This window comes from Nocardia sp. CDC160, assembly GCF_035818795.1.
Classification (GTDB): Bacteria; Actinomycetota; Actinomycetes; order Mycobacteriales; family Mycobacteriaceae; genus Nocardia.
Genome location: NZ_JAYKYT010000012.1, coordinates 1 through 56,010 on the forward strand (window position 1 = coordinate 1; position 56,010 = coordinate 56,010).

Genomic DNA, 56,010 nt, shown 5'->3' on the forward strand with positions numbered 1-56,010 from the left:
GCGGATCGGGTGGATCGCACCACGCCACATCGACCCCACCGGCACACCGCGGATCAACGAATCTCACCACGCGCCAGAGCAATTGGCGCGGACGCTGGTGCGCGCGCGGACCGAGCGGTTGGAACAAGTCCCACGGTTATAGCCTCCATACCGGTGGGGCCTCTCGGGTTGCTTGCTGCCCGGCTGCTCGTGCCTCACTGGCGTGCGCAAAACAACGAGGAAGCGTGGTCACCTCGCCTGCCCTACCGGACTTGGGCTGACGCCGGGTTGGGAGCCGTCACCTCACCTCCCAGCCCACGGACTGCACGCATCACCTTCTCGAGACAACCCAAGAAACACAGACCCGAACAGTTCGACAGCTGCACGGCTTCAAGCTCTTTGACAATTCCACAGGGACAGATGAACGGCCGAGCGGTGAGCGGGCTGGAACGTAAGTGAGGTGCCGGTAGGTGAGGCGGCTGGTAGGTGCGGTTTGTTCCCGGTGTGGGCTGGTAGGTGAGAGGGCCTCGCAAGCTCGGCCACCCTCTCTCCCTCCTCCTGGCGTCTTTTCTCTTTTCTCTCTTTATCTTTTCTTCTTTGGTCGACTACAAGTTTTTCGTTAGTCCGCTCCTCCATAGTCCGGCAATGACCACATCCAGCACCGTCCGCCTCACTGCCACCCTGCTCCTGGCAGCAACCGTGGTTCTGGGAACTGGAACGGCCTCTTCCACCCCGACGCCATCGGCCCCCACGACCACAACGGCGTCCCCCACATCGACAATCAAATGGACCGCCGAATCACTGACCACCGCCTTCGCAGCGATCAACCAGAAGCTCGGCTCCAACCCCGAGTGGACCAGACTGGACATCGCAAATGACGGCACCGGCATGGACGTCGAAGCCGTCGACCCCGCCAACCGCGACTCGATCATCAAGTACATCTACACCGCAGCTACCGGCCAGGTGGAACTCCAGACAATCGCCTATATCCCTTCCGAAAAACGGGAACAGCGCGGAATCGCAACCTTCACCAGCAGCGATGTATCACTCGACACGCTACTGACGATCGGCCCGAAGGCGCTGCGCGACACCGCAATACAGGACGGCTACGTCTGGGACTACGTCATCGGAAAAAGCGCCAACCCACCCTCATTCCTCATCGAGGTGAATGTGTACGGCCCCGACCGCGTCCACAACGAGAAGCTCGCCGACTACGACATGGTCGGCAACCTGATCTCCGTCTCATGACCTAGCGCGAGAGCATCGACCAGAAGGCGCAGCGGTGGTCGGTGGTGAAGTTGTCGGCCAATTGGTTTCCGGTGGGGCGGAAGGACAGGTAAGTGGGGTTGGTTGGGGAGTACAGCGGGATGGGTTGTAGGGCTTGGGGATCCGGGGTGTTGGTGGTGATGAAGCGGGACCAGTAGTGGAGCATTTCGGATTGGAGGTGTTGTTGGGCGGAGGTCATGATGCCGTGGAGGAGCCAGCCGGATTGGGCCAGGTCGAAGAGGGAGGGGAGTTCGGCGGCGTGGTAGGCGCCCATCGGGAAGGTGGTGGGTGGGGAGACGGGGGCGGGGTCGTCGAATTGGTAGGTGTAGGTGGGGTTTTGGCGGGAGAAGTCGGCTATTTGGTCGATCAGGTTGCAGACGACCTTGTCGGTCCAGGAGCGGGAGAGGGCCACGGCGGGTTGGGGGTAGTCGGAGAGGGGGTATTCCTGGGTGATTCGGGCTACCTGGGATTGGTCGAGGTTCAGTTGGGTGGCCAGGACGGTGGGGTAGTCGGCGGCGGACAGGCGGGGGCCGAGGGGGTTGCCGTATTTCATCCAGACCCAGAGGGCCATTTCGTCGTGGTTGGAGCCGATGAAGGTCGGGATGTGGGTCATGCGACCGGATTTCAGCTTCGCGATCGGGTCCTCGGGGAGGAAGTCGTTGCCGTACACCACGTTCGCGGTGGCGGGTGCGCGGTCGATCAAGACGTCGGGTGAGAGGCCACGCAGGCACGTGGCCGAATCGGTTCCGGTACAACCGACTTCGGCGGCCCAGGCATCACCCTCGGTCTCGGCGTCCGCGAGTGACTTGCTCGTGCACGGGCCGCTTTGCAGGATCGCCGCCTGGAACAGTCCGACCGAGCTCGGGGTGGCCATGTGGGCGCAGATCGAAATGCCGCCCGCCGATTCGCCATCCACCGTCACGTGGTTCGGGTCGCCGCCGAAGGCCACGATATTGCGTTGGACCCAGCGCAGTGCGGCCTGTTGATCCATCAAGCCGTAGTCCCCGGGACCCGTGCCGTCGTCCAGGGCCGAGGCGGCCAGGAAGCCCAGCGCGCCGAGCCGGTAGTTGATGGTGACCACGATGGCGTCACCGTCGGACTGTGAGACCAAAGGCGCTGCGCCGTACATGCTTCCGGAGCCGATCTGGAGGCTGCCGCCGTGGATCCACACCATGACCGGGAGGGCGCGGCCGTCGGCGGGCAGGGTGCGCGGGGTCCAGACATTGAGGTAGAGGCAGTCCTCGTTGGTGGAGCGCAGGCCGCCGAGGCCGGTGTCCTGCGGGCAGTTCGGGCCCGCGTCGCGTGCCTCCCGGATACCGGGCCAGGGCGCGACGGGTGCGGGTGGACGCCAGCGCAGGGCACCGACCGGCGGTGCGGCATAGGGGATTCCGTTGAACAGCCGATAGTTCTGGGCGATCACGCCGTGCAGTCCGCCGCTGTCGACGGTGACCACATCGGGGGCCGTCACCTCGGCACGCACCGGACCGCCCACGAGGAACAGCGAAACCAGCAGGGCGACCGCGAAAACCGGCCCGGCCCCTCGAACCACCCACTCCGGATTGCGCACGATCACCCGAGCCTCCTGGGGCCAGCAGAGTTTCGCGTAGGGATTCGATACTAGGTCGACCGGTCGGGCCGTGAACCCGGAGTCTCGCGCAATCCGTGCCGATTCTTCCGCGCGTCTGCGGTGTGCCGGGCCCGCGCGCACGGCATGATCGTTGCGCGATCGGGGGGTCGTCTACAGCCGTGACCACAGGAAAGGGGTTTGTTCGTGAAGACCGTGTACCTCCGCCGCATGACCCTGGCCGCGCTCGCGTGTGCCGTGACCGGTGCCCTCGCCGCACCGGCGAGCGCCGACGCCGCCCCGCAGCGGATCACGCTGGACTACTCCAAGGGCAGGTGCGGCCAGACCACGCTCATGGCCCACTCGTTCACGCCCACCACGCTGGAGATCACCACCTCCAACAACTTCACCGACGACGCCAAGATCGATATGAACGGCACGCGCACCCCGCTGCCGGACACCTATGCCGCCCAGACCACCAAGATCGACCTCGGCACCCCGATGCCGGGAGCCATCCCGTTCAAGGTGTCGGGCTCGGAGTGGCCGGGCAGCGCCGGAACCGGTTGCGAGGGTTGGATCATCATCGCCTGATCGGCAGTAACCAGGAACCCTGACGACAATGTCCGAGCCCCCGGCACATTCGCCGGGGGCTCGGACATTTCGCAGCCCTACTTGCCGTGCGTGCGCAGCTGGTAGAGCCCCTCGGTCTCGGCGACAACCACGCCGTTGGCGTCGGTGACGACGGCCTTCAGGGTGTAATCAGCCTTGCCCTTGGCCTCCGCCTCCTCGGCGATGCGCGCGATCTCCGCTTCGGAGAGCGAAGCCTCCGCGCGCACATCGGTCGCCGCGGGCTTGCGGAAGTAGATGTGCAGATCCTTCACCAGCGGGAAGTACTTGCTGGTGTCGAAGCTCGCGATGGCGAGCGCGCCGCCGAGCACCTCGGCGACGGTGAACAGCACACCGGCGTACATGACGCCGAAGTGATTGCCATTGCCCTCGATCGGCACGCTGGTGGCCGCGAAGCCCGGACGCACCTCCTCGGCCCGCACACCCATCTTGTGCGCGACCGGAATCGTGAATTCCAATCCACCGTTCACGACCTCGTTCAGCGGCGGGGCGTCGTTCGCCATGCGGACCTCCTCGTCCTGGAAAGGCACCGAGCACTCGTGAAAATACAGAGCACTACTGACGTGCTGCCAACAAGAGAATCATGGTTGGTGAGAGGGTTGTGGCGCAACTCCCTCACCAAGATCGTGAACCCGGCCACATTCGGGCAATTCATCCCACGCCCCAAACTAGTATGCAAGTCGTGTCCAAGACGTATTCGGCCGCCGAGCGCGCCTACCGCGAGATCAAGGAACGCATCCTCAGCGGCAATCTGCCGGGCGGGGAACTGGTCAGCGAGAACGAGATGGCCGGTGAGCTCGGCACCTCCCGCACGCCGGTGCGCGAGGCGTTCCTGCGGCTGGAAACCGAGGGCTGGATGCGTCTGTACCCCAAGCGCGGCGCGCTGGTGGTGCCGGTGCCCTCGCACGAGGCCGAGCATGTGATTCACGCCCGCTACATCGTGGAAACCGGTGCGGTCGACGCGCTCACCCGGGTCGCGCGGGCGGGCCTGATCCCCCGGCTGCGCGAATCCCTGGCCCGCCAGCGCGAACTCGCCGACGCCGGGGATCTCGACGAATTCGCCATCGTGGACGCCGATTTCCACCGCGAATACGTGGTGGCCGCCGACAACCCGCTGCTCACCGGCTTCTACGACTCGCTGCGCGAGCGGCAGCGGCGCATGAACAGTGTTGCGCTGCAACGGGGCGACACCAATACCGACCGAATCATCGCCCAGCACACCCGAATCACGAACCTGATCGAAGCCGCCGACGCCGCCGGTTTCTCCGAAACCCTCGCCGAACATCTGACCCAGGTGCACGGCGTGACCCTGAGAGGACTGTGATGGCGACGCTGACATCGGTCGACACCCCGGCCAGAAGTCTCGGCACCCGCCCCAAAGCCTGGCTGGGCGTCTCGGCGGCCATCTTCGCGATCGCCTGGGGCGGAAACGAATTCACTCCCCTGCTGGTCATGTACAAGCGCGACGGCCTGTCGGTCGCCACCGTCGACCTGCTGCTGTTCGAGTACGTCCTCGGCATCATTCCCGCGCTGCTCATCGGCGGCCCGCTCTCGGACCGCTACGGTCGCCGTCGTCTGATGCGGCCCGCACCGCTCGTCGCGGCCCTCGGTTCGAGCTTCCTGGCCTTCGGATCCGATTCCGTGCCAATGCTTTCCCTCGGGCGCGTGCTGTGCGGCATCGCGCTGGGGCTGGCCATGGCCGTGGGCAGCAGTTGGCTCAAGGAACTCTCGCAGCCGCCGTTCACCGACGTGGCCGTGTCCGGGGTGGGCGCGCGCCGCTCGGCCATGAGTCTGACCGGTGGCTTCGGCATCGGCGCGGGCGTGGCCGGGGTACTGGCCCAGTGGGCACCGTGGCCCGATACCTTCGCCTATCTGATCAATGTCGCGCTCTGCCTGCTGGCCGCGATCTGGCTGTACCGCGCGCCGGAAACCGTCGCGCCGCAAGAGAATCCGGGCCGACTGCTCGATGACCTGAAGGTTCCCGCCGCCGCCCACCACCGCTTCCGAACCGTGGCGCTGCCACTGTGCCTGTGGCTGTTCACCTGTTCGGCCGCGGCCTACGCCATCATGCCGACCCTCATGATGCCCAAGGTCCACAACGCCCCGATCGCGTTCTCGGCCCTCATTACGGTCATCACACTGGGCTGCGGCTTCGCCATCCAGTCCGTGGCGCGGCGCATCGACCGCCCGGGTTCGCTGCGGCTGCCGGTGGTGGCGCTGACGCTGGTCATCACCGGAATGGTGTTGGCGGCGGCCGCTTCCGCGACGCTGACCATGTGGCTGACGGTGCTGACTGCCATCGCCTTGGGCATGGGCTTCGGCAGCGGTCTCGTCGCGGGTCTGCTGGAAATCGAGCGCATGGCCCGTCCCGATGATCTGGCGGGTCTGACCGCGGTCTTCTATGCCGTCAGCTATCTGGGCTTCGGCGTCCCGGCCGTCATGGCGGTCTGCCACGATGCGACCGGCGTCGGATACCCGGCCATGTTCGGCGTCCTGGCCGCCGCCTGCGTCGCCTGCCTGGCGATCGTCAGCCGCGCCCGCGAGGCCTGAGACGCACTCCGAGACGCCATCGATTCGACCGCCTGCCGTCGCGACCACGACGGCAGGCGGTCGAATTCTCGCCGCGGCGATCAGCTTTCGATGGGCAGACCCGCTTCGGTCCAATCCTGAATGCCGTCACGGTATTTGCGGACATTGGTGTAGCCCAGCTGCTCCAGCTTGGTGGCCACCTGCTGACTGTTGGGGCACGCGGCATTGGAGCAGTAGGTGACGATGGCCGCGTCGCGGTCCGGGAGCAGGCGCGGGGCTTGGGTTTCCACGTCGGCCTCGACCAGCGCGATCGCCCCGGGGAGGTGGGCCTTGGCGTAGTACTCGCCGCCGAGGGCGTCGAGCACGATCACCGATCCGGCCTCGATCTCCTTGGCGAGTTCGTCGCGGGTGATGAGTGCGGTCATGGGTTTTCCTTTCCGAGCACGAAAGTGTGTGCGTGTGCACGCTACTACTTACGTGCGGGCGCACGCAACTGGTTATGATGGGCCGGTGCCCGCACCTCGATCCCATCCGGCCGTCCACGCCTGGGCCGCACTGCTCCAGGTCCACGCCAAACTCGTGCCCGAACTCGACTCCGAATTGCGCCGCACCACCGGGTTGCCGCTGAGCTGGTACGACGTCCTGCTGGAACTCGATGGGCCGCACCGGCTCCGCATGAGCGACCTGGGGGAACGCGTGGTGCTCAGCCGCACCCGCGTGAGCCGCCTGGTGACGGAGATGGAGTCACACGGTTTGGTGCGGCGTGAATCCAATCCCGACGACGGCCGATCCGCCTTCGTGAGCATTACCGATGCGGGCCGCCGCCGCTTCCGCGAGGCCGCCCCGCACTACCTGGACGGGATCGAACGACGCTTCGGGGGCAGACTGGATCCGGCCGAACTCGAGACGGTGGCCGCGGCACTGCGCAAGGTGCTCGGGCCGTCCGAGGTGACCACACCGGATTCGAACAGAGGAGACTTCTAGTGCGTTTCGGCATCTTCATCCCGCAGGGCTGGCGGCTCGATCTCGTCGGGATCGACCCCGCCGCGCAATGGGGCGTGATGCGAGACCTGGCCCGGCGCGCCGATTCCGGCGACGCGTGGGAATCGCTGTGGGTCTACGACCACTTCCACACCGTGCCGGTGCCGACCGAGGAGGCCACCCACGAGGCCTGGTCGCTCATGTCCGCGCTGGCGGCGAGCACCTCGCGAATCCGGCTGGGCCAGATGTGCACCGCCATGAGCTACCGCGATCCGGCCTACCTGGCCAAGGTGGCCGCCACGGTGGACCTCATCTCGGGCGGTCGCGTGGAGATGGGCATCGGCGGCGGCTGGTACGAGCACGAGTGGCGCGCCTACGGCTACGGATTCCCCTCCGCCGGAACGCGATTGGGCCGTCTCGACGAGGGCGTGCAGATCTTCAAGCAGGCCTGGACCACCGGCAAGGCCACCCTCGACGGCAAGCACTACCAGGTCGACGGCGCGATCGTGCGCCCGCTTCCCTTGCAGGAGGGCGGGATTCCGATCTGGATCGCGGGCGGCGGCGAGAAGGTGACGCTGCGCATCGCGGCGAAGTACGCGCAGTACACCAACTTCGCCGGTGATCCGGAGACCTTCACCCAGAAGTCGGAGCTGCTGCGCGCCCACTGTGCCGAAGTGGGAACGGATTTCGACGCCATCACCCGCAGCTCGAACTTCAATACGCTGGTCGGGGCGACCGAGGCCGAGGTCCAGGAGCGGCTGTCCGCGCTGGAGGCCCGGCTGACGCCGTTCGTCGGCGCCGAGGGCGCGGCGCAACACGTCAAGGATCTGTTCCGCAACTCCCCCGCCGTCGGCACCCCCGAGCAGATCGTCGAACGGCTCTCGCAGGTCAAGGCTTTGGGGCTCGGGTATTCGATCCACTACTTCCCCGAAACCGCCTACGACACCTCCGGCGCGGAACTGTTCGAGCGCGAGGTCATTCCCGCCCTGCGCTGATCACGCCCTGGAGAAACACGAAAACCGCCCGCTGACACCGGTTTCGGAGGTCAGCGGGCGGAGTGTTTCAGAGGGCAGGGTGTTTCAGCGGGCGGGGTGTTGTTGTCACCAGCCCAGATCGGTGAAGAACTGGTAGCCGGTGGGATCGCCGGTCATCTTCCAGTGCAGGCCCTGCAGGAAGAAGCAGGCGACCAGGTTGGTGGCGGCGAAGGCGACCAGCACCATCGGGGTGACCTTGGCGGCCCGGCGCAGGGCGGTCGAAGTGGCTGCCACCCGGCCCGGTTCGCTGAAGGCGCTCAGGAAGAGCACGATGCCCGCGGCGAGCACGGCCATCACGAAGGTGATGAAGGCCCAGGTGTAGAGGTGCAGACCGAGCAGCGCACCGGCGTAACCCGGATCATTCGGGGCGATGTGCATGAGCACCTGGGCGCCCGAGACGAAGCTGCCGAGAATGGCGGCCATGACGGCCCAGCCCCAGCCGGAGGCGAACTCGCGGGTGGTCACCACCCCGGTGCGCGACCGCATGATGATGTAGGTCGGCCCGATCGCGCTGAGCAGGAAGAACATTCGCTGCAGCAGGCACATGGGGCAGGGGTACTCCCACAGCCCGAACTGGAAGGTGTAGGCGCCGAGCAGAGTGGCGCACATGCCGATCACGTAGGCGTGGGCGAACCACAGCCCGAGCTTGTTCGACAGTCCGGGGTTGTCGGTGGTGACGCGAACGCCGGTGGCGGCGGGGGTCGCGAAGGTGGTCATGAGAAGTCAGCTCCTGAGGTGGCGATCACAGACCGAGGTGGAACGAGTGGTCGATGACGTGGGGAAGGAAAGCCAGTACCGACAGGGCCAGGGTCGCCGAGCACAGACCCATCGCATAGCCCCGCGGCCAACTGCGAACCACCGCCACCACACACAGCAGGATGAGAGCAAAGAGCAGGGTGTACATGGTGTCCTGATTTCGTCGGGGATTCGGTCACCCCTTACTTTTCACCCGGCGTGAAACACCTGGTAGACACCTTGTTTCAATGCACTCATAGAACCGGGCTATGACCGAGTTCCCGGGCACGTGGGCCCGGGGTCGTCACCGTGGCACGGTCACCGGATCGGTGCAGCTGGTCAACGGATCGACCAGCGAGCACGCCTTGGGATCACGGGTCGGACGATAGTCGGCCGGAACGCCGCCCGCCCGCGTGATCTCGGTGTACGCCGGGACGGCGTCGGTCGGGCGGCGCGTGAGGGTCGGATCGGTCAGGACGTCCACGGTATACAGCCCGAATCGCGGTGTGTACGAGCCCCATTCGTAGTTGTCGGTGAGGCTCCAGTAGTTGTAGCCGATGACGTTCATCCCATCGGCCTTGGCGCGCTGCACCCAGTAGACCGTGTCGCGCAGATCGTCGGCACGGGTGTAGCCGTCGGCGCGGGGCCCGCCGTTCTCGGTGGGCATGCCGTTCTCCACGATATAGAGCGGCTTGCCCGGGAAGGCGCGCGAATAGTGTTCCAGCGCATAGTAAATGCCATCGGGTTGCAGCGGGTTGTTCCACAGTTCGTTACTGATGGGCGAGCGCAAGGCATCCGGGGACAGGCCGTAGTAGTAGTCGATGCCGACGTAGTCCAGCTTGGCGGCGATCTTGTCGATCAAGGGGCCGTTCACCGCGTCCTCGGCGGTGGGGATGTAGGCGACATTGCTGGTGACCAGCGCACCCGGCTGTACCCGGTGGATGTAGTCGTAGATGGTGTTGTGCGCCTGCGCGATTCGGTCCTGCATGGCGGGCACCGCGGTGGCGGGCAGATCACCCAGCCGGACCTCGTTGATCATGTACATGGTCGGCTCGTTGAACGTGACCCACAGCGGATTGCCCGCGGCATAGCGGTCCACGATCGTGCGGGCGTTGGCCAGCCAGTCGTCGACCATGCCCGCGCGGTTCCATCCACCCCGGTCGACCTCCCAGCCGGGGAACACCCAGTGGTCCAGGGTCAGCATGGGCCGCATGCCCGCGGCTTCGATCGCGCCGATCACCTTGTCGTAGAAGCGAAGTCCGTCCTCGTCCCACACACCCGGCTGCGGCTGCACCCGGGCCCACTCGATGCCGATCCGGTACACCTTCACGCCGAGCCCCTTGGCCAGCTGGATGTCGGACAGGTACCGGTCGTAGAAGTCGATCGAATCCCGGTACGGGTCCTCGGTTTTCCCGGACGCGGCGTAGCGCGACCAATTGCTGTCCGGCGCATGCCCTTCGGACTGGAAGCCCGAGGCGGCGACGCCCCACAGGAAGTCCGGCCCCAGCGGCGCGACTCGAGCGGGCGGCTCCGGGCGGGCGAAGGCCGGGGCGGCGGTCACGGTCAAGGCGGCGGTCACGGTCAGGGCGGCGGAGGCGGCCAGGCTCAGGTTGCGGCGGAATCGCATGACGAAAACCGTACAACGCTCGGTTTTGGTGGGCAAGAAACTCTCAGAGTCCGCTTAGACTTGCCCGATGGCGAAACGCGGACCCTATGGGAAAGGCATCGAGCGGCGAGAGCGGATTCTCGAGGCCGCGCTGCACACGATCGCCGAGCGCGGATTTCTGGCGACCTCGGTGGCCGAGCTGGCCGAGGCGGTCGGGCTGAGCCAGAGCGGGCTGCTGCACTACTTCGGGTCCAAGGAGGAGCTGTTCGTCGCGGTGCTGCGCAAGCGCGACGAGATCGGCGCGCTCGAACTCGGCGAGCCGACCCCCGAGGTGCTGGTCCGGGTCGTGCGCCGAAACACCCAGGTGCCGGGCCTGATCGAGCTGTTCACCCATATGCAGGCCGCGGCCGCCGACCCGCACCACCCCGCCCACGAGTACATGCGCGAGCACTACGAGCGCGGCGTCGCCCGATTCGCCGAACTCCTGCGGGGCATGCAGAAGACCGGCGCGGTGCCCGCCGACATCGATCCCGAGGTGATGGCCACCGCCTTCATGGCGCTGTCGGACGGGCTCCAATCCCGGTGGCTCATCGACCCTTCCCTCGATATGGAGTACTACCTGCAACGGTGCTGGACCCAGTTCACCGGTCAGCAGTTCCCCGGCACCTAGCCGATCCACGCCGCGATCGCGAGGAAGACACAGATCAGCACGAACAGGATCCCCATGAGCGGCGCGATGAACCGCACGTAGCGGTCGTAGCGCACCTTGGCCAGTGCGATACCACCGGTGACGACGGCCGTGGTCGGGGTGACCAGGTTCGCCCAGCCGGACGCCGACTGCCAGCCCGTCACCACCAAAGACCGTGGCACGTGGGCGAAGTCGGCCAGCGGGGCCATGATGGGCATGGCCAGGGTGGCGTGACCCGAGGTGGACGGGATGAGGAAGGCCAGGGGCACGTTCACCAGGAACACCGCCACCGCGAAGACCGCCGACGACGTCCCGGACACAACGCCTTCCAGCGCGTGCAGCACCGTGCTGGTGATCTGGGTGTTGTTCATGATGACGGTGACGCCGCGTGCCAGCACGATGACGAAGCCCGCGCCGACGAAGTCGCTGAAGCCCTTGCCGACGTTCTCCGACATCTTGCCCTCGCCCAGCCCGCCGGCCAGGCCCACCACCACCGCGGCCACCAGGAACAGGGCCGCCAATTCCGGGAAGCTCCAACCCAATTCCCATCCGAACGGTTTCGCGCCCTGACCGTTGACGACCGTGCCCCACGGAATCACCGAGAAGATCATGAACGCGAAGGTGATACCGACCAGCCACAGCACCGCCACCTGCCGCGCGGTCATCGGATCCGGTTCGTGCTCATCGGCTTTCACGTCGCGGTCCCCCGGCTGCCACCCCGATATCGACTTGTCGGGATCGGCCTTGACTCGGCGCGCGTAATGAACCACGTACGCGACGGTGACTGCGGTCAACACCACCAACATGGCCAGCCGCAGCACAATGCCGTCACCGAGCGCGACACCGGCCGCCGAGGAGGCGGTGCCGGTGGCGAAGGGGTTCACCGTCGAACACAGCACGCCGATGCCCGCGCCCGCGATGATCGCGCCGACGGCGGTCATGCGGTCGTAGCCCAGGGCCAGGGTCAGCGGCACCAGCAGCGCGTAGAAACCCAGCGTCTCCTCGGCGAAACCCTCGACGGTACCGGCCACGGCGAAGACCACCATGATGCCGACGATCAGCAGGTACGTGCGATTGCGCAGCTTGAACGCCAACCGGCCGATGCCGGAATCCAGTGCGCCGGTGGCGAAGGCGACGGTGATGAACGCGCCCACGGCCAGCACGAACAGGAACACCGCGGCCGCACCGTAGAGCGAGCCCACCGCGTCGGGGGCGACCTGACCCTTGTCGTCCTGAATGCCGTAGAGGCCGTTGACCGGAGCCAGGAACAGATCCCGCAGCCGCTCGACGAAGCCCTTGGCATCGGTGAGCCGGTGATACGAGCCCGCGACGGGGTGGCCCTTGTCGTCGGTGTCGTAGGCGCCCGGCGGAATCACGAAGGCCGCCAGCCAGACCACGAGCGTGACGCCCGCCAGAATCGTGTAGGTGGACGGGAACGTCCACTTCCGCTTGTGCCCGGCGGGTTTCGGCTCCGTCTCGGTCGTCACGGTGTCGCTCACTTGCGCATCCTGTCCGCGAAGAGTTGGAAGAACTCGGCCTCGGCGAGCGCCACATTCCGCAGTTCGCTCACCAGCACGCGCTCGTTGAAGCCGTGCATATTGCACTTGGAGTCCTCGACGCCGAGCATGAGCACCTCGGAGTTCGGATTGGCCGCGGCCATGGTGTTGGTGAGCGGAATCGACCCGCCCATGGCCGAGTCCACGGCGTCCACGCCCCACGCCTTTTTCATGGCCTCACCCATGGCCGCGTAGGCGGGACCGTTTGTGCGCGCGGCGAATCCGGCTCCGACGTCCCCGCCGGTCACCTCGAGCTCGATCCCGAACGGCTTGACCTTCTTCAGGTGTTCGATCACCGCGCGCTGTCCCTCGGCCGGGTCCTGCTCCGGGTGCACGCGCACGTTCAGATAGGCCTTCGCGTAGGGAACCACCGCGGACGCGGCGGTTTTCGTGGGCGGCGCATCCAATCCGATGACGGTGATGGCGGGCCCGTACCAGATCCGCTCCCCGATCGGCCCGGTCCCGAGCAGGGGCATCCCCGGCTGCATCCCGGTCACCTCGGCGAATTCCTTGTCGGTGTAGTTCGCCCCGGTCCACTTGTCCCGCCGCAACCCCGGCACGGCGACATTCCCGTCGGCATCGTGCAGGGTGGACAGCGCATTGATCAACGCCAGCAACGCATCCGGCGCGGCCCCGCCGAACTGCCCCGAATGCACCGGCGCGGCCAGCGTGCGCACCTCCACGAACACATCCGCGACCCCGCGCAGCGCGGTCACCAGCGTCGGCTGCCCCGCGCGAATATTGCCCGCATCGCAGATGAGCAGCGCGTCGGCCTGAAACAGCTCCGGCTGCTGCGCCGGATAGTCGTCGAAGACCGACCCGTACTCCTCCTGCCCCTCGATCACCACCGTGATCCCCACCGGCGGCTTCCCCCCGAACGCCCGCAGCGCCCCGATGTGCGCCACCACATTGGCCTTGCAGTCCGCCGCCCCCCGCCCGTAGATCGCCCCGTCCTTCTGGGTGGGCGTGAACGGCGGTGTGTGCCAAAGACTTTCATCCCCCGAAGGCTGCACATCGTAGTGCCCGTACAACAGCACGGTCGGCGCCCCCTCCGGAGCCGGAATCCGCCCGTACACCACCGGCGAGGTATCCGGCAGATCCAACACCCGAATCTCCCCCACCCCAGACTTCCGCAACTCCTCCGCAACCAGATCGTGCGCCCGCCGCACATTCTCCTTCGGATACCCCGGAAACGCGATCGACGGTATAGCCACCAACTCCTCGAGCAGCCCCGTCAACTCAGGCATCAGCCCATCAACAGCCCCACCCAAATCCCGCCGCAGTCCCATCCCGCTATCGAACCACCCCGCCGCCCAAATCCAGCGAACCCCGGGCGACACGCCCGCCCCAACACCGCCCGCCGCTCCCCCGCCATTCCTTCCCCGTGAGTCAGTTCGGGACGGCCGCGCTGAAGCGCAGGATGGCGGCGGCGGCGGACGCACCGTAGGCGCGGCTCGCGAGCGTCGGGCGCGCGGACGGGAAGTTGGATCGATGGATTACCGTGACGCCGTTGGCCAGCGTCACCGTGTGATCCGCGCGCGTCGCCACACAGTTGCCACCGGATTTGGCCGTCAGATCGATGACCACCGCACCCGGCGGGAGCGCCGCCAGACCGGCTCGGTCGAGCAGCACCGGCGCGGGCGTCCCGCGCTGGCCCGCCGCGCAGATCACCAGATTCGGCTGGACGGCACCGATGTGACGGGCGACCGTGGCCGGTGTCGGATCGACGAGGAACTCGCTCGCGCCGTGTGCCACCGCGGCGGCGCGCTGCCCGTGGCGACGTCCGATCGCGGTCGGCGGCACGTCACCGCAGCGGGTCGCGGTGGCGAGGGCCGCCAGCCCCGCCTGCCCGCACCCGATGACCAACGCTCGCACCAGGCACTCCGAATGCCGACCGCGCAGGTGTTCGCGGCCCTCCAGATACGCCACCTCACCGGCGATTCGGCTCATGGCGGTCAGCGGATCGAGCTCGGCGGCCTCCAGATCCGGGGCGATGTGTTCGAAGGCGATCGACTCGACCCCGCGCCGACTCAGCCGATGAATGTCGGTGCGCCGCTTGACCGGATCCTGAAATCCCAGCAGCAGTTGGCCATTCCGGATCGGCATCGAGTCCAGGTCGTAGGCGGGCGGTTTGACCCACGCGACCAGGTCCGCGGCGGCGAACACCCGTTCCGGTCCGGACACCACGGCGGCGCCCGCGGCACGGTAATCGGCATCGGTGAAGTCCGCTCGCCATCCCGCGCCGTGTTCCACCACCACCCGCAGCCCGTGCCGAATCAGTGTCGTCACATCCTCGGGGGTGGCGGCGACGCGTAATTCGCGGTCGGCGGTCTCACGCAGTACCCCGACGGTGGCGACCCGCGGGGAGCGAGCCGGGATCCGGCGTTCCAGCAGCGCACCGGAATACGTCAGGCCGCTGTCGATGCGCTGGAGCAGGCGCTCCATGCGATCGAAGAGCTCGCCGACCAGATCGGTGCCGACCTCGCCGGATCCGCGCCGGGGCGTGGTCACATTGAGCCGCACGCCCATTCGCCGCGATCCGGTCCGGTCCAGTGCGACGCAGTCGATGCCCGCCGCCATCAGCAGCAGGTCCTCGAGATCCGCGCTGGATCGTACGGCCGCGGCGGACATGACCTCGGCGTCGAATTCGACGGTGAGGAACATGCCGTCCCGGCTACCCAGCGGCCGCAGCAGTGCGGTACCGAACCGGGCATTGATCCTGGCCACACGCTCGCGCGCGAATTCCATGCGCTCGCGCAGCAGTTTGCGGTTCTGGACCAGATAGTCTTCCGAGGTGCCCTCGAGCGTCGCCCGGACCAGATGGGTGGATTCGCGCTGAAACGCCACGCGTAGGCGCTTGCGGATCGCGGTCAGCCACCGCTCGTCCCCCGAACACGCCGCGCCGAGCTTGCAGGGACCGAAGGCGTTGAACGCCTTGGAATTACCGGTGATGGTCAGTACTCGGTCGTAGAGCCGGACGGGACCGGTGGCGGTGGGGACCACGATGGACGCGATCGGGATGTGTCCGTCCACCAGGAGGTCGAACGACATATCGCAGATCACCGGCACCTCGGCCGCGACGAGCACCCGCCCGATCTCGATCAGTTGCTCGACCGAGTAGTCGGCGACCACCGGGTTGCCCGGCAGCGTCAGCAGCACGCCACACAGATTCCCCTGTGCCGCATAGTATTCCAGCGTTCGAGCGAGTGCGTCGGCGTCGATTCGGAAGTCGTCGTCGGCGGTCACCGGACTGGTCGCCATCCGCAGACCGTACTTGGTGACATGCCCGGCGACGCTCTTGTAATAACCCTCCGGACACACCAGGACACCACCGGGCCGAGCCAGCGTGGCGATCGCCTCCTCGAGGAGCACCGTGCTCGAGTAGGGGCTCACGATGACCTCGCCCGGATCGATCTCGACACCGGGCAGCCCGGCACCGGGCTGGGATATCCGCCCGAACAACCGGGTCGCGGCCAGGCTCCGCAGGACCGCGGGCTGCTTCTTGTCGTAGCGGTTCGCACCCGTGACCGCCTGGCCCGCCATGACTTCCGCCCAGGCGGCGTTCAGGGCCGCCGCGGCCGGTACGTCCATGGGCAGGCCGGTTTCGCCGTGGTAGGCGTCGATGATGCCGCGGTAGGTTCCGCCGTTCGTCCCCGGAAACCGGGTGTCCTCGCCGAGGTAGCCGCGGGCGATCTGCTTGCGCCGATCGGAACGGTCCGCCACCTCGACCGGATCCAGCGGTGGCGACACCGCGACCGGATCGCTCATCTGGGCGCGTCCTCGGGGTCGGGCTCCTCGTTGTTCCACGCCCGGCGCAACGCCTTCCGGAACCGGGTACGACAGTCCCCCTGATCCAGGCGCTCGAACCGAGCCAGCCCCGTGCTCTCCACGAGATCGTTGACTACCAACGCCATTCCGTAACTCCTGAGTTCACGCAGGTGGTTGAACTTGCGGTGGGCGGCCTGCACGTCGTGCCGGAGCGTAGAGAATCGGCTGGAATCGCGTTCGCGGCGGCGGAAATCATAGTCACCCGCCAGCACGTAGACGTCGTCGACGATGAGCATGCCCTGCGCGTTGGGCGCGAATTCCCGGTTCACCAGGATGGTTTCGACCTTCGCCCGCACCTGTTGCCAGAGCTTGTCCTCGTAGGGCGTCACGTTCTCGACGTCGTCCAGGACATAGACACGCTGCACCGACACACCGGACCGTGCCTTCTCGAGGATCGCCCGGTGGTACTCGTCGCCGACGTCGCCGCCGATCGCTCCCAGCTCGGCGGTGTGGATGGCGCAGATTTGGTGGCGCGCGCGGACCAACACCGTGAGCCAGTCGATCACCGTGTTCCACTCCCGCACAACAACACTGCCCGAGGGGATCTGGGTGAGCACCTCCTCGGCGCGATCCAGCTGCCGCTCGGCGATCTCTCGCAGCGGGACGAGCTCATCGGACGTGGTCTCCAGCGCGGCGAGGCTCTGGGCGAGGGTGAGAACACGACCGGCGATATCCGGGTGCTGACCCAACAGGATGTCGAATCGAATCCGCAGATCGCTGCTGACCGACTCGGCATCGGTCTCGTCGCCGCGGCCGGGCAGGCTCTCCCCGAGCGCCGCGCTCAGCTTCTCGCGCTGGGCCAGCGGTGGCGTGCGAGTCCCGTTCTCGATCTGTTGAATCAGACTGCGCGAACAGCCGACCCGGCGGGCCAGCTCCTGCTGGGTGAGGTTGCGCTGTCGGCGGAGCTGTTTGACCATCGCGCCGATGTGCTCGCCGTCCGAGGCCGAGCGAGACATGCTCGTCTCCCATCATGTTCTGCATTACTCAGACGTGTCATGCGATGCCCATAGTAAGCACGGGGTGTCATTTGCGCCATCGCAGGCCTTGCAGAAACCGGCGAAATCTTTTACAAGGCAGGCTAAACGGACTAATGGGGCACTGCGCGCGGGCGTGCGGACGATCCGGCCCGGCAGTCGGGCGTTCTTGAGCGCTGATTTGGCGTCCAAACTGATTGATATCCGCGATATTTCGCATAACTATCACACCTGATGCTCATTAATAAGCATTCAATGCACATTCAGTGTCGCTGGTGTGCAAAACTTCTGGCTATGTGCCATCGATGCTCTCCAGTATCGTTGGTGCTACAACCACATTGAGGAGGTGCCCGAGCACATGGCCCTCGAATTCACGCCCTGGACGATACGTAGCGACAAGACGCCTGAGATGGCGGTTCGCACAACCCTTTCCATGGACAGTTGGGTGGTTACCTGGCTGCCCAATCGGATGCTTTCGTTGGAGCTCGCCCGTATCGCTATGGAGCTCGATGAGATCTTGAGCGATCCCGCGCCTGCGGACCCCGAGGAGGCGCTCGCGATGGCCGAGCTGATGGCCGAGCGGCTCGGGGTGCCACTGCGTGATGTTGTTGTGCTGCTGTGGGATCGGTACGCCGAACCACGGTTCGAGATCCTGGGAGGAGATCTCAATGACAACCGATGCCGTCGACCGATGTCCACGCTGCGGCTGGACGGATGAACAGGGCGTCCGCGTGTGCCGGGGGTGCGGGCGGACGCTGCATCGGGTGGCGGCGGTGCTACCGCTGCCATCCTCGGGGTATCGGCGGGCGAGCCTGATCGGGACGATCGGCTCGACACCGAAACCCATGGAAATGCCCGCGCTGCAACCGTTCTGGTTCATGGGAACGGCGGCGGTGCTGGTCGGGGAGGGAATGCTGCCGCTTTCGCGGGCGGCGATGGCGGTGACGGCGGGAGGGGTGGCCGTCACCGCCTTGTTCTTTCACGCGATGGCCCGGGTGTCACGGACGGCCGGGTTTCTCGCACCGATCCGGGTGCACCGGGGAATACGACTGCTGATGACCGATGATGCCGGGCGCAGTGGAGCCTTCTCTTTCTGCCGCTGTTCGGCACCGATCTGGATCCGGGCGATCCGGCGTTCGCGGAGGGACACCGGAATCGGAACGGGGAGTTCCGGGCGCTGATGGTCACCAATATCCGGACCGGACAGCGGCACTTCAGCCGGTGGGCCGTGGCCTCGGTGCTGGCGGTGACGTCGGTGATCCTGTCGGGACTGGTGCTGGGCACCGCACACGGCTGATCCGGGGCTACCGTGTAGCTAGTCGCACACGTCGAATCGGATGGGTGGTTGGGCAATGCAGGTGAACCGCTGGATCGCACCCGCCGCGGTGGCTGTGGCCTGCGGTTTATCCGCCGTTCCGGCCGCGCAGGCCGATCCCGGTGACACCCAGGCCGCTCTCGGTGGCGGCTCGGGCATCGTCTTGGGCCGGTCCACCAAATGCAGCCTGACCGCCATCGGCTACGACGCGGCCGGACGACTGGTCGGATTCACCGCCGGACACTGCGCCGAGGCCGGGACGCCGGTGCGCGGCGAACAGTTCCCCGATGCCGGGGTGGTCGGCGTGGTTCGCGCCGCCGATGCCCAACTCGATTACGCCGTCATCGAATTCGATCCGAGCGTGGTCACCCCGCTGCGTACGGTCAATGGCGGCAGCATTGCCGGACTCGCCCCCGCACCACCCGCCTGGAGCATTGTCTGCCAGAACGGCCGGACCAGCGGCTACGCCTGCGGCGTCGTCTGGGCATCGAGCCCGGTCGGTTTCATGGAGCAGGCCTGCTCGAGCTACGGCGATTCCGGCGCTCCCGTCACCATCGGCGACCAGCTCGTCGGCATGGTCTCCGCACCGCTCATCAGCGACACCCGGGTGCTGCGCTTCAGTTGCACCGACCCCAACAATCCGATTCACACCCCGGTCATCGCCGTCGCCTTCGACACGGTCCGCCAGGCCGTCGACGCGACCAAGGGTGTGGGCGCGGGCTTCCAGCCGATCTAGCCTCAGCCGAGCAGGGCCTGACCTCAGCCGAGCAGGGCGTCGAGCGCCCGGTCGATCTCGTCCTCGGTGTTGTACAGGTGGCACGCCAAACGCAGCCGACCGGCCCGCATCGCGCCCACGATCCCCGCCGCCCGCACCCGTTCCAGGGCCGCCTCCGCCACCTCGATCGACACCACGGCCGAATTGCCCTCGGGCAGACCGAGTCCCTTGCGCAGGCGATCGGCGAGGGCGACATCGTGGCGGTGAATGGTCTCGACGCCGACCTGTTCGATCAGCTCGAGGCTGCGCCGCTGGCCGATCCACGCGGGCCACACCGGTCCGACATCGAAGCGCCGCGCGTCCGGCGCCAGCCGCAGCGGGCCGTCGTAGCAGGTCTCCCACGGGTTGTATCCGGCGTACCAGCCCGCCGCGACGGGAGTCAGATCGTCCAGTGCCGCAGGGGTTCCCGCCAGGAAGGCGGTGCCCTTGGGACCGAGCAACCACTTGTAGCCGACGCTGACGATCCAGTCGGCCCCGGTGTCGTGCACGGGCAGCCAGCCCGCCGCCTGACTCAGGTCGAAGAGCACACGCGCGCCGTGTGCCCGGGCGGCGGCCACGGTCGCGGCCACATCCAGCACCGCGCCGTCGGCGGACTGCACCACGGCCGCGGCGACCACATCGTCACCGGGGCGAATCGCGTCGGGCAGCTCGGCCAGCGGCACGACCCGCACATTGAGATCGGTCCGGACCAGGAAAGGCCAGAGCACGGAATTGAATTCGTGCTCTGGCACCAGCACATTCGCGCCGGGCCGCAGGCTCTGCGCCACCAGCCCGACCAACTGCGACACCTGCGAACCCACCGCCACCTGCTCGGCCCCGAACCCGGTGAGCCGCCCGAACGCGGCCCGGCACTCGTCGATGATCGAGTCCACCCCGGGGATGTCGAACTCCCCGCGCATGCGCTGTTCCTCGGCCTCGATCACCGCGGCCACCACCGACTTCGGCAGCAGCCCGTAGCTGGCCGAGTTCAAGTAGGTGGTGGTGGGCGCGAACTCGGCTCGCACGACGGAGCTGAACGCGGGCGATGTGGTGGTCATTCCTCCATCTTGCGACCGCACCCGGCCCGCGCCAAGGTCCAACGGTCAGTCACTGGCCCGATCTTGGTCCGGTCGTGCCGGATCGGAGCTGATCGCCTTGATCAATCCGCGCTCGGTGAACTCCACGGCCAGCCGATGGCCGCCCGGCAATTCGCCGATGATGGCCTCCTGCGACATCTGCAACAGGCTCGGGCCGTAGTGGGTCAGCAGTCCGCGCACGATCAGCGCGTGGTCCGCGGGAAACACCTCGGCGGCCGTCATGAGCAGCCGCGGCGCGGCGATCGGGTCGTACTCGTCGGCCGGGAGTCGCGGATCGTCCAGGTGGACGTAGGTGCTGCCCTTGCCATTATTGATGCCGACGGAGTTGACCCCGTTGCCGCCCAGCAGGGATGCGGCCGCGATGGCCATGATGGTCGCCGCCTGCTTGGGATTCGGAAAATTGGACATGTCCAGGCGACCACAGATGAACTCCGGGATGCCCTGCTGCGCACCGTATTCCCGAATCCGTTCGACCGCCGCGAGAGCCGGTGCGGCGGGGTCGAAGTGGGAGTTGTTCCAGGACCACAGCCAGCTCTGGTCGAGGTTGGAGAAGCTGCCGAGGAAAGTCACTCCGCCGTAGGTGTTCTCGCCGACCTCGAAGGTGCGCGCGTCGAGGTCGTAGTGCACGTAGTCGTCGCCCAGAAACTCGTTGAGCAGGTCCTGCCGGTGGATGGCGGCGGCCGCGCCCCAGCCGCCGAAGGCCTCGAACTCGGGGCTGAAAACCCGTGGCCCGTCGGCGAATTCGGACCAGTACCGGGCCTGGGCCAGCGCGCCGCGCCGACCGTAGTGATCGGCCAGCGCGTGTCCCGCCCTCGGGTGCCCGAAACCGGCGGCCCGCCGCCACGCGTCCAGCATGCCCTCGACATCGCCGCGATCGCCGCGCACGAAGCCGAGATTGAAGGCGGCACCGGCGTTTCCGCGTTCGGCCGCCCGGGCGTACCAAAGTTCGGCGGCCTCCTGATCGCCGCGCCCGCCATCGTCGTAGATGCGTCCGAGGTTGAATGCGGCCTTGTCGTTTCCGGCCGCCCAGGCCCGCCGGTAGAGCTCCATGGCCTCGTCCCGCTCGCCCCGGCCCTCCAGAATATTGGCCAGATTGAGCAGTGAACCGGTGCCGCCGATCTCGACGCCGCGCCGGTACCACCGCTCGGCGGCGGCCAGATCGCCCGCGGCCTCCTCGACGTACCCGAGCTCGAAAAGGCATTCGGGATCGCCGGATTCGGCGCCGCGATGCCACCACCGAATGGCCTCCTCGCGGTCACCGCGCCGCAGCAGCAGATCCGCCAGATCGTTGGCGGCCCCGGCGTGCCCGGCCTCGAACGCCTGCCGGAGCAGCTGCTCGGCGGCCTCGAGATTCCCCTCCCGCACGGCCGCCAGACCTCGGTCCCGAAGCTCGACCGACTCGACCGGGTAACTCATGTGTTTCTCCCCTCCACGCGAAAGTACCGACCGTACACAGGGCACGGTCGGCTTCGCGAGTGGGAATCGTTCAGGCCGAGCGAGACTCGGCCGGGGCCGCAGCCGCCGTACCGGTGGCGCGACGGAAGCGCAGGATGCCGTCTTCCAGGGGTGCCTTGCGCAGCATGGCGCGGTCGCGGAAGTAGTTGTTGATGACCAGCCACGGCCCGCGCGCGCCCTGGCGGGGCATGACGCCGTCACCGCGCTTAATGTAGCCGGAGGTCAGCGCACCGCCCATGAGCGAGGCCTCGGACTTGTCGGCGTCCTCGGGTATCGCGACAACCTCGCGATACCCGTTGTCGCGCATGTGATTCAGCAGGCGGCAGAAGTACTCGGCGGCCAGGTCGGCCTTCAGCGTCCAGGAGGCGTTGGTGTAGCCGAGGACCACCATCATGTTCGGGACGGTGCCCAGCAGTGCGCCCTTGTAGGCCACCAGGTCTCGGGTGGCCAGGGTTTGGCCGTCGACCTCGAGGACCGCGCCGCCGAGCATCTGCACACTCAAACCCGTTGCGCTGACAATGATGTCGGCCTCGATCTCCTCGCCCGAGGACACCCGGATGCCCTTCTCGGTGAAGGTCTCGATGGTGTCGGTGACGATGGAGGCCTCACCCTTGCGCAGCACCCGGAACAGGTCGCCATTGGGGACCACGCACAGGCGCTGATCCCACGGGTTGTAGCTCGGTGTGAAGTGCTTCATGTCGATGTTCGGCCCGACCTGGGCGCGCACCGCGGCCAGCATGAGCTTGGCCGAGAGCTTCGGATTGGTCCGCGACAGTTGGTAACTCGCGCGCTGCAGGGCGATGTTGCGCGCCCGGCCCGCCTTGTAAGCAAGGGTCGCGGGTACCTTCGCGAGTTTGAACCCGACCGCGACCGGGTCGTCGGCGGGCAGCGCGGCAATGTAGGTGGGCGAACGCTGCAGCATCGTGACGTGCGCGGCGTCGCCGCTCATGGCCGGAATGAGGGTGATGGCCGTTGCGCCACTGCCGATCACGACCACGCGCTTGCCGCGGTAGTCGAGGTCCTCGGGCCAGTGCTGGGGGTGCACGATCCGCCCGCGGAAGTTCTCCTCGCCCGGGAACGCGGGCCGGTACCCGTTGTCGTAGTCGTAGTAGCCGGTGCAGCCGACGAGGAAGTCGCTGGTGTAGGTCTCGGTCTTGCCGCTGCGCGCGTCGAGCACCTCGACGCTCCATACACCCTGCTCGCTCGACCAGGCGGCCTTGGTGACCTTGCGGCCGAAGCGAATGTGATCGGTGACGCCGTACTCGCGCGCGGTGTCCTCGATGTACTGGCGAATGCGCGGCCCGTCGGCCAGCACCTTGGTGCCGTGCCAGGGCCGGAAACCGTACCCGAAGGTGTACATGTCCGAATCCGAGCGGATGCCGGGGTACTTGAACAGGTCCCAGGTGCCGCCGATGGCGGTCCGCCGCTCCAGGATCAGGTAGCTGCGCCCGGTCTTCTCCCTGGTCAGGTGGCAGGCCATGCCGATACCGGACAGGCCCGCGCCGATGATCAGTACGTCGACATGCCGCGTCATCGCTGTTCTCGCTTCTGGTCGCGCCCGGACACCGGCGTCCGGGCGCACCGAGTATTACATGTGAATCTTGGTAACGTCTACTGGGGTCAGGCCGCGCGGACCTGGCCGGGACGGTCCGGTTCGGAGCGGTAGCGGGTGGTGTGGCCATCGATGCCGAGGACCTTCCACACCTGCCGCGAGACAGGGTTCATGAGACCGATCTTCTTGGCGAGCGCGCGGACGTCCCCGAAGAAACCCGCGAACGCCTCCTTGGACTCCGGCGAGCCGAAGAACACCTCCTTGCGCACCTCGCGCGGAATGTCGAATTCTTTGAAGAACGCCCGCGGCGGAATCACGATGGCCCGCCCGCCGATCCACATGACGATCGGGAAGGCCAGCGACAGCACGAACTTGTTGAGCGGGTTCGCCTGCGGCACATGGTGTTCGAGGAACTCGTGGGCAAAGGAGATGTGTCGCGCCTCCTCGGCGATGTGAATCGCCATGACGCCGCGCATGATCGGATGCACGTCCTCCCCGGCCCGCAGAATCGCCTTCTGCACGTGGTCGATCGGCTCCTCGCCGGAGAGCACCGCGATGAAGAACAGATTCGGGAAGATCGAGGCCAACGGCGGCACGATGTAGGTGAGCTGCTTGAGGATCGGCCCCATGCCGGGCACGTCGATCCCGATGCGGTTCACCATCTCCTGGAACATGAGGGTGTGGTTGCACTCCTCGATGACCTCGTGGGTGCAGTACCGGAACTCCGGTGAGCCATTGCGCAGCTTGAAGGTGTGCTGCACCATGCCGCCGATGAGCAGGGTCTCGAATTGCAGTCCCACCTTGGCGATATTGGCCTGCCGCCACAGCCCGATGGCGATCTTGCGCGCCTCGGATTGCGCCTGATACCAGGGGTGGCGGGCGAACATGTCACCGGAGACCGGCAGGATCCAGCGCCGGTCGTTCGGCGTGACCGCGAAATCCGGGTTGTCCCAATCGATATCGGCAAAAGGATCGAAGTGCTTGTCGACCGAGCCCTGCGACAGCAACAGGAGTTTCTCGGCGTACTGCCGTGCGAATTCGACCGTGTCGTCGGCCTTCACGGGTGCTGACGTCATTGTCAGAGCCTCTCGGGGAGTGACCTAAGTAACTGTATCCCATAGTTACACCTAAGCTGGCAGGTCGTCAACAAGAGATCGACTAGGTCCAGAATCGCGGTCGCAGACCCCAGCTCTCGAACTCGTCGAGGACCAGGTCGCGCAATGCTTCCCGGGTCGGGAAGCGGTCCGGGTCGGCTCCGGTGATGGCGAGGGTGACGGTGTCGCCGTCGCTGGACCAGGACAGATTCAGGCCGATTTCGAGGCGGCGGAACAGCTCGGTCTCGCCCGTGCAGACCACCGGGCGCATGAGCACCGAGCGGGCGCGCACACCGGCGATGGTCGCCACGCCCTGACCGGTCTCGCCGAGATTGGTGCACAGGCACTCCGGCGCCTTGGCGGTCCGGGAGAAATAGCCGAGCACGAATCGGGGCAGCATCTGCTGGATCGGCTGCAGGTGTTGCAGGGCCGGGGTGGTCGCCGGGTCGGCGTAGGCGTGGGCGGCCTGCTTGATGGCGGTGCGCACCTGGCGCAGATCGGTGAGTTCGCCCTTGCGGTAGGGCACGGCGATGGGCAGGCCGGTCGTGGCATTGCCGCGCGGGTCGTCCACGCCGCGCAGGGAATGCGGAATATCCACGCGCACCGCGGAGCCGTCGGGAATGCGGCCGCTGCGCCCCAGCACGCCGACCGCGACACCGACCATGAGGCCGTTGGCGGTGCCGTCGTGGGCCTTGGCGACGGAATTCCATTCGGCCGCATCGACTTCCACCACCAGGTCGGCGGCCGAGTAGCGGTCGGGCAGGAGACGCCGGGGCTCGGCCGGGCGGGGATTGCGTTCGGGCTCTTGGACCTTGCGGGCGGCGTAGGCGGCGCGCAGGCTCAGCGCCGCCGCCCGCAGTTGGCCGAGACCGTCCGCGACGTGCGAGCGGAGCAGGCCGCCCGCGGGGATCGAACCCACCAGACGCCCTGAACTCGTCGTGATGTCGGGCGTCGCACGCTTGTCGAGCCGATCCAGCGCATCGCCCACCGCGTACAGGACGGCCCCGCCGTCCGCGCCCACGTGCGAGGTCACCAGCGACAGCAGGGTGCCGCCGGAGGTCGTCGGCGCGGCCGACAGCCGCCAGACCCGACCGCTGACCGGATCGAACTGCACCGCGCTCTGCGCGAAAAGCCAATCCAGCACGCCATTGTCGGCCACCGGCTCGTCCTGGAGGGCCAGCGGTTCGGCGGTGGTGGCGCTGACCCACCAGGGCCGGGCGAAGGGCACCGAGGTCGTCATCACCCGTCGCGACAGGAAGCCGTGCGCGAGATGGGCGTGAAAGCGGTTCAGCACCACCGGATCCAGGCGCTCGTCGAAGCGCCAGGCCAGCTGGTTGACCAGGGCGGTGCCGTACAGGTCGTGCAGTTTCAGGAACAGGTCGTCGTCGGCGGTGAGCCGGTTGAGGACTGCGGTCATGGCAACCTCCGGATCAACGGGCACGCAGGGTGCGAACGGTCAAGGGCGCGAACACGATCGCGACGACCAGCGCGGCTCCCACCGACCAGGCGAAGTCGGAGCCGACCGAACCCGATTCGGCGAGCTTGCGCACGGCCGCCACCAGATGCGAGACCGGGTTGTAGTCGGAGACGTGCCGCAGCCAGGTGGGCATGGCCGCCACCGGGACCAGGGCGTTCGAGGCGAAGCTGACGAAGGTCAGCACCAGCATCGACATGCCCTGCACGGCAGCGGGTTTGGCCACGGTGACGCCGATGAAGGCGAACAGCCAACTCATGGCGGTGGTGGCGAACACCACCAGCGCCGCACCCAGGATCAGCCCGAACGGATGCTCGGGCCGGTAGCCCATGCCGAAGCCGACCAGCAGCACCATGAGCGCCGCGATCACATAGCGGGTCGCACCGGCCACCAGTCCCCCGGCCACCGGCGCGAAGCGGGCGATGGGCATGGAGACGAAGCGGTCGAACACGCCGGAGCGAATGTCCTCGGAGAGTTGGACTCCCATGGCGACCGAGGAGGTCAGCACGATCTGTACCAGGACACCGGGGATGAGCGTGGGCAGGTAGGCGTCCAGGCTGCCCGCGATGGCCTTGCCGAACACGCTGCCGAACAACAGCGGCCCGACAATGGGCAGCAGGACCGCGTCGTAGAGCAGCTGCGGGCTGTGCCGGAAGGTCAGCATGCCGCGCTGTGCCATGAACAGCGACTGCGCCAGGCCCGCGCGCAGGCCGACATGGGTGATGCGCGGGGCGCGCGCGATGCGGGCGGTCGGGTGCACGAGCACCGGATTGGCGACGGTCATGCGCTCGCCCTTTCTGCCGGAAGCGAGGTGCGGGCCGGGCGCTGGGTCAGCGCCAGGAACACCGAATTCAGGTCGGGGCGCTCGACCCCGAAGCCGCGCAGGCGAATTCCGCTGTCGCGGCAGGCGGTGATCAGGTCGGCGGCGGTGCCGATGTCGTCGAGCGGGATGGTCAGCGTGGCGGGATTGTCACCGTGCAGCGGTGTGGTGCCGGTGAGGCGTTCGACGGCGGCGTCCGCCAGGGGGCGCTGCTCGGGGTCGACGAGATCGATCCGCAGGACCTCCTCGCCGATGGAGGATTTCAGCTCCCCGGCCGTGCCCTCGGCGACCACCGTGCCGTGGTCGATGACGGCGATCCGGTCCGCGAGCGCGTCGGCCTCCTCGAGGTACTGGGTGGTGAGCAGGATGGTCGCGCCCCGCCCGACCAGGCCGCGCACCACCGACCACATGCGCTCGCGGGTGTGCGGATCCAGTCCGGTGGTGGGCTCGTCCAGGAAGATCAAGGGCGGCACCGTGATCAGCGTGGCGGCGAGGTCCAGCCGCCGCCGCATGCCGCCGGAGAACGAGGACACCCGACGCTGCGCGGCACCGGTCAGCTCGAATTCCTCGAGCAGTTCGGCGGCCCGGTCCTGGGCGGCGCGGCGGGTCAGGCCGAGCAGCCGCCCGAACAGGCGCAGGTTCTCCCACGCCGTCAGGTTCTCGTCCACGGCCGCGTACTGCCCGGTGAGCCCGATCATGGACCGCACCGCGGTGGCCTGCTCGACCACGTCGTAGTCGAAAACCGTTGCGGTGCCGCGGGATGGGCGCAGCAGCGTGGACAGCATGCGCACCGTGGTGGTCTTCCCCGCGCCATTCGGCCCGAGCAGCGCGAACACCGTTCCGGCCGCGACCCGCAGGTCCACCGCCTCGACGGCATTCATGGACCCGAAACTCTTACCCAGCCCCCGGGTTTCGATGGCGATCTCCGTGCTCATCGCACACCTCCGATCGTGCTCGGAAGCTCGCGAACACCGGTGTCCGGAGCAATGGATTCTGTCTTGGCGGATTCTCTGTTGGCGGAGCAGGATTCGATGACATCGGCGGCCCGCGCGACGCCGTCGTCGCGGAAGCCCGCGCCATAGGCCGCCGCCCAGGCCACTACTTCGGGCGCGGTCGCCCGAATCAGCAAGCGCTCCAGCCGATTCGCGGTCAGGTCCGCGAACGGGGCGGTCACGCCCAGTCCGAGTTGCTCGAGCTGTCGGCCCCAGTAGGGCTGATCGGCCTGCACCGAGCAGATCACCGACGGGACACCGGCGCGCAGCGCGGCGGCGGTGGTGCCCGCGCCGCCGTGGTGCACGGCCGCCGTGCACAGCGGCAGGACCGCGCCGTGGTCGACCTGATCGACGACGGCCAGATCCAGACCGATGCGCGGCCGGAACATGGGGCCCACCAACAACAGTCGCCGTCCGAGCCGTCGGCACACCTCCCGTGCCATCGACTCGGTCGCGATCGGGTCGGCGACCGGCATGGACCCGAACCCGGCGTACACCGGGGGCGGGCCCTCGGTCAGCCACTCGGCCAGCTCGGGGTCGAGTTCGCTACCCGCAGGGGGTACCGGGAAGCCGGTGAAGGGTTCGTCGCGCAGCGTGTCCACGAGCCCCGGGAACAGATCCGGATCGTATGCCTGCACGGCGGTGTAGGACACCAACGGCACCTCGGTGTCGTTCGGCCCGTACCCATTCGCTCGTCGAAAGGCCGCGATCTCGCTGGCGAGCGCCCAGGCGCGGGCCTTGGTCAGGGCGTGCCAGCCCAGCCGGTGCAGCTCGCCGGGCAGGCGAGACGCGGGGCCCGTCGGGACGACCGGCACCACACCGTTGGGGCGGATCGGAAAGAAGTGCAGCGCCGCGAGCGGGATGGCGTGGTGGCGGGCGACTTCGGCGGCGACCTCCTCACACGCCATCCCGGTGACGAGGACGTCCTTGTCCCCGGCGAGGGCGAACAGGTCGCCCGCCGCCTCGCCGAAACCGCGCCGCTGCAGATCCAGCACGGCCTGCACACGCCGAATCGGGTTCGGGCCACGAAACCGTTCGTCATCCCGCTGGGCTCGCAGCAGCTCGCCGCTGTCCAGTCCGAACGGCACCGCCGAAACCCCGTGCCGCGCGGCGAATTCCACCAGGTTCGGTGATACCGCCACGGTCACCTCGTGCCCGCGCCGCGCCAGCTCGCGCCCGAGCAGCACGCCGGGTTGAGCGTCGCCGCGACTTCCCGCGAACGCCAGCAGGGCCCGCATGGTTTACACCCGCGCGGGGGCTAGGGGCGCTGAGCCGGGATCGGCCGCGGGGGCGGGTGTGGGTGTGGGGACCCCGAAAGGCTCTCGCGCCGCGGCGGTTCGGGTCCCGGTGTCGGTGCCGGTATCCACGCGAATCGAGGTGTCGCCCTCGCCGCGCAGCACCTGCGAGGCACTCGGGATGGCAGGCCCGGTGGCAACCTCCGGGCGCAGACCGTGCGTGAATTCCAGCATGGCCCTGGTGAATTCGGCCAGGAAGCGGTCCATCTCCACCGCCGGGAAGGAGGCGGGGAAGCGGGTGGACAGGCGCAGACCGTCGGCGGCGCGGACGATCCAGAAGAAGACCTCGTCACCGGAGTAGGACTCGGCGCGCAGGGTGTGCCCGCGCAGCGATTCCACCAGCTCGTAGTCGGGCAGCACCCGAATATCGAGGAAGGAGACGCCGAAACGGGGACGGTCGGTGCAGCCGAGCAGTTCCAGCACCCGGGTCCAGGTGGCGTCATTGGCGACCTTGGAGCGGCGCAGGGTGGTCCGGGTGGTCTCCAGGGCGCTGTCCACGTCCAGGTCGGGGGCGAGGGTGATGTCGATGGGGACCACATTCACGAACCAGCCCATGGATTCGAGCCAACGCAGATCGGGGCGGGTGGCGATGGGCATGATGGCACGCAGCGAGATGTAGCCGAAGGTGCGGCGGTAGGCGATGGCCAGCGCGGTGAACACCGCCACCGACAGGCGGTGGCCGCGCTCGGTAACCGCCTGCTCCACGCGCTCGAGATCGTTGAGCGACAGCAGCTTTCGCGAGACGCTCTGCTGCGGCCGATGCGACACCGTCGCGCTGGACGAGGTGATGGCGGGCTCGAAACGCGGCAGCATGCCGCCGGAGCCGTCCAGGAAGCGCCGCCAGTAGCGGACCGGCTCGCACTCGGTGGTGAGACCGGCCGCCATGCTGCGCTCCCACTGCGCGAAGTCGGCCGCACTGCCGAAGGTCGGGGATTCGCGGACCGGTTCCCCCTGGGCCACGGCAGCGTACAGCGCGCGCAGTTCCAGAATGACAATGGCCTGCGAGTAGGCGTCCATGACCGAGTGGTCGGCGGCGACCAGCACGGTGAAGTCGGCGGTGTCGGCGTGCTCCACGGTGGCCAGCAGGCAGTGCGGCCAGCGCAGCGGCGACAGCCGCAATTCCAGTGCGTCGGTGAGGTATTCGTTGATGTGCCGGGATTCGGTGACCCCGGGCACCGGTTCGGCGGCGACGGTGACATCGGCGGCCGCGCAGATCAATCGCTCCGGTTCGGCGTCCCTGGACGAGGTCGGCTCGCCGTCCCCGTACGAGGCCAGCGTGGTGCGCAGCCCTTCGTGGCGGGCGTGCCACAGCCGCACGGTCTCGCTCCAGTGCGCGGCGTCGAAGGGCGCGTCCATCTCGAAGATGGTTCCGATCCACCGGCCTCGGCCCGGGCGCGGATCGGTGGCGTCGGTATCGCGGCAGTGCCGGACATGGACGCTGGTGAAGGGTCGCTCGTCGGTGGCCCAGGCGGCCCCGGCGGCCAGTTCGGCGCGCCAGAGTGTGAGTGCGCCGGGGCGCACGGCGAATTCGGACAGGTGAGTGTAGTCCATGACCGTCTCCCTCATCTAAATCCGCTCGGACAGTGACCGTTAGAATTTCGTAAATGAATCAGGCTGAGCAGAACACTTCCACCTGAAACGATCAATTGCTGCCCGGCGAATTGAAAGCTACTGCTACTTACCGGAGGATCCAGCGCCCGCGGCGGCGCTTCCCGTACCCAATGCCTGTGCGGCCGTGCCACCGGCCTGCGCCGAACCGCTGGCGGCACCGCTGCCGGTGCCGAGCAGTCCGAGCGCCGTGCCCGGTCCGGGGAAGAGCCCGGCCAGGGTGCCCGCTGCCGAACTGCCGGTGCCCAGTGCCCCGGCCAGTCCGGCGGCGGTCGAGCTGCCGGTTCCGGCTGCGGCGCTACCGGTTCCGAGCTGCGGCAATATCGACTGCTGGGGTGCGGGATCGGGTGCTTGGACTCCCACGCCGGTGGCGGTGGAGGGATCACCGTCCACCGGCGCGGCGGCAGCCAGGGCAGGCACGAGAAGGGGCACCGCGATGCCCGCGAGAATGACGGCCGCACCGGCCAATCGGGATTCGCTCATGGCCTGTATTCCTTTCAACCTTCATCAGGGCGAGCGCCGATGGACGGCGGCTCGGTGGTCGCAGGTCGAATGTGCGGCGGCGACGCTGCCGAGAATGGCACCCGACGGGAATTTCTCCTTACGTCCGTCGGTGGGTCGAAATCGACCTGCGCACCAAGAAAAACACCAACATTCCAACCGCGCAACCCATACAACTGCAAACAATTGGTTAACGAACTGTTCCAATATCCTTCCACTGTGCTTCAGGCCACTGGGTAGGAGAAAATGGCCTCCACTTCACTTTTCTTTCGGAGCCTGTCGGGAACCAAGATCGAAATTGAGTTGCTCGCCGCCGCCCCGTTTCTGGGATCCTGAGCTGGTGAACCCAGGGGAAATCACCGTCGAGTTCGCGCCCGAGCTGCGCGTTTTCGTCGGGCAGCGGGACGGCGCGCGCATCCGCATCGACGGCACCTCGACGCTCGGACACGTGGTGGAGTCGCTGGGCGTCCCGCTCACCGAGGTGGGTGGACTGTCGGTGAACGGCGAAGCGGTTGCGACCGGGCACATTCCCTCCGGCGGCGAGCGGGTCGTGGTGGCGGCCGTGGCCCGCCCGCAGCCGAGCGCGGAGCCGCTGCGCTTTCTGCTCGACATTCATCTGGGCACCCTGGCCCGGCGCATGCGACTGCTGGGAATCGATGCGGCGTACGAGAATCCGGATATCGGCGACGCCGCCCTGGCGGCCCGCTCCGCGGCCGAGTCCCGAGTTCTGCTCTCCCGTGATCGCGGACTGCTACGCCGTCGGGAAATCTATTCCGGCGCTTATGTTTACAGCCATCATCCGGCGGAGCAACTGGACGACATCCTGTCCCGCTTCGCGCCGCGGCTGGATCCGTGGACCCGCTGCACGTCCTGTAACGGGGTCCTGCGCGCCGCCGAGCGCGAGGCCGTCCGCGCCCACCTGCCGGGCAATACCGGCCGCAGCTACGACTCCTTCGCCCAGTGCGTCGACTGCGGCCAGACCTATTGGAAGGGCGCCCACCACGCGCGGCTGGATGCCATCGTGGCGGACGCCATGGCGAAATTCGCCTGAGAAAGACCGGATCAGCGGGCGCGGGCGGCCGCGGCCGCGGCGTCGAGGCGCGTGCCGAGCGCCTTGACCTGATCGCGCAGCGTCTCGATCTCCTCCACCGGAACCCCCACCAGATCCAGCACGGTTTGGATCATGTGCTGCGCACCGTGTTGAAGCTCACGGCTGGCCTCGGTGGCGTGCAGGACGACCGCGCGGCCGTCGGTGGCGCTGCGCACGCTCTCGACCAGGCCGCGCGACTGTAGTCGCTGGACCAGCGGCGAGAGGGTGCCGTAGTCGAGGTGGACCTGTTCGCCCAGGTCCTTCATGGTGATGCCGGGACGCTCCCACAGGGCCAGCAGCACCAGGTACTGCGGGTAGGTGAGATTCATATCGTCCAGGAACGGCCGGTAGGCGGCGGTCATGGACCGAGACGTGGAGTACAGCGCGAAGCACAGCTGAGCATTGAGCGAGAGCAGTGCGTAATCGATCTCCTCGTCCGCTCCGGCCCGGTGCCCTTCGGGTGCGGAAGGCGGATGTTCGTGCATTACTGCACTGTACTGCGGACCGCGGCGAGCACGGCGTCGGTGGCCGAACGATCGCCGACCGTGATGCGGATCCCGGTGGGATAGGTCTTGACGTGGATGTCCGCGCCCGCGAGCGCGGTTGCCACCACCTCGGCGTCGGCGGCGGGCAGGGTCAGGTAGGAGAAGTTGGCGTAGCTGTCGGGTACGCACAGACCGAGCTCGCGCAGACCCGTGGTGAGCCGGTCGCGGTGCTCGGCCAGCACCGCGATGCGGGCCTGGATCTCGGCCTCGGCCTCGTAGCAGGCGCGCACGGCGACCTCGGCGAGCGCGGTCATGCCGAACGGCAGCTGCCAGCGCGCGACGCGGTCGATCAGCTCCGCGTCGCCGATGGCGTAGCCGACCCGCAGCGCCGCCAGCCCGTACGCCTTCGAAAAGGTGCGCAGCACAAGCAGATTCGGGCGCTTGTCCAAGAGCGCGAAGATGTCGGCCCGGTCGGCCTCGGCCACGAAATCCACGTACGCCTCGTCCAGGACGACCGTGATCGAGGCAGGGATATCCTGCAGGAACGCTTCGAATTCCGCTGGCGGAACCAGGGTTCCGGTGGGATTGTGCGGGCTGCACACCACCACCAGCCGGGTCCGCTCGGTCACCGCCGCCGCGAGGGCCGTCAGATCCTGACGGCCGGTGCCGGTGAGCGGAACCGGCACCGGCCGCCCACCCGCCATGGTGGTGAGGATCGGGAACCCGTCGAAGGTCGGCGTCGCCATCACGACTTCGGCTCCGCCGGAACCGAATTCCTGGACGATGTGCATGATCACGCCGGTCGCGCCCGCGCCCACCACGATGCGCTCCGGCCCGCAGCCGAGCCGCTGTGCGATCAGCCGGGGCAGCCGCTGCGGCAGGAACTCCGGATAGCGGTTGGCCGAGGCCAGCGCGCGACTGAGCGCGTCGCGCACCGAGGGCGGCGGTCCGAAGGGAATCTCATTGAGCTGCAACCGGTGTCCGGCCGATACCAGTGTGGTCATCGCGCGGCCCCTTCAGCGCCCACCCCACCGGATGGCGGCGGCCCCGGCGAAGTCGCCCGCGTGCGCGAAGCCCGCGAACATCACCAGCGCACCGGCCGGGACCCGGCCCTCGTCCACGGCGCGGTCGAAGGTGACGGGAATGCCCGCGCCGAACAGGTTTCCGCAGTCGTCGAAGGTGTCGGGATGGCGTTCGGGCGGCAGTTGCAGCGCGTCGCGCCAGTTCCGCAGGAAGGCGCGGTTGGGCTGGTTGGTGACCAGTAGATCCAGCTCGGGTGACCGCACGCCGATCCGCTTGCACACCGCCTCGGCGACCTCGGGCACCAGCCGGTTGCCGCGCTGCAGCACCTTGGCGATCTTGGATTCGGTGAATCCCACGTGCATCTCACCGGCCCCGGCCTCCCAGTAGCGGCGCGGCGGGTCGGCGATGACCGTCATCTGCCCGGCGAACTCCGGCAGATGCCGGGTCTCGATATCGAGGATCGGCGAATCACCGGACTTCACCAGCAATCCCGCGCCCGCGCCGTCGCCCGGGATGGCGGCCTGCGCCTTGCCGCGCACCTGCTCCTGGGTGAAGATCTGACCCGCCGCGTTCTGCACGGTCACCACGAGCGCGGAGCGGGCGTCGGTGGACAGCAGGATCTGGCGGGCCAGCTTCATGCCATATACGAACGAGGCGCAGCCGCCATTGTGCAGATCGATCAGCCATTCCGGTGAGATGCCCAGGCGGGCGGCCACCTCGCCGCCATTGCCGACAATGGCGATCTCCGGCAGCTGGGTGTGCACGATCAGAACATCGATGTCGCGCAGCACGTTTCGACCCTGGCGCTCCAGGATCGGGGCGACCGCGCGCTCGGCCATGTCGGCGGGTCGCTCCCCGGGCGCGATATGACGGCGGAACTTGGGCGCCTTGAACATGATGTTCGAGGTGACCTCGTCCGGGTCGGCGTATTGCGCGAAATAGTCTGCGGCGACGATGTTCTCGGGAAGGTACCCGGCGACGTCGATCAGGCTGACGGTGTCGGTGCTCATGCTCAGTTCATCCATTCCGGCTTGATCGGCTCGCCCTTGGCGTGCCGGTGTTCGCAGATCGCCTTGAGGTTGCGCAGTTCCAGCAGGTGTCCGGCGGCGAAGAGGTGCCAGAAATCGCCGACCCACACCGGGCGGCCTTCGGGCGCGGTCTCGGGGTAGCCGTTCTCCTCGTAGAACGGGTGATGGCAATTGGTCCAGGTGACAACGCATCCCGGCTTGTTCAGCACCAGTTGCGCGTCGACCACGCGCATGAGGTAGATCATCCACAGGTGGTCGGCCTGATCCCAGGCGCAGTGGTAGTCCACCGTGCGCGCCTCGGGATTGGCGACGGTGCGGGTGTAGATGCGGGTGTGCGAGCCGATACGGTCGTCGGAGACCCAGATCTCGGGATTCTCGGTGCGGGCGAAACCCCGCATGCTGTAGGTCCATTCGCACAGGCTGCGGGTGTCGGCGAGGTAGCCGTACACCTCGTCGGGCGGTGCGTCGATGAATTCGGTGACGGTGCAGTACTGGCCGTAGATCTCGTCGTGCGGGTAGACGGCGCGGGTCATGTCCAGCACCAGCGGCATGCCCTCCTTGAGCGGCATGGTCTCGATGCGGTACACGCCCGGCACATCCAGGTGCGGAACCTCGATCGGCTCGTCGGAGAGGGTGGTCTCGGTCATGCGCGGGGCTCCTTCAGAAACGGTGCGAACGGTGGGATCTCGTCGGGGTCACACTGCAGTTCGATGAATGCGGGCCCGGGTATTGCCCGCGCCTTCTCGAGGGCGTTTTCGAAATCGGTCAGGCTGCGCGCGGTCCAGGCGGGCAGGTCCGGGAACATGGCGGCCACCCCGGCCCCGATCTGCGCCGACCGGAACCGGTTGAAGCTGTATTCGCCGGAGTAATAGACCTGTTCGCGCGTCACACACATGGCGTGGGCGTTGTTGTTGAACACGATGAACGTGACCGGCACCCGATACTCGATGGCCGTGTGCACCTCGTGACCGTGCATGAAATACGCACCGTCCCCGGCGATCACGACGGCCCGCCGCTTTCGTCCGAGCGCACACCCGATTCCTGCCCCGAACGAGTACCCCATTCCGCCCATTCCGAGCGCTAGGAGGAATCGGCTGTCCTCGGGCACATGCAGGTGATGGACGACCGCGGCACCGGTGTTTCCGGCATCGACGACGACATCGGTTCCGGGTTCCAGCGCGGCCTCGAGGGCGGCGACGGCGGCCCGATACCGCACCCCGGGACCGGACGCCTCCGGTACCGCGAGTTCGGGCACCTCGGCCGGATGCGACCGTGTACCAGGCGAATTCGTCCCATGGGACAGCGCCGCAAGCTCACGCAGTGTCGCGGCCAGCGCACCGCCCGCCGTCGCGTGCACCGAGACGAAGGGGGGCTCCGTTCCGATGTGGAGCACCCGTGGGCACGCCGACAGTGCGGCGTCCAGCCCCGCCCGTGCCGTCATCGACAGCGGTGTGCCGATGATCAAGCACAGTTCCGCCTCGGCGACGAGGTCGGGCGCGTGGGGGTGTCCCATGACCCCGACCACGCCCGCGAACCGTGGATCCCGGTTCGGGAAGGCATCCTTGGCGTCGGGGGTGAGCAGGACCGTGGCGTCTAGTTCCCTTGCCACAATGGCCAATTCGGGTCGGGCATCGGCGGCCGCGATTTCGGGGCCCGCAATGATCACCGTCCGGCCCGACCGCGAGACTCCTGCCAGGGCGGCGGCGAATTCGCTCGGCAGTTCGGTGTCGGCGACCGGCTCCGGGTCCGCCGCAGATTCGAATCGGTCCGGAGCCGTCACCTCGGCGGCCTGAATATTCTTGGGCAGCAACAACACTGCCGGGCCACCGGTCAGCGCTGCGGCGATGGCTCGATCCAGCTGATCGGTAATGTCCTGCGGTCGAGTGACTTTCGCGCAGTAGACCGATACCGCGCCGAAGATGCGTTCGGCGTGCAGGCGCCCCGGGAGTCCACTGGTGTCCTGAAATGCGCCGTGGCCCTCGAACACCGTGGGCGGCTGGCCGACCAGGGCCAGCACCGGCGTCCGGGAGTCGAAGGATTCGGCCAGGGCGGCAAGGAGATTCATGGCTCCGCCGCCGGAGGTGGCGGCCACGACACCCAGTCCCGCGGTGGCGCGGGCGTGGCCGTCGGCCATGGTGGCCGCGCCGAATTCGTGTTTGGCGACTATGCCGGTGAGTGTCGGGTGCCGGTGGACGGCGTCGTAGAGATCTTCGATATTCGCGCCGCCCACGCCGTAGAGATGGTCGGTGTGCGCCGCGACGCGGTCGACGATGAGGTCGGCCACGGTTCGTCTGTCGGACTCCTTCTGGGACACGTTCCCCCGTTCCACATTGGCTCGTCCGCAATACATCGCACACAAGGTATCCATGCGGAGCGCTGTCGATCAATGTGTCTCAGGTCACAGCGCTTCCCGAAAAGCGCTGTTAGCCATGGCAATTAGCCATGCAAAATCCCCGGCCGAGGGGCCGGTATCTCTAGATCAACGAACGGCGGGCCGCCGCGGTTCACCGCGGGAACTCGATCGGCGCGTCGATTTCGCGAAGACCGCCCGCGCGAGACCCAGACACCGGACGTCGCCATTGAGGGTCAGGCCGAGGCGGTTGGGGACATACGCGAACGAGAGACCGGTGTACGGATCGGCGAAGCCGAGCGAGCCGCCCATGCCCGGGGTGCCGTAGGCGCGGTGGTCCGGTGAACCGAACGGGAAGGTGGGACAGGACTTTCGGAAGCCCAGGTGAAAACGGGTCGTGGTCCGCAGGACGGCATCGGGGGCGGGCACCGGACCGGCGTCGGCGATGCGGGTGCGGACCGACTCGGCGATCGGGAGCTCGCCGGACAGGCCCGCGGCATAGATGCGGGCCAGCCCGCGCGCCGAGCCGACGCCATTGCTGCCGGGCAGTTCCACCGACATGATCTCCGGCCGCACGAAATCCTCGGGCATGCCCAGATCCGGAACCGCCAGCGCGCGGAAGAGCTGACCCCGCCGCAGCAGCGCCGGAATCGCTTGATTCCAGGGCAGATTCCGTTCGTATCGCAGGTCGAGTCCGGTGGTGCGGGTCAGGCGCGCGATGCGGTCGCCGCCCAGGTCGGTGTCCAGTCCGAGGGTGAAATCCACACCCAGCGGTCCGGAGATCTCCTCGGCGATGAACCGCCGAATGGTGCGCCCGCCCGGATCGGCGCGGCGCACCAGCTCATTGACGAACAGACCGATGCTCACCGGGTGGTACCCCTGCCGGGTGCCCGGCGTCCACGCGGGCCGCTGGGCCGCCAGCACCCCCGCGACCCGGTCCAGATCCCGCAGGTCCGCCAGGGTCATCCGGGTCCCGCGCAGAATGTGCAGACCGACCTGGTGATCGATGAGCTGGCGGACGGTCACCTCACCCTTGCCGCGCGCGGCGAACTCCGGCCAGTAGCGCGCCACCGGCCGGTCGTAGTCCAGCTGCCCGCGCGTCACCAGCATGGCGAGCACCAGTGCCGCAACGCCTTTGGTGGCGGAGAAGACCGGCGCGATGGTGTCGCGCTCCCACGGCAGCCGCCGCACCGGATCGCGCCAGCCACCCCAGAGGTCGACCACGGGCGTCTCCCCGTCGAAGACCGCGACCGCCGCACCGATCTCACCGCGATGGTCGAAATTGCGCCGGAAGGCATCGGCCACCCGGCCGTATCCCTCGGCGACATAGCCGTGCGTCAGCGTCCCAGTCATCGAGGCGAGCCTAACGAAACGGACCCTCCTCGGCGCGACCCCAGACCCGGAATGGGACATAGCCCACCGCGCGACCGCGGGGACCGAGGATTCGACCCATCCGTTTGAGGGTGCGCAGGGTGAGTTGACGCTCCATGATCCGCAGCTCCGGAAACTCGCGCCGCAACCGGGTTTCCAGCAGGAGCGCCTCGCGGGGCGCGCGCAGCCAGGCGATGAGCGCGACATTGTCGTCGTCGGCGGTGGCGGAGCAGAGCCGGATCTCCGGCCAGGAGGCCAGGGCGGCACCGAGATCGTCGAGGGCGTCCGCGGGCAGGCGACCCCAGTAATTGGCGGTGACCGTCCAGCCCGCGGCCTGCTCCGCGAAATCGCAGCGAAAGACCAGTCGCCCCGAGCGGGTCATATCGGAGACGCGGCGGCGCACGGTGGTCTCGGTGAGGCCGGTGTCACGGGCCAGGTCGGCAATGCTGCGGCGGCCGTCGGCGGCCAGGGCCAGCACCAGCGCGGCATCGCCCGGTCTCGGACGGGAGGCGACCGGCTCGCGCGGATCGGTGAGCCGGTTGCGTTGGCCGGGATCGAGCGCCTGCGGTCGCCAGTGACTGCCCTCCATGTACACGTGCAGGCCGACCGCGGTGCGGATCTCCTCGACGCCGGGCAGGACGGCCAGCTCCCGGGTGGTGAGATCGTCGAGGGCACTGAGGTTTTCGACGGCCACCGAGAGTTGCAGGGGCAGACTGCCGGTCATGCGGTCGACGCTGAAGACGGCGGGCATGGCGGCGGCGCGGTCGGAGATCTCGGCCAGGTGCTCGGCGCGACAGCGCAATCGCAGATACGCGACGGTGGCGAATTCCGGTGCGTAGGCCGTGATCCAGGCCAGTCCGGATCCGGTCAGCTGCCCCCAGCGCCGGGCCGCGGTCGTCGCGTCCATGCCCAGCGATTCCCCGATGCGCGTCCACGAGGCCCGCGGATTGATCTGCAAGGCGTTGACCAGATCCAGGTCGCGCTCGTCGAAGGCGGCCAGGGCGGCGGATTCCGGCACACCGCCGCCGAGCATGGCGGTATCCGGCAATTCGGCCGTATCCTCGGGCATGGGGCCAGTGTGGCATCCAGCCACTCCTCCCGCTTATGAAGGGGCTTGGATGCCACGCACCACCCGCATCACCATCGCGCTGCTGTTCGCGGCCTGGGTCGTGGACTACATCGACCGGACCGTCGTCAATTTCGCGCTGCCGTCCATCGGTCACGACTTCGGTCTCGACCACACCCAACAGGGTCTGCTGGTGTCGGTGTTCTTCATCGCGTACGCGATCGTTCAGATTCCCGGGGGCCTGCTGGCCGACCGCTACGGGGCGCTGAAGGTCGGCATCGCGGGGCTCACGGCATGGTCGGTGTTCACCGGGTTGACGGCTCTCGCTTGGTCTTTCGCGGTGCTGCTGGGTATCCGCTTCCTGTTCGGGCTGGTGCAGGGTGTCTTTCCGGCGGCGGCCATCAAGGCATTGGCGGAACGCAGTCGGCCCGAACAGCGCACGACCGCGGCGGGGTGGACCAATTCGTCCAATGCGGCCGGGCTGCTGCTGGCCGCGGTGACCGCGGGCATCCTGCTGCCGACGGTGGGGTGGCGGGCGATGTTCGGGGTGATCTCGGTGCTCGGGGTGGCGGTGATTCTGGCGTGGCGGCGATGGATGCCGAAACCGCTGGTGCAGGACGAGATTCCGATCGCGAACATCGGTACCAGGGCCGAACGCCGCGCCGTACTGCTCTCCCCCGCGCTGCTCGGCTTCGCGATCATCTTCTTCGGCTACGACGTACTGGTGTGGGGTGTCACCGCGTGGACGCCGACCTTCCTGCACGACATGCTCCACGTGTCCCAGGGCGGCATCGCTTTCGCAGCGGTGCCGACCACACTGGCCGCGGCGGCGGGCGTGGTGATCGGGGCCCGGCTCTCGGATCGGATCGGCGGGCGGCCGCGCGTGATCGCGGTGCCCGCCATGGCATTCACCGCGGCCATGCTGTTCGTCTTGCCGCGGGTGGGGTCGCTGCTGCCGTTCGTGCTGGTGGGTACCGTGATGAGCCTGGTGGCCGGGATGGCGTACATGCCCGCGTTCGCGGTGCCGCTGCGGTCGCTGCCCAGCGCCTACATCGGCGCGGCCACGGGGGCCATTATTTTCGGCGGGCAGCTGGCGGGCGTGCTGAGCCCACTGATGTTCGGCGTGATCACCGATCATCTCTCGTACACAACGGCTTTCGAAGCCATGGCCGTCGGACCGCTGCTGGCATTGCTGGCGGCGGCCGCGGTTCCGCAAACCGCCGAGGCGTTCCGGGCGAGTGTCGCCCGGCGCGGTTCGGCGACCGTTCCCTCGGAGGAGAGTCTCACATGACCGAGCATTGGCAGCGGGTGTACCGGCAGCTGCACGCCCATCCGGAGCTGTCGGGCCAGGAGCACGCGACGGCGAGCCTGGTGGCGGCCGAACTGCGCGCCCTGCCCGGCTGGGAGGTGACCGAAAACGTCGGCGGCACCGGCGTTGTCGGTGTGCTGCACAATGGCCCGGGTCCGGTGGTGTGGCTGCGCGCGGATATGGACGGCCTGCCGGTGCAGGAGGAGACCGGACTGGATTACGCGTCCACCGTGCCCGGTGTCATGCATGCCTGCGGTCACGATGTGCATGTCGCCGCGCTGCTCGGGGTCTGCGCCGAGCTGGCCGCCGGGCCGCTGCCCGGTACGGTCGTCGCGCTCTTCCAGCCCGCCGAGGAAACGGGTTCGGGCGCGCAGGGGATGATCAACGACGGTCTGCTGGAACGTTTTCCGCGCCCGCGAATCGTGCTCGGTCAGCATGTGAGCCCGCTGCCCGCCGGGATCATCCTGAGCAAGCCCGGCACCCTCATGGCGGCCTCCGATTCGGTCCGCGTCACCTTCCTGGGCAAGGGCGGGCACGCCTCCCAGCCGCACACCGCCATCGATCCGCTGCTCATGGCGGCCTCGCTGGTGGTCCGGCTGCAATCGCTCGCCGCGCGCCAAACCGCCACCGCCGCAACGCCCGTGCTCACCGCCGGGGCCCTGCACGCGGGCACCCGGCCGAATATCATCGCCGACACCTCCGAGGTCCTGCTCAGCCTTCGCACCTTCACCGACGCCTCGCGCAATCGCATGATCGAGGGCATCCAGCGCATGGCCGAGGCCGAGGCCGCCGCGGCGGGCGCGCCCCAGGAGCCGAAAGTCGAGTTCTACGACCACTTCCCGGTCACCGAGAACACCCCCGGCGACACCGAGCGCGTGCTCGCCGCCCTGACCGAGGCCGGTCTGCCCGTCATGCCGATGGACAATCCCATAACCGGCAGTGAGGATTTCGGCGCGTTCGGCACGGCGGCCAAGGCCCCCTCGATGTTCTGGCACATCGGTGGCATCGACCCGGCCCGCTTCACCGAGGAAGACCAGCTCCACATGCTCACCGAGGGCGCTCTCCCCGAACGCTTCCCCTCCAACCACTCCCCGCACTTCGCCCCCGACCCGGCCCAGGCCCTGCCCGCCGCCATCACGACGATGCTCACCGCCGCCCGCGCCGAACTCACCCGACCTACCATGACGGAATGAGCGAATCCGGACGGTGGGAAGTCGAGGACCTCGCCCTGCGCGCGCGGCGGGCGAGCTCCTTCGGGGCGGAGGCGGCGGCCTACGACGAGCACCGTCCCGACTACCCCATCGCCGGGGTGCGGTGGGCCGTGGAGCCGCTGGGCACCACCGATATTCGGGCTCTCGACCTCGCGGCGGGGACCGGCAAACTCACCGGCGTATTGCTCACCGCGGGGCTGCGCGTCACCGCCGTCGAACCCGACGAGGCCATGCGCGCCATCCTGCACCACCACTACCCCGACGTGACGGCCCTCCCCGGAACCGCCGAATCGATCCCCCTGCCGTCGAACTCCATCGACGCGATCCTGGTCGGCCAGGCCCTGCACTGGTTCAACCTCCCCCGGGCGTTCCCCGAAATGGCCCGCGTCCTGCGCCCCGGCGGCGTCCTCGCCGCCTTCTGGAACGAGCCCGACATGACGGTCGAGTGGGTGGCCGAACTCCACCGCCTCACCCGCTCCAACGCCTCCTTCCCCCCGGCCACCCAGAACGGCCTCCCCACCCACCCCCTCTTCACCCCGTTCGAGCAGGCCGACTTCCCCCACACCCACCGCCGCACCGCCGACTCCCTCACCGCCACCATCGGCACCCACTCCCACACCCTCGTCATCCCACCCGAGGCCCGCACCACCCTCCTCACCCGCCTGTCCACCTACCTCCACACCCGCCCCGAAACCGCCACCGGCGAATTCGACATGCCCCTGCGCACCACCGTGATTCGCGCCGTCGTCAGGGACGATTCACTCGTCGAAGGCGATGTGGAGGGTGGGGGAATCGGGGAGGGTTTGGCAGGCGAGGGTTAGGCCCTGGGAGAGTTCTTCGGGGATCAGGGATTCGTTCTGGAGCATGTGGGTGCGGCCGTGTTTGACGGTGCAGACGCAGGTGGCGCAGGCGGATTCGCGGCAGACGTAGGGGGCGTCGATGCCGTGGTCGAGGAGGACGTCGAGGAGTTTCTTGGTTTTGGGCCAGGGGAGGGTGTGGGTTCGGCCGTCGATGTCTACGCGGAGGGTGGAGATGTCGGCGGTGGGGGTGGTGTGCGCGGCTTCGGTGGCGACGGGCGTGTGGTGTTCGAAGGGGTTGTCGGTCAGGGAGCGGTACTGCTCCTGGTGGATGGATCGCTCGGGGATGCGTAGCTGGCCGAGGCCTTGCTTGACCGCGATGGCGAAACCCGTTGGGCCGCAGAGGTAGACATCGTGGCGGCGGTAGGGGCGGGCGAGGGTGGCGATGGCGCGGGCGGTGGGGAGGCCGCGGTCGGATTCGAACCAGTGCAGGAGTGTCAGGCGGCGGGAATGGCGGCGAGCCAGCTGGTCCAGTTGGCTCGCGAAGATGGTCGAGTGTCTGTCCCGGTTCGCGTAGACGAGGGCGATATTGCTTCGGCCCAGCGTGAGGGCGGATTTGAGGATCGACATGATCGGGGTGATGCCGCTGCCCGCCGCGCACAGCAGGAGGTCGCGGTTCCAGGTCCGGGGAGTGAAGTTTCCGGCAGGCTCGAGGACGGTCAGGATGTCGCCCACGGAGACGTTGTCGCACAACCAGTTCGAGGCGTAACCGTCGGAGGTGCGTTTGATGGTGATGGCGGGGCGGTCGTCGCAGTGCGGGCTGCTGGACAGCGAGTAGCAGCGGGCCACGGAACCCGTTCGCTCGCTCGGGATTCGGAGGGTCAGGTATTGGCCCGGCGCGTAGGTGAAGCGGTGGGTCAGGTCGGTGGGGATATCGAAGATCAGCGAGACCGCCTCGGCGGTCTCGCTGATGACTTCGCGCACCTTCAGGTCGTGGGCGCGCGCATTCACCGGGGGCCTCCTCCCCTGCCCACGACGAGCTCGCCGAGCGACTGAATGCGCTCCATCGACAGTGGTTGCGTGATCCGGCGATTCACGCCGGGAGCCAGGCGGAGCATGAAGTAGCCGAGCCAGGCCTCGGCGCGGACGGGCACCACGGCCAGGTCGTAGCGCACGGCGCGAACCACGGCCCGTGCCACCAGATCCGGACTCAGGGGCGAGAACGGCAGCCGCTCCGCCAGCTCCTGAATCTGGGTGGTGATCTGCTTACCGCGCTCCACCAACGCCGGATCGACGCCGACCGCGATCGCGTGCCGGGCGATATTCGTATTGATCACGCCGGGGCAGATCGCGCTCACCCCAACGCCTTTGGGTGCGAGCTCCAGGCGCAGACACTCGGTGAGCATCTTCACCCCCGCCTTGGACACCGAGTAGGCGGACATGACCGGTGTCGGGGTGAACGCCGCCGCGGAGGCGATATTCACAATGTGGCCGCGCTTGCCCTCGTCGATCATGAGGCGACCGAAGGCCCGGCAGCCGTACACCACGCCGAGCAGATTCACACTCAGCTGGCGGTCCCAATCCTCGGGCTCGAGATCCAGGAACGCGCCGCTGACCAGGATTCCGGCATTGTTCACCAGCACATCCGGGACGCCGTGGTCGGCGTGCACGTCGCGGGCGAAGGCCGCCCAGGCGTGCGGATCGGTGACATCCAGTTGCATGGCCACCGCACGCTGCCCCGTGGACTGGATGATCGCGACCGTGGACAGCGCCGCGTCCTTGTCGATATCGGAGACGATGACCCGGGCGCCCATGCGTGCGAACCGCAGTGCCGTGGCCCGCCCGATCCCGCTGCCCGCGCCGGTGACGACCACCAGTCGGGGATCGATGGAGTTGAGCTTCACAACGCCTCCTCGGAGAGCACGGCCGACTCCGGCGCGACCGGCGCGCCGACGGTGTAGCGGTACACGTCGAGATCGAAATGGCGGTTCTGCCAATACATCTCGCCGTGGGTGGACGGACGGAACGGCGAATCGCCGTGATTGTCGATGTAATAGGTGTTGGAGCCCGCGCAGACCGGGGTGAACAGGAAATTCTTCTCCTGCCGCCGCAGGCAGCGCCGGAAGTACTCGTCGTGGACTTCCTGGCGGATCTCCACCTCGGTCGTTCCGCGCGCCTTCGATTCGGCGATGACCCGCGCCAAATGCGCCGCAGTGGCCTCGATCATCCAGATGTAGGAGCCGAGCACGAATCCGTAGGGACCGGTAATGGTGAAGGCGTTCGGGAATCCCGGCACCGAAACGCCCTGGTAGGACTGGTATCGGTGCTCATCCCAGAACTTCTCGAGATCCTTGCCGCCGCGCCCGCGGACCGGGAACGGCGGCACCGAGCCCTTGTCCCACAGCTTGAATCCGGTCGCGCAGATGAGCACGTCGATCTCGTGCTCGGTGCCGTCGGCGGTGCGCACACCGCGCTCGGTGATCCGGGCGATGGAATCGGTGACCAGACTGACGTCGGAGCGGTTGAACGTCCTCAGGTAGTCGTTCGACATGGAGGGCCGCTTGCATCCCAATCCATAACGCGGCGTGAGCTTCTCCCGCAGTTCGGGATCGTTCACCTGTGCCCGCATCCAGCGGCGAATCGGCGCTTCGGTCAGGCGTCGACCGGCGGCGGTGAGCCAGGCCGGGCCCACGACCATGCCGCTCATGGCCAGCTCGGTGCCGACATTGCCGACCAGGCGCAGGGCGGAGCGAATCCCGCTGTTGCCCAGTACTTGTCGGCCCAGCCAGCCGATCTCGGCATCGTTCTTGGGGAAGACCCAGATCGGTGTCCGCTGGAAGACGGTCAGATGCTCGACCTGATCCACGATCGCCGGAATCAGTTGCAGCGCGGTCGCTCCCGTCCCGATCACCGCCACGCGCTTACCGGCCAGCGACACATCGTGATCCCACAGCGCGGTATGCATCAAGGTCCCGCCGAAGTCGTTCAGCCCCTCGATATCCGGCATCTTGAGCCGTTCCAGCCCGCCCACCGCCAGCACCGCGTAGCGGGCCGTGAGCTGCTCGCCGCCGTCGGTGCGCAAGCGCCACAGGCTGTTCCGATCGTCGAATTCGGCCGCCACGATGGTCGTGTTCAGCCGCAGTTTGTCGCGCAGCCCGTACTTGTCGACCATGTCCTCGGCGTAGTCACGCAACTCCGTGCCGGGCGCGAAGACCCGCGACCAGTCACCGCGCTGCTCGTAGGAGAAGCTGTAGATGAACGACGGGATGTCCACCGCCACCCCGGGATAGGTATTGGCATGCCAGGTGCCGCCCACCCGATCCCATTTGTCGACGATCACGAAGTCGTGAATCCCTTTGCGCTGCAGTGCTATTCCGGTGCCGATTCCTCCGAACCCGGCCCCGATCACGATCACCTCGTGATCGGGGCGGGCCTCGGCGGGCACACCACTGCCACCGTTTCTCCCCATTGCCGCCAACCTTCCCGGTTCAGCCGATGCGATCCAGCAGTTCGCCGTCCGCGCCAAACAGCTCCCGCCGCCACCGCTCCAGCAGCTCGGTGGTGTCGATATCGTCCGGATGGAAGCCCGGCCGCAAGTACGGCCGCATTTCCTTCATGAGCCCCCGCACGATCGGCCCGCGGTACAGCCGAATCGATTGCCGCGCCACCCGCAACGGCCGCCAGCTGCGTGGATCACTGAGGATCGAGGCGAGCACGCCCAGCGAGACACCGGGAATGGTCACGTAGTACATGGCCGCCATGACCCCGATGCGGACGAGTTCCGGACCGCCGTGGGCGCGATACACGTCGAAGGCCACCGACTTGTGCTCGAGCTCCTCGAAAGCGTGCCAGTTCAACAGGTTCCACACCTCGGCGTCGCCCGGAATCGCCTGGATCTCGGGCGTTCCCAGCACCCGCTTGGCCAGCGTCGCCGTGTAGTGCTCGGCCGCCGCGGTGAACGCCAGGTGCACCGAGCGCGGCACCAGGTTCTCCACCCGGATCAGCGCCTTCTCCCGCAGCGCGTCATGGCCGAAGGTGAAGACCCGCACGATGGGAAAGCCGTTGGCGATGAGCTGCTCGTTCAGCCGCCGATGCTGCTGCCCGTGCACCGCCTCCTGACCGATGAACCCCGCCACCCGCTTCTTCAGCACCGGATCGGTGATCTCGTCGGAGTACTTGCGCACCGACCGGATGAACGACTCCTCGCCGGGCGGAAAAGCACCGGACAGCAGGGCGACCAGATGGGTGAGGGGAATGTCGCCCTGGATGAAGTGATGCGCCATGGGTTCGGGCTCACCGAACCGGAATCGCATGCGCCGCACCTTCGGATAGGGCACGGGGGACGTGGTTTCCTGCCGACCGATCGCCATTGGTCGGTCCTTTCTCGAATGGAGTTGTGGTTACTTCAGGTGGTCTACGAGCTGTCCGTCTTTCCCGAAAAGCTCCTGCTGCCAACGCGAGAGCAGCGCCGAGGTGTCGATGTCGTCGGGATGGAAGCCCGGGCGCAGATACTTGGCCAGCTCCGGCATGAGCCCGCGGAAAACCGGACCGGTGAACAGCCGATACGCCTCGCGCGCGACCCGAACCGGTTGCCGACGCGCGGTCTCGTCACCCGCCACGGCCAGCGCCAGGCTCAGGTAGGTCAGCGGCAGCGTCAGCGAATACATGGCGAGCATGACCCCGATGCGGGTGCGCTCGGTGCCGCCGATCGCGCGGAACACGTCGAACGCCACCGATTTGTGCTCGAGCTCTTCCAGCGCATGCCAATTCAGCAGGTTCCACACCTCGGGATCGCCGGGAATGTTCTGGATCTCGTCACTGGACAGCACCCGCTGCGCCAGCACGGCGGTGTAGTGCTCGGCCGCCGCGGTCATGGCCAGGTGCACCTCGGGCGAGAGCCGCTGCTCGAGCCACAGGGCACGTTCCTTGGCCTTGTCGCTGTCCAGCCATTGGATGGGATAGCCGAGCTCCACGAGCTTTTCATTGAGTTTGCGGTGTTCCTGGCCGTGCATGGCCTCCTGGCCGACGAATCCGGTGACCCGCTTCTTGAGCACCGGATCGGTGACGCGGTCGGCCACGCGCCGGACCGAGCGGATGAAGGATTCCTCGCCCGCCGGGAAGCCCCCTGACATACCGGCCACGAAATGGCTGTAGACCATGTCGTTTTCGACGAAGTACTTGTCGTGCGAGTCGGTGCGATCGAATCGGAACCTGATGCGACGGGCCTTCGGATAGGCCTGCGCCGGAAGGGTATTCGCCATCTGGACCATCCTTGGTGCAACACACAGTACCTAGTACCGCGTGTTCGATGTAGAGCCCAGTGTAGGATTGTCCCAGACACCACACAAGGGGTGCGTGCCCTCGAATCGAATTACAATCTGCCGCATGGCCTCCCACCCGCGCCGCGACCGTCCGGCCGAGCCGAAGGGTGATGCCCGCTACGACCGCTGGCACACGCACCGCACCTCGGTCCGCGCCGAACTCATCGAGGCCACCATTCGCGCCATCGATACCCACGGCCCCGATCTCTCCATCGACGATGTGGTGAAAACCGCTGGTATACCGCGCCCCAAGCTGTATCGCTTCTTCGGCGACAAGGTCGAGCTACTGGCCGCGGTGAGCGGTCGCGTGCAGGAGCTCATCGTCGACCGCGTCACCCCGCACCTGGACCCGACCGGACCGCTGCGCGAGGGCCTGCGCACTGCCCTGTCCGCCTACATCGACCTGGTGGCCGAGCGCCCCAACCTGTTTCGCTTCATTGTCAGTTCACACGTGGTCGCGGCTTTCGGCGCGGCCCGGTTGATCGAGGACGGCCGCCCACTGTCCGATACAGTCGCCGACTTCTTCTCCGGCGTACTGCGCCTGCGTGGCGCGAACGGCGACCACACCCAGTTCGTCGTCGACGCCATGCTCGGTGCGATCGGCCTCGGCGTGCTGCGCTGGCTCAACGAACCGGTCATTACCTCGAAGGAGCTCACCGAGGAGCTGACGGCCTTCGCCTGGGGCGCGCTCTCGGCGACCGCCGAGGCGCGCGGACTCATCCTCGATCCCGCGGCTCCGCTCATGCCGGTCCACGAACTCAGCGAATAGCCCTCAGCCAGCGGCCATTTCGCGCTGCACCGTGGTGGTGATCTGCGCGGCGGTCAGGATCATGGCGACCAGGAAGTCGATGAGCTGCGCGCGGTCGATCTCGAGTTCGCCGCGCAGCCATTCGACGAGGATCTCCAGCCCGCCGTGCGCGACCGTGCGCGCGGCGAGTTCGGCGTGCACACCCTCGACGGCGGCGTCGCCGAGCAGCTCCCGGCCCTGATCGAGCATGACCTCGGTGACCACGCCGACGAGATCGGTTCTGCGCTGGCGCAATTCGTCGGTGGTCTGCATATCGATGGCCAGCCTGCGCCGGGCGGGATGGTCGGCAATGGCGGTCACACCGGCCTCGACCACGGCCCGCAACCGAATCCGGGCATCGGCGGGCGCGGTGACGATGGCGTTCATGACGGCGGCGACCACCTCGGCCAACTGCTCCCCCACCAGCTCGTACAGTAGCCGATCGGTATGCCCGTAGGCCTCGTAGAAGTAGCGGTCGTTCAACCCCGCGCGAGCACACAGCGCACGCACCTTGAGCCCGCCGATCCCCTCCTCCGCAATGACCTCGAGCGCCGCCGCCCGCAACTGCTCACGCCGCTGCGCCCGCCGCTCGTCGGCGCTCCGACCGGCGTATCGACCAGCGGGTCCAGCGTCCCGGCCACGGGTTCCGTCCACGGTGCCGCCTCATCTCTTGCCATGCCGGACAGTTTGGTGAAGACTATCACCAAACATTCTGGTGACCGTCTTCACCAGATGCACACAAGGAGCTGCCCGATGACGCGCACGCGACCGACGACCATTCCGGCCCGGCACCCCGACGACCCGGCCTCGGTGCCGGTGCTGGGTCCGGTAGCCAAGCTGCTGGGGATCCAGCCCCCGAACGATGCCGAGTGGGCGGCCATGGGGGAAGCCCTCACCATCGGCGACCGGCCCATGGACGAGCTGGTGGAGTGGATGTACACCGCCGGGATGGGAACGGCGCGGCCGCTGTTCGATCGGGCCCTCGAATACGGCATCGACAGCATTCCCGACGCGCCGGAACCCTTGCGGGCCTTCTTCACCCAGGTGGAGAACCCGCCCGCATGGGTGGACTGGAAGCGAATCACGCTGGGGGAGCGTATCTTCCAGGCCGCCGGTCTCGACGGCATCTACCTCGCGCGCGATGTCCCGTTCCTCGGCGGGTTCGTGGCCTCCGGCATCAACCGCACGCTGCTGCTCACCAATACCGGCAAGAGCGGCGCGACCGGCGGCGGACAGCGCTTCGCCGAAACCATGAAGTGGGCGCTGGACGTCATCTCGGACGGCGGAATGCGGCCCGGCGGAATAGGTTTCCGCTCCACCCTGCACGTCCGGCTGATCCACACCTTCGTGCGCCGCCATGTCGCGAACCTGCCCGAGTGGCGCGCCGAGGAATGGGGCGTGCCGGTGAACCAGACGGACATGGCGGTCACCATGCTGGGCGCGCTCTACGCACCGGCGCTCACCAGCATCATGATGGGAAATGTCTTCACACCGCGGGAACTCGATGCCATCGTGCATCTCACGCGCTACGTCGGCTGGGTCATGGGCATCGAGGAGCGCTACCTGCCCACCGGCTTCCTGGACGCCACCAAACAGCTCTACCACTACCTGTCCGTCCTCACCGCCCCGGACGAGACCAGCGCGCGCCTGGCCCGCCCCATGGCCGAGGACCCTCTGACCTGGTACTACCCGCATCTCGCCGGACTGCGCCGCAGAATCGCCTGGGCCCAGCACCTGTCGATCAGCACGACCTTCCTCGGCCGCGAGAGCATGCGCCAACTAGGCCTGCCCACGTACATGCCACCCTGGTACCCGATGGCCAAATTCCCGGTCAACGTGGCCCGCTCGGGCCTGGGCATCCTGGTCCCGGGATGGCGCACCCGGCAAGCCCGCGCGGGCCTGCGCGCCCAGCACGCCTTCATGACAACCCTGATCGGCCCGAAGGACGAGGGGGCCATCGGCGGTTCCGTGACCTACATAGACCACGCGGCCTGACCTCAGCTACGCGCGTCGGGTCGGACCGCCTTGTCACTCAAGAATCAGTGCGATTCCAACGGTGTCCGAAAACCTCCGGAGAACCGATAGTGCAGACCTGCTGTGCTGCGTGTTCTTAGCTGGAGGCCCTGGTGAACAGTCCCAATCCAACGCCGGACAGACCCGGTCGAGCGGGGTGGCCCGACGCCCTCGGGCGGCTGGGTGCCGACTGGTGGTCGGTGATCGTGTCGGGTGTGGTGGTCGTGCTTGCCGTATTCGACATTCTGCCGAAGATTCCGTGGTGACGCCGTGAGTGATATCGCTGCCACCCCAGATCTGAACAAGACTGCCGAAACCGGGGCCGACACCGAGGCTTTCGACGAAACGAGCGGGCCGCTAACGCTCACCCGGCTGCTGAGCTACCTCCCCGGCATCGCGCTGTTGATCGCGGTCGGGGTGCTGGGTAAGTATGCCGAGATCTGGTGGTTGAAGCTGGCCAAGCACGAGCACTGGACCGTCCCGGATATCGAATATGTGTTGTGGGCCATCCTGATCGGGCTGCTCATCACCAATACTGTTGGGCTGCATCCGATCTTCAAGCCGGGGATCGGAACTTACGAGTTCTGGCTCAAGATCGGCATCATCGCCCTGGGCGCGCGGTTCGTGCTCGGCGATGTCGCGAAGCTGGGCGGGACGAGCTTCCTGCAGATTCTGGTCGACATGACCGTGTCGGGGGCGATCATCCTGCTGGTGGCCCGCAAGCTCGGGCTGTCGGGCAAGCTCGGATCGCTGCTGGCCATCGGCACCGCCATCTGTGGCGTATCGGCGATCATCGCGGGCAAGGGCGCGATTCGGGCCCGCAATTCCGATGTCTCCTATGCCATCGCGGCCATTCTGGCGCTCGGCGCGGTGGCGCTGTTCGCGCTGCCGCCGCTGGGTCACGCCATCGGGCTCAGCGATCACGAGTTCGGGCTGTGGGCGGGTCTGGCCGTGGACAATACCGCCGAGACCACCGCCACCGGCTACCTGTTCTCCGATGAGGCGGGCAAGATCGCGGTGCTGGTCAAGTCGACCCGCAACGCGCTGATCGGGTTCGTGGTGCTGGGCTTCGCGGCCTACTGGGCCGCGCGCGGTGAGGCCGACGCCATCGCGCCGGGTGTGCGCGCCAAGGCGGCGTTCGTGTGGGCGAAGTTCCCGAAGTTCGTGCTGGGCTTCCTGGCCGTGTCGGCGCTGGCGACCGTGCACTGGCTGAACAAGGCCCAGGTCGCCAATCTCGGCGCGGTGTCACGGTGGGCGTTCCTGCTGACCTTCGCGGGCGTCGGGCTGAACACCAATATCCGCGAGTTGGCCCGCACCGGATGGCGTCCGCTCGTGGTGGCCGTGGTCGGCCTGGTGTCGGTGGCGGTGGTCTCGCTGGTGCTGGTGCTGCTCACCTCGCGCGTGCTGCACTGGGGCGTCGGGAGCTGAGAACCGACTCGAAGCCGGGAACCCTTGCGGATTCCCGGCTTTCGCATGTCACGCCCCGCGCCGCAAGGGCACCGCCACCGATTCGGCGAAGCGCTCGGCCAGGAACCGCATGCCCGGTCCCGCGAAAGCCAGTGCGCCGCCGATGTGTTCGCGGTTCTTCATGGTGTGCATGGTGACGTCCGCGCCCAGCGCCTTCCACTCCTCGGCCAATCGCACCGCCTGCGGATACGGAATGATCTGCTCGCTGGTGCCACCGGCCACCAGAACCGGTGCGGCGGGCGCGATTCCACCCAAACGGTTCTCCAGCAGCCGGGCCTTCACCTCGGGCACCTCGAACGGCGGCCGGTAGGTGTAGGTCGAGACCTTGGTCGGCACCACCAGCCCCGCGCCGATGCCGATCACGGCCGCGACCCCGGCGTGGGTGCGGCGGGCCAGCGCGGCGAGCACCCGGCCCGGCACGTTGAGATGTTGCAGCACATTCAATTCCGGATAGGCGGCCTCGATGCCGAGCACGCCGTAGAACAGCAGCACCGCGTACGGGGTGTCGTCGAGGAACTTCACCATGTCCACCAGATCGGCCGGTGCCGACCCGACCGCTCCGCCCACCAGCGGCAGATCCGGCGCGTAGGTGGGCTGCAACTGCAGCGCCCAGCCCGCGGCATTGCCGCCCTCGGAGTAGCCGTAGATGCCCAGCGGCCCATCGGGATCCAGCTCCGCCTCGGGCAGGCGGCGCGCGGCGCGCATGCTGTCCAGCACGGCGGGCCCGAGGGCACGACCCATGACATACGGGTGCAGGCCCGGGCTGCCGAGTCCCGGATAGTCCGCGATGGCCAGCGCCCAGCCGCGACGCAGGGCCGCGCGCAAGAAGACCGATTCGTACTCGATGCCCAGGCGCAGCTGCCAGGACGCGGCGGCCACGGTATTGGCCATGCCCTGGGTGCCGACCGCGTAGCCGACCAGCGGCCGCGGTCCGGGTCCGCGCCACGGGGTGTTCGGCACCAGGACCGTGCCGGTGACCTGCGTCGGGTCGCCCTTGGCGGTGGTCGTGGTGTAGCTGATGCGCCAGGCGCGAGCGGGCAGTCGCAGACCGGGCAGCATGCGCGCGGTCATGGGTTCGGCGGCCAGCAGCCTGCCGGGTCCGAACGCACCGGCATGTCCGGCACCGACCGCCGCCTCGTCGAAGCGGTTGGTGTTCGCAGTCATCATTGCCTGCCCTTCTCGCACAAACTCGCGTTATGCAGTTGTCGCACAACCGGATCCGGGCGTTACAGCTGTCCCGGACAGTCTGGTTGCATGAAACCATACCCAGAATGAGACAAATCGACACCTGCTGTCACAGGTACTCCCACTCGTTGGGACGGCCCCCATGAGTGACAACGACCACTCACCCGCGAAATACTCCCGGCCACAGTCACGTTGCCGCATTCGTGACCATTCCTCGCATCCTGCTGATCTCGGGCAGCACCCGCGCCGCCTCGACGAACTCCGCCGCCCTGCGCACCATCGCCGCCGACGCCGGTCCCGACCTCGAGGTCGTCCAGTACGAGGGACTCACCGACCTACCGCAATTCATCCCCGGCCAGGAGCCCGAACCGCCCGCGGTTCTGGATCTGCACCGTCGGCTCGGCGCGGTCGACGCGGTGCTGTTCTGCACCCCCGAGTACGCGGGCATGATCCCGGGCAGCCTGAAGAACCTGCTGGAATGGACCATCGGCAATGCCGATCTGAGCGACAAGCCGGTCGCCTACGTGAATGTCGCCTACGAGGGTCGCGGCGAGGCCGCGGTCGCCACCCTGCGCACGGTGGTGGGCTATGCCGGGGCCGAGATCGTGGAGGCCGCGTGCGGCCGGATCACGGTGGTGCAGAACGATATCGGACCCGACGGTCTGGTCGGCAATGCGGAGGCCCGCGCCCGCCTCAACGCCGCCGCGCGCGCCCTCGCCGATCATGTCCGCCGCCCCGCCGAGCCCCTCACCTCGGTCAAGCTTGATAATCGAGGGTGATAGCGCAGAAGGCAGTAATCGAGCACTGAAGGCAGAACACCCCTCCGGACACAGGAGTGTGCGGGCCATGGACGTGGGAATCTTCGGAGCCGGACACTTCGGCTTGAGCCTGGCGGGCCTCTTCGACCGCGCCGGGCACACCGTGCACATCGCCAGTCGCCACCTCGACGAGCTCGCGGACACCGTCTCCGAGCGCGGATTGCGCCACACCTACGCCGGGGACATCGATCTGGTGGCCGGGTCCTCGACCATTCTCATCGGCGCGGTGCAGTGGCTCCAGCTCGAGACCCTGGCCAAGGAACTCCCGGAACTGGACGGCAAGATCTGGATCGATCCGGCCAATCCGTATGTCCGCGAGGCCGACGGCAGCGTCACCCTGCTGTCCACCGACGGGCGACCCACCAGCGCCATCGTCGCGGATCTGGTGCCGAAGGCGCAGCTGGTCAAGGCCTTCAACGCCTTCACCACCCCGATGTACCGCTCCGGACCGCTGACCTCGCTGGGCCGCATCGTGGCCCCGATCGCGGGCGATCACCCCGCGGCGCTGTGCCGGGTGGCCGAGCTGATCAAGACCACCGGCTTCGTGCCCATCATCGTCGGCAATATCGAGGACAGCGTGGTGCTGGAACCCCGCGGGGCCCTGCGCGCCCTCTCGATCCCGCTCATCGCACCCTGACGGTTCAGCCCCCCGACAGTCGCGCCCGGACGACAAACGGGCCGGTCGCGGTGACCGGCCTCGTTTGTCGTCATGGCGTGAGCCCCTACTCCACCTCGTCCGGGAACGCCTGCTGGCGGTGACCCCCGCGCAGGGTGCCCTCCAGATAGGCCGCCTTACAGGCCCGGCGCGCGATCTTGCCGCTGGAGGTGCGCGGAATCGAACCGGCCGGGACCAGCAGCAGATCCCGCACCGTCACACCGTGGCGCTTGGCGATGGCCGCGCGCACGGTCTCGGTGATCGGCTCCGGATCGAGTTTGGCCGCGCCCGTGCCGCGTTCGGCCACAATGACCAATTGCTCCGCGGCACCGACCGCATCGGCGCCGTTGGCGGCGACGACATCGGTCGGGAGCTGATCACCCGAGACCGAGAACGCCGCGACGAATCCCGGGCGCAGGGCCGTGGAGGACTCCTGGGCGGAGTACTCGAGATCCTGCGGATAGTGATTGCGGCCGTCCACGATCACCAGATCCTTGACGCGGCCGGTGATGAAGAGCTCGCCGTCGTAGTACGCGCCGAAATCACCGGTGCGCATCCAATTCGCGTCGGGCTCGGTACCTTCCGCGCGGCTCTGCGGCTGCCGGGAGGTGAGCTTGGCGTGGAAGGTCGCCTCGGTCTCCTCCGGACGGCCCCAGTACCCGCGACCGATATTCGCCCCGTGCAACCAGATTTCGCCGACCTCGCCCTCC

The 56,010-nt window shown here is 67.7% G+C and carries 55 protein-coding genes (1 of these 55 only partly in view); 20 read left to right on the forward strand and 35 right to left on the reverse strand.

The genetic code is table 11. The features are described from left to right. Window positions 1–624 precede the first annotated feature (624 nt). Window positions 625–1,227: a hypothetical protein gene (locus VMT40_RS38510; RefSeq protein WP_326364615.1), complete on the forward strand. Its 603-nt coding sequence runs from the start codon at window positions 625–627 to the stop codon at window positions 1,225–1,227. 1 nt (window position 1,228) lies between these two features. Here the strand turns inward: VMT40_RS38510 and VMT40_RS38515 are convergent, their stop codons facing one another. After that, window positions 1,229–2,818: a carboxylesterase/lipase family protein gene (locus tag VMT40_RS38515; RefSeq protein ID WP_326364616.1), complete on the reverse strand. Its 1,590-nt coding sequence runs from the start codon at window positions 2,816–2,818 to the stop codon at window positions 1,229–1,231. Window positions 2,819–3,016: 198 nt separating this feature from the next. On the opposite strand from VMT40_RS38515, the gene VMT40_RS38520 reads away from it, so the two are divergent. Continuing rightward, window positions 3,017–3,400, forward strand: a complete 384-nt coding sequence (locus VMT40_RS38520) for a hypothetical protein (protein ID WP_326364617.1) — start codon at window positions 3,017–3,019, stop codon at window positions 3,398–3,400. A 77-nt stretch (window positions 3,401–3,477) separates the two neighbouring features. Here VMT40_RS38520 and VMT40_RS38525 read toward each other — a convergent pair whose 3' ends face one another. Further along, a complete protein-coding gene (locus VMT40_RS38525; RefSeq protein ID WP_326364618.1) occupies window positions 3,478–3,939 on the reverse strand; it encodes a PaaI family thioesterase in 462 nt (153 codons plus the stop codon). Between the two features lie 170 nt (window positions 3,940–4,109). On the opposite strand from VMT40_RS38525, the gene VMT40_RS38530 reads away from it, so the two are divergent. Then, window positions 4,110–4,760, forward strand: coding sequence for a GntR family transcriptional regulator (locus VMT40_RS38530; protein ID WP_326364619.1), 651 nt, complete (start codon window positions 4,110–4,112; stop codon window positions 4,758–4,760). Beyond that, complete coding sequence (locus tag VMT40_RS38535) at window positions 4,760–5,986, forward strand: MFS transporter (RefSeq protein ID WP_326364620.1); 1,227 nt, start codon at window positions 4,760–4,762, stop codon at window positions 5,984–5,986. The genes VMT40_RS38530 and VMT40_RS38535 overlap by 1 nt, the downstream gene beginning before the upstream one ends. Window positions 5,987–6,066: 80 nt before the next feature. Here the strand turns inward: VMT40_RS38535 and VMT40_RS38540 are convergent, their stop codons facing one another. Then, window positions 6,067–6,390 carry a rhodanese-like domain-containing protein gene (locus VMT40_RS38540; RefSeq protein WP_326364621.1) on the reverse strand — a complete coding sequence of 108 codons (324 nt, stop codon included), beginning with the start codon at window positions 6,388–6,390 and terminating at the stop codon, window positions 6,067–6,069. Window positions 6,391–6,475: 85 nt separating this feature from the next. Between VMT40_RS38540 and VMT40_RS38545 the strand changes: the two genes are divergently transcribed. Both VMT40_RS38545 and VMT40_RS38550 read left to right on the forward strand, forming a co-directional pair. After that, window positions 6,476–6,949, forward strand: a complete 474-nt coding sequence (locus VMT40_RS38545) for a MarR family winged helix-turn-helix transcriptional regulator (protein WP_326364622.1) — start codon at window positions 6,476–6,478, stop codon at window positions 6,947–6,949. Further along, window positions 6,949–7,941 (forward strand): LLM class F420-dependent oxidoreductase, encoded by a 993-nt coding sequence (locus VMT40_RS38550; RefSeq protein WP_326364623.1) that lies wholly within the window; start codon window positions 6,949–6,951, stop codon window positions 7,939–7,941. Before VMT40_RS38545 ends, VMT40_RS38550 begins: the two co-directional genes overlap by 1 nt. Before the next feature lie 105 nt (window positions 7,942–8,046). Here VMT40_RS38550 and VMT40_RS38555 read toward each other — a convergent pair whose 3' ends face one another. The 3 genes from VMT40_RS38555 to VMT40_RS38565 all read right to left on the reverse strand — a co-directional run bounded on the left by VMT40_RS38555 (window position 8,047) and on the right by VMT40_RS38565 (window position 10,342). Next, entirely contained in the window at window positions 8,047–8,697 is a 651-nt protein-coding gene (locus VMT40_RS38555) for a disulfide bond formation protein B (RefSeq protein WP_326364624.1), read from the reverse strand. Window positions 8,698–8,722: 25 nt separating this feature from the next. Next, window positions 8,723–8,884 (reverse strand): hypothetical protein, encoded by a 162-nt coding sequence (locus VMT40_RS38560; RefSeq protein ID WP_326364625.1) that lies wholly within the window; start codon window positions 8,882–8,884, stop codon window positions 8,723–8,725. Between the two features lie 135 nt (window positions 8,885–9,019). Then, window positions 9,020–10,342 carry a family 1 glycosylhydrolase gene (locus tag VMT40_RS38565; RefSeq protein ID WP_326364626.1) on the reverse strand — a complete coding sequence of 441 codons (1,323 nt, stop codon included), beginning with the start codon at window positions 10,340–10,342 and terminating at the stop codon, window positions 9,020–9,022. Window positions 10,343–10,409: 67 nt separating this feature from the next. Between VMT40_RS38565 and VMT40_RS38570 the strand changes: the two genes are divergently transcribed. Continuing rightward, window positions 10,410–10,991 carry a TetR/AcrR family transcriptional regulator gene (locus VMT40_RS38570; protein WP_326364627.1) on the forward strand — a complete coding sequence of 194 codons (582 nt, stop codon included), beginning with the start codon at window positions 10,410–10,412 and terminating at the stop codon, window positions 10,989–10,991. On the opposite strand, the gene VMT40_RS38575 is transcribed toward VMT40_RS38570, so the two are convergent. The 4 genes from VMT40_RS38575 to VMT40_RS38590 form a co-directional block, all read right to left on the reverse strand. Next, window positions 10,988–12,508 (reverse strand): YfcC family protein, encoded by a 1,521-nt coding sequence (locus VMT40_RS38575; RefSeq protein ID WP_326364628.1) that lies wholly within the window; start codon window positions 12,506–12,508, stop codon window positions 10,988–10,990. The genes VMT40_RS38570 and VMT40_RS38575 overlap by 4 nt on opposite strands. Continuing rightward, window positions 12,505–13,854: a M20/M25/M40 family metallo-hydrolase gene (locus tag VMT40_RS38580; RefSeq protein ID WP_326364629.1), complete on the reverse strand. Its 1,350-nt coding sequence runs from the start codon at window positions 13,852–13,854 to the stop codon at window positions 12,505–12,507. The genes VMT40_RS38575 and VMT40_RS38580 overlap by 4 nt, the downstream gene beginning before the upstream one ends. 100 nt (window positions 13,855–13,954) lie before the next feature. Then, window positions 13,955–16,333, reverse strand: coding sequence for an aminotransferase class I/II-fold pyridoxal phosphate-dependent enzyme (locus VMT40_RS38585; protein WP_326364630.1), 2,379 nt, complete (start codon window positions 16,331–16,333; stop codon window positions 13,955–13,957). Continuing rightward, window positions 16,330–17,349, reverse strand: coding sequence for a helix-turn-helix domain-containing protein (locus VMT40_RS38590; RefSeq protein ID WP_326364631.1), 1,020 nt, complete (start codon window positions 17,347–17,349; stop codon window positions 16,330–16,332). The genes VMT40_RS38585 and VMT40_RS38590 overlap by 4 nt, the downstream gene beginning before the upstream one ends. 364 nt (window positions 17,350–17,713) lie before the next feature. Here VMT40_RS38590 and VMT40_RS38595 point away from each other — a divergent pair, with 364 nt between their 5' ends. The 3 genes from VMT40_RS38595 (at window position 17,714) to VMT40_RS38605 (ending at window position 19,418) form a co-directional block, all read left to right on the forward strand. Further along, window positions 17,714–18,085, forward strand: coding sequence for a hypothetical protein (locus tag VMT40_RS38595; protein WP_326364632.1), 372 nt, complete (start codon window positions 17,714–17,716; stop codon window positions 18,083–18,085). Then, entirely contained in the window at window positions 18,036–18,548 is a 513-nt protein-coding gene (locus VMT40_RS38600; protein WP_326364633.1) for a hypothetical protein, read from the forward strand. Before VMT40_RS38595 ends, VMT40_RS38600 begins: the two co-directional genes overlap by 50 nt. Before the next feature lie 171 nt (window positions 18,549–18,719). Beyond that, complete coding sequence (locus tag VMT40_RS38605) at window positions 18,720–19,418, forward strand: hypothetical protein (protein ID WP_326364634.1); 699 nt, start codon at window positions 18,720–18,722, stop codon at window positions 19,416–19,418. A gap of 23 nt (window positions 19,419–19,441) precedes the next feature. Here the strand turns inward: VMT40_RS38605 and VMT40_RS38610 are convergent, their stop codons facing one another. The 10 genes from VMT40_RS38610 to VMT40_RS38655 all read right to left on the reverse strand — a co-directional run bounded on the left by VMT40_RS38610 (window position 19,442) and on the right by VMT40_RS38655 (window position 31,306). Continuing rightward, on the reverse strand, window positions 19,442–20,494 hold the full coding sequence (locus VMT40_RS38610; protein WP_326364635.1) for an aminotransferase class V-fold PLP-dependent enzyme: 1,053 nt from the start codon (window positions 20,492–20,494) through the stop codon (window positions 19,442–19,444). 45 nt (window positions 20,495–20,539) lie between these two features. Further along, window positions 20,540–21,949, reverse strand: a complete 1,410-nt coding sequence (locus tag VMT40_RS38615) for a tetratricopeptide repeat protein (RefSeq protein WP_326364636.1) — start codon at window positions 21,947–21,949, stop codon at window positions 20,540–20,542. A gap of 70 nt (window positions 21,950–22,019) precedes the next feature. Next, window positions 22,020–23,522: a flavin-containing monooxygenase gene (locus VMT40_RS38620; RefSeq protein ID WP_326364637.1), complete on the reverse strand. Its 1,503-nt coding sequence runs from the start codon at window positions 23,520–23,522 to the stop codon at window positions 22,020–22,022. 86 nt (window positions 23,523–23,608) lie between these two features. Beyond that, window positions 23,609–24,622 (reverse strand): AurF N-oxygenase family protein, encoded by a 1,014-nt coding sequence (locus VMT40_RS38625; RefSeq protein ID WP_442790137.1) that lies wholly within the window; start codon window positions 24,620–24,622, stop codon window positions 23,609–23,611. Between the two features lie 76 nt (window positions 24,623–24,698). Then, complete coding sequence (locus tag VMT40_RS38630) at window positions 24,699–26,051, reverse strand: hypothetical protein (RefSeq protein ID WP_326364639.1); 1,353 nt, start codon at window positions 26,049–26,051, stop codon at window positions 24,699–24,701. Window positions 26,052–26,064: 13 nt separating this feature from the next. After that, complete coding sequence (locus tag VMT40_RS38635) at window positions 26,065–26,892, reverse strand: ABC transporter permease (protein WP_326364640.1); 828 nt, start codon at window positions 26,890–26,892, stop codon at window positions 26,065–26,067. Then, window positions 26,889–27,863 carry an ATP-binding cassette domain-containing protein gene (locus VMT40_RS38640; protein WP_326364641.1) on the reverse strand — a complete coding sequence of 325 codons (975 nt, stop codon included), beginning with the start codon at window positions 27,861–27,863 and terminating at the stop codon, window positions 26,889–26,891. Before VMT40_RS38640 ends, VMT40_RS38635 begins: the two co-directional genes overlap by 4 nt. Next, window positions 27,860–29,158 carry a glycosyltransferase gene (locus tag VMT40_RS38645; protein ID WP_326364642.1) on the reverse strand — a complete coding sequence of 433 codons (1,299 nt, stop codon included), beginning with the start codon at window positions 29,156–29,158 and terminating at the stop codon, window positions 27,860–27,862. The genes VMT40_RS38640 and VMT40_RS38645 overlap by 4 nt, the downstream gene beginning before the upstream one ends. Window positions 29,159–29,161: 3 nt before the next feature. Beyond that, the gene (locus VMT40_RS38650) at window positions 29,162–30,766 is read right to left on the reverse strand and encodes a condensation domain-containing protein (protein ID WP_326364643.1); all 1,605 of its coding nucleotides are present in this window, start codon (window positions 30,764–30,766) and stop codon (window positions 29,162–29,164) included. Window positions 30,767–30,889: 123 nt separating this feature from the next. Continuing rightward, window positions 30,890–31,306 (reverse strand): hypothetical protein, encoded by a 417-nt coding sequence (locus tag VMT40_RS38655; protein ID WP_326364644.1) that lies wholly within the window; start codon window positions 31,304–31,306, stop codon window positions 30,890–30,892. A gap of 358 nt (window positions 31,307–31,664) precedes the next feature. Here VMT40_RS38655 and VMT40_RS38660 point away from each other — a divergent pair, with 358 nt between their 5' ends. Beyond that, the gene (locus VMT40_RS38660) at window positions 31,665–32,375 is read left to right on the forward strand and encodes a Mut7-C RNAse domain-containing protein (RefSeq protein WP_326364645.1); all 711 of its coding nucleotides are present in this window, start codon (window positions 31,665–31,667) and stop codon (window positions 32,373–32,375) included. Window positions 32,376–32,386: 11 nt separating this feature from the next. On the opposite strand, the gene VMT40_RS38665 is transcribed toward VMT40_RS38660, so the two are convergent. The 7 genes from VMT40_RS38665 to VMT40_RS38695 form a co-directional block, all read right to left on the reverse strand. Beyond that, a complete protein-coding gene (locus VMT40_RS38665) occupies window positions 32,387–32,776 on the reverse strand; it encodes a MarR family winged helix-turn-helix transcriptional regulator (protein WP_442790138.1) in 390 nt (129 codons plus the stop codon). A gap of 122 nt (window positions 32,777–32,898) precedes the next feature. After that, a complete protein-coding gene (locus tag VMT40_RS38670) occupies window positions 32,899–33,903 on the reverse strand; it encodes a pyridoxal phosphate-dependent aminotransferase (RefSeq protein ID WP_326364647.1) in 1,005 nt (334 codons plus the stop codon). 12 nt (window positions 33,904–33,915) lie between these two features. Continuing rightward, complete coding sequence (locus tag VMT40_RS38675) at window positions 33,916–34,947, reverse strand: 3-oxoacyl-ACP synthase III family protein (RefSeq protein WP_326364648.1); 1,032 nt, start codon at window positions 34,945–34,947, stop codon at window positions 33,916–33,918. Then, window positions 34,935–35,597, reverse strand: a complete 663-nt coding sequence (locus VMT40_RS38680) for an SRPBCC family protein (RefSeq protein WP_326364649.1) — start codon at window positions 35,595–35,597, stop codon at window positions 34,935–34,937. The genes VMT40_RS38675 and VMT40_RS38680 overlap by 13 nt, the downstream gene beginning before the upstream one ends. Then, window positions 35,594–37,234 (reverse strand): thiamine pyrophosphate-binding protein, encoded by a 1,641-nt coding sequence (locus tag VMT40_RS38685; RefSeq protein ID WP_326364650.1) that lies wholly within the window; start codon window positions 37,232–37,234, stop codon window positions 35,594–35,596. Before VMT40_RS38685 ends, VMT40_RS38680 begins: the two co-directional genes overlap by 4 nt. 195 nt (window positions 37,235–37,429) lie before the next feature. After that, window positions 37,430–38,653, reverse strand: a complete 1,224-nt coding sequence (locus VMT40_RS38690) for a serine hydrolase domain-containing protein (RefSeq protein ID WP_326364651.1) — start codon at window positions 38,651–38,653, stop codon at window positions 37,430–37,432. A 10-nt stretch (window positions 38,654–38,663) separates the two neighbouring features. Next, on the reverse strand, window positions 38,664–39,740 hold the full coding sequence (locus VMT40_RS38695) for an Lrp/AsnC family transcriptional regulator (RefSeq protein WP_326364652.1): 1,077 nt from the start codon (window positions 39,738–39,740) through the stop codon (window positions 38,664–38,666). A gap of 49 nt (window positions 39,741–39,789) precedes the next feature. On the opposite strand from VMT40_RS38695, the gene VMT40_RS38700 reads away from it, so the two are divergent. From VMT40_RS38700 to VMT40_RS38710, 3 genes are read left to right on the forward strand one after another with little or no spacing between them, the layout of a single operon-like run. After that, entirely contained in the window at window positions 39,790–41,028 is a 1,239-nt protein-coding gene (locus VMT40_RS38700) for an MFS transporter (RefSeq protein ID WP_326364653.1), read from the forward strand. After that, complete coding sequence (locus VMT40_RS38705) at window positions 41,025–42,239, forward strand: amidohydrolase (RefSeq protein WP_326364654.1); 1,215 nt, start codon at window positions 41,025–41,027, stop codon at window positions 42,237–42,239. The genes VMT40_RS38700 and VMT40_RS38705 overlap by 4 nt, the downstream gene beginning before the upstream one ends. After that, on the forward strand, window positions 42,236–43,078 hold the full coding sequence (locus VMT40_RS38710; RefSeq protein WP_326364655.1) for a class I SAM-dependent methyltransferase: 843 nt from the start codon (window positions 42,236–42,238) through the stop codon (window positions 43,076–43,078). Before VMT40_RS38705 ends, VMT40_RS38710 begins: the two co-directional genes overlap by 4 nt. Here the strand turns inward: VMT40_RS38710 and VMT40_RS38715 are convergent. From VMT40_RS38715 to VMT40_RS38735, 5 genes are read right to left on the reverse strand one after another with little or no spacing between them, the layout of a single operon-like run. Beyond that, the gene (locus VMT40_RS38715) at window positions 43,016–44,065 is read right to left on the reverse strand and encodes a ferredoxin--NADP reductase (protein WP_326364656.1); all 1,050 of its coding nucleotides are present in this window, start codon (window positions 44,063–44,065) and stop codon (window positions 43,016–43,018) included. The two genes, VMT40_RS38710 and VMT40_RS38715, sit on opposite strands and share 63 nt — an antisense overlap. Next, complete coding sequence (locus VMT40_RS38720; protein WP_326364657.1) at window positions 44,062–44,958, reverse strand: SDR family NAD(P)-dependent oxidoreductase; 897 nt, start codon at window positions 44,956–44,958, stop codon at window positions 44,062–44,064. The genes VMT40_RS38715 and VMT40_RS38720 overlap by 4 nt, the downstream gene beginning before the upstream one ends. Then, complete coding sequence (locus VMT40_RS38725; protein WP_326364658.1) at window positions 44,955–46,523, reverse strand: flavin-containing monooxygenase; 1,569 nt, start codon at window positions 46,521–46,523, stop codon at window positions 44,955–44,957. The genes VMT40_RS38720 and VMT40_RS38725 overlap by 4 nt, the downstream gene beginning before the upstream one ends. A 19-nt stretch (window positions 46,524–46,542) precedes the next feature. Further along, a complete protein-coding gene (locus tag VMT40_RS38730) occupies window positions 46,543–47,424 on the reverse strand; it encodes a metal-dependent hydrolase (RefSeq protein ID WP_326364659.1) in 882 nt (293 codons plus the stop codon). A 30-nt stretch (window positions 47,425–47,454) separates the two neighbouring features. Next, window positions 47,455–48,315, reverse strand: coding sequence for a metal-dependent hydrolase (locus tag VMT40_RS38735; RefSeq protein WP_326364660.1), 861 nt, complete (start codon window positions 48,313–48,315; stop codon window positions 47,455–47,457). Between the two features lie 124 nt (window positions 48,316–48,439). Between VMT40_RS38735 and VMT40_RS38740 the strand changes: the two genes are divergently transcribed. Next, window positions 48,440–49,144 (forward strand): TetR/AcrR family transcriptional regulator, encoded by a 705-nt coding sequence (locus VMT40_RS38740; RefSeq protein ID WP_326364661.1) that lies wholly within the window; start codon window positions 48,440–48,442, stop codon window positions 49,142–49,144. Between the two features lie 3 nt (window positions 49,145–49,147). Here the strand turns inward: VMT40_RS38740 and VMT40_RS38745 are convergent, their stop codons facing one another. After that, window positions 49,148–49,816, reverse strand: a complete 669-nt coding sequence (locus VMT40_RS38745; protein ID WP_326364662.1) for a TetR/AcrR family transcriptional regulator — start codon at window positions 49,814–49,816, stop codon at window positions 49,148–49,150. Window positions 49,817–49,915: 99 nt separating this feature from the next. On the opposite strand from VMT40_RS38745, the gene VMT40_RS38750 reads away from it, so the two are divergent. The 3 genes from VMT40_RS38750 to VMT40_RS38760 all read left to right on the forward strand — a co-directional run bounded on the left by VMT40_RS38750 (window position 49,916) and on the right by VMT40_RS38760 (window position 52,603). Then, window positions 49,916–51,157 carry an oxygenase MpaB family protein gene (locus tag VMT40_RS38750; RefSeq protein WP_326364663.1) on the forward strand — a complete coding sequence of 414 codons (1,242 nt, stop codon included), beginning with the start codon at window positions 49,916–49,918 and terminating at the stop codon, window positions 51,155–51,157. A gap of 131 nt (window positions 51,158–51,288) precedes the next feature. Continuing rightward, window positions 51,289–51,441, forward strand: coding sequence for a hypothetical protein (locus VMT40_RS38755; RefSeq protein ID WP_326364664.1), 153 nt, complete (start codon window positions 51,289–51,291; stop codon window positions 51,439–51,441). Window positions 51,442–51,445: 4 nt separating this feature from the next. Further along, window positions 51,446–52,603, forward strand: a complete 1,158-nt coding sequence (locus tag VMT40_RS38760) for a YeiH family protein (RefSeq protein ID WP_442790133.1) — start codon at window positions 51,446–51,448, stop codon at window positions 52,601–52,603. A 48-nt stretch (window positions 52,604–52,651) separates the two neighbouring features. Here the strand turns inward: VMT40_RS38760 and VMT40_RS38765 are convergent, their stop codons facing one another. Beyond that, window positions 52,652–53,806: a lipase family protein gene (locus tag VMT40_RS38765; RefSeq protein ID WP_326364665.1), complete on the reverse strand. Its 1,155-nt coding sequence runs from the start codon at window positions 53,804–53,806 to the stop codon at window positions 52,652–52,654. 224 nt (window positions 53,807–54,030) lie between these two features. Between VMT40_RS38765 and VMT40_RS38770 the strand changes: the two genes are divergently transcribed. After that, window positions 54,031–54,606: an NADPH-dependent FMN reductase gene (locus VMT40_RS38770; RefSeq protein ID WP_326364666.1), complete on the forward strand. Its 576-nt coding sequence runs from the start codon at window positions 54,031–54,033 to the stop codon at window positions 54,604–54,606. Between the two features lie 67 nt (window positions 54,607–54,673). Next, window positions 54,674–55,282, forward strand: coding sequence for an NADPH-dependent F420 reductase (locus tag VMT40_RS38775; RefSeq protein ID WP_326364667.1), 609 nt, complete (start codon window positions 54,674–54,676; stop codon window positions 55,280–55,282). Between the two features lie 85 nt (window positions 55,283–55,367). Here VMT40_RS38775 and fadD32 read toward each other — a convergent pair whose 3' ends face one another. Next, a protein-coding gene (fadD32, locus tag VMT40_RS38780; protein WP_442790134.1) for a long-chain-fatty-acid--AMP ligase FadD32 crosses the window boundary here: on the reverse strand, window positions 55,368–56,010 show its final stretch. 1,238 nt of this gene lie beyond the right edge of the window; 643 of the gene's 1,881 nt are visible here — the last part of the coding sequence; its start codon lies off the right edge, out of view; it ends in the stop codon at window positions 55,368–55,370.

What these genes read in the sequence shown, in the direction of transcription:
- VMT40_RS38735 (WP_326364660.1), bottom strand. Translation starts at nt 48,315, where the DNA reads ATGGCGAATACCCTTCCGGCGCAGGCCTATCCGAAGGCCCGTCGCATC.
- VMT40_RS38530 (WP_326364619.1), top strand. Translation starts at nt 4,110, where the DNA reads ATGCAAGTCGTGTCCAAGACGTATTCGGCCGCCGAGCGCGCCTACCGC.
- VMT40_RS38740 (WP_326364661.1), top strand. Translation starts at nt 48,440, where the DNA reads ATGGCCTCCCACCCGCGCCGCGACCGTCCGGCCGAGCCGAAGGGTGAT.
- VMT40_RS38565 (WP_326364626.1), bottom strand. Translation starts at nt 10,342, where the DNA reads ATGCGATTCCGCCGCAACCTGAGCCTGGCCGCCTCCGCCGCCCTGACC.
- VMT40_RS38725 (WP_326364658.1), bottom strand. Translation starts at nt 46,523, where the DNA reads ATGGGGAGAAACGGTGGCAGTGGTGTGCCCGCCGAGGCCCGCCCCGAT.
- VMT40_RS38570 (WP_326364627.1), top strand. Translation starts at nt 10,410, where the DNA reads ATGGCGAAACGCGGACCCTATGGGAAAGGCATCGAGCGGCGAGAGCGG.
- VMT40_RS38765 (WP_326364665.1), bottom strand. Translation starts at nt 53,806, where the DNA reads ATGACTGCGAACACCAACCGCTTCGACGAGGCGGCGGTCGGTGCCGGA.
- VMT40_RS38620 (WP_326364637.1), bottom strand. Translation starts at nt 23,522, where the DNA reads ATGACGCGGCATGTCGACGTACTGATCATCGGCGCGGGCCTGTCCGGT.
- VMT40_RS38535 (WP_326364620.1), top strand. Translation starts at nt 4,760, where the DNA reads ATGGCGACGCTGACATCGGTCGACACCCCGGCCAGAAGTCTCGGCACC.
- VMT40_RS38635 (WP_326364640.1), bottom strand. Translation starts at nt 26,892, where the DNA reads ATGACCGTCGCCAATCCGGTGCTCGTGCACCCGACCGCCCGCATCGCG.
- VMT40_RS38690 (WP_326364651.1), bottom strand. Translation starts at nt 38,653, where the DNA reads ATGACTGGGACGCTGACGCACGGCTATGTCGCCGAGGGATACGGCCGG.
- VMT40_RS38555 (WP_326364624.1), bottom strand. Translation starts at nt 8,697, where the DNA reads ATGACCACCTTCGCGACCCCCGCCGCCACCGGCGTTCGCGTCACCACC.
- VMT40_RS38645 (WP_326364642.1), bottom strand. Translation starts at nt 29,158, where the DNA reads ATGCGGGCCCTGCTGGCGTTCGCGGGAAGTCGCGGCGACGCTCAACCC.
- VMT40_RS38615 (WP_326364636.1), bottom strand. Translation starts at nt 21,949, where the DNA reads ATGAGTTACCCGGTCGAGTCGGTCGAGCTTCGGGACCGAGGTCTGGCG.
- VMT40_RS38600 (WP_326364633.1), top strand. Translation starts at nt 18,036, where the DNA reads ATGACAACCGATGCCGTCGACCGATGTCCACGCTGCGGCTGGACGGAT.
- VMT40_RS38610 (WP_326364635.1), bottom strand. Translation starts at nt 20,494, where the DNA reads ATGACCACCACATCGCCCGCGTTCAGCTCCGTCGTGCGAGCCGAGTTC.
- VMT40_RS38665 (WP_442790138.1), bottom strand. Translation starts at nt 32,776, where the DNA reads ATGACCGCCGCCTACCGGCCGTTCCTGGACGATATGAATCTCACCTAC.
- VMT40_RS38670 (WP_326364647.1), bottom strand. Translation starts at nt 33,903, where the DNA reads ATGACCACACTGGTATCGGCCGGACACCGGTTGCAGCTCAATGAGATT.
- VMT40_RS38640 (WP_326364641.1), bottom strand. Translation starts at nt 27,863, where the DNA reads ATGAGCACGGAGATCGCCATCGAAACCCGGGGGCTGGGTAAGAGTTTC.
- VMT40_RS38560 (WP_326364625.1), bottom strand. Translation starts at nt 8,884, where the DNA reads ATGTACACCCTGCTCTTTGCTCTCATCCTGCTGTGTGTGGTGGCGGTG.
- VMT40_RS38580 (WP_326364629.1), bottom strand. Translation starts at nt 13,854, where the DNA reads ATGGGACTGCGGCGGGATTTGGGTGGGGCTGTTGATGGGCTGATGCCT.
- VMT40_RS38525 (WP_326364618.1), bottom strand. Translation starts at nt 3,939, where the DNA reads ATGGCGAACGACGCCCCGCCGCTGAACGAGGTCGTGAACGGTGGATTG.
- VMT40_RS38655 (WP_326364644.1), bottom strand. Translation starts at nt 31,306, where the DNA reads ATGAGCGAATCCCGATTGGCCGGTGCGGCCGTCATTCTCGCGGGCATC.
- VMT40_RS38705 (WP_326364654.1), top strand. Translation starts at nt 41,025, where the DNA reads ATGACCGAGCATTGGCAGCGGGTGTACCGGCAGCTGCACGCCCATCCG.
- VMT40_RS38540 (WP_326364621.1), bottom strand. Translation starts at nt 6,390, where the DNA reads ATGACCGCACTCATCACCCGCGACGAACTCGCCAAGGAGATCGAGGCC.
- VMT40_RS38710 (WP_326364655.1), top strand. Translation starts at nt 42,236, where the DNA reads ATGAGCGAATCCGGACGGTGGGAAGTCGAGGACCTCGCCCTGCGCGCG.
- VMT40_RS38650 (WP_326364643.1), bottom strand. Translation starts at nt 30,766, where the DNA reads ATGGACTACACTCACCTGTCCGAATTCGCCGTGCGCCCCGGCGCACTC.
- VMT40_RS38510 (WP_326364615.1), top strand. Translation starts at nt 625, where the DNA reads ATGACCACATCCAGCACCGTCCGCCTCACTGCCACCCTGCTCCTGGCA.
- VMT40_RS38590 (WP_326364631.1), bottom strand. Translation starts at nt 17,349, where the DNA reads ATGTCTCGCTCGGCCTCGGACGGCGAGCACATCGGCGCGATGGTCAAA.
- VMT40_RS38775 (WP_326364667.1), top strand. Translation starts at nt 54,674, where the DNA reads ATGGACGTGGGAATCTTCGGAGCCGGACACTTCGGCTTGAGCCTGGCG.
- VMT40_RS38700 (WP_326364653.1), top strand. Translation starts at nt 39,790, where the DNA reads ATGCCACGCACCACCCGCATCACCATCGCGCTGCTGTTCGCGGCCTGG.
- VMT40_RS38750 (WP_326364663.1), top strand. Translation starts at nt 49,916, where the DNA reads ATGACGCGCACGCGACCGACGACCATTCCGGCCCGGCACCCCGACGAC.
- VMT40_RS38680 (WP_326364649.1), bottom strand. Translation starts at nt 35,597, where the DNA reads ATGACCGAGACCACCCTCTCCGACGAGCCGATCGAGGTTCCGCACCTG.
- VMT40_RS38585 (WP_326364630.1), bottom strand. Translation starts at nt 16,333, where the DNA reads ATGAGCGATCCGGTCGCGGTGTCGCCACCGCTGGATCCGGTCGAGGTG.
- VMT40_RS38605 (WP_326364634.1), top strand. Translation starts at nt 18,720, where the DNA reads ATGCAGGTGAACCGCTGGATCGCACCCGCCGCGGTGGCTGTGGCCTGC.
- VMT40_RS38695 (WP_326364652.1), bottom strand. Translation starts at nt 39,740, where the DNA reads ATGCCCGAGGATACGGCCGAATTGCCGGATACCGCCATGCTCGGCGGC.
- VMT40_RS38730 (WP_326364659.1), bottom strand. Translation starts at nt 47,424, where the DNA reads ATGGCGATCGGTCGGCAGGAAACCACGTCCCCCGTGCCCTATCCGAAG.
- VMT40_RS38630 (WP_326364639.1), bottom strand. Translation starts at nt 26,051, where the DNA reads ATGACCGCAGTCCTCAACCGGCTCACCGCCGACGACGACCTGTTCCTG.
- VMT40_RS38675 (WP_326364648.1), bottom strand. Translation starts at nt 34,947, where the DNA reads ATGGATGAACTGAGCATGAGCACCGACACCGTCAGCCTGATCGACGTC.